The following is a 57316-nucleotide window of genomic DNA, read 5'->3' on the forward strand; positions in this document are numbered from 1 at the left end:
TTAATGGTGTATGTAAAACCGTTGCTCATTGTTTTCGTATTCCGTGCTGACCGTAAAAGATAACTGTGCACGTTATACATGGCTTGATGCATGAGAAATATTGATTTTATCTCATCAAGTCATTACTTATTCTCATGGGTTTGTCGATTCTGTCGGGTATTGGTAAGCGCGCGCCAGTTCAGTAAAGGCCTGCAGATATTCGATATCGCCGTCATTTTCACGGGTACCCAGATAAATCTGTTTGGCGATGCCACTCTCACCCAGCCTTACGACCGCCAAAGGCAGCCTGGCGCAATATTCTTCTGCCAGCCAGCGTGGTAAGGCCGCCACGCCCCGGCCGCAGGCGACCATTTGCAGCATAATATCGGTGGTTTCGCTGGTTTTGTGTTGCTTAGGCACCACCATGGCCGGGTTGAGAAACTGGGTGTAGATGTCCAGCCGGTCGGTTGGCACCGGATAAGTCAGCAAAACCTGGTCGCGCAGATCTTCTGCCCGGGCGTATTCAACAGCCGTTAACGGATGATGCTTGGGGACCACCAGAACCTGCTCGTAATCAAACACCGGCTGGAAGTTCAGGCCGCTTTTATAGAAGGGGTCGGGTGTTACCAGCAGGTCAATTTCGTAATCCAGCAGTGCGCCAACACCGCCGAACTGAAATTTCTGTTTTACATCCACATCCACATCGGGCCAGGCATCCAGAAATGGCGATACCACTTTCAGCAGCCATTGGTAACAGGGGTGGCATTCCATACCAATTCTTAATGTGCCGCGCTCACCGCAGGCAATCTGTTTAAGTTTGCCTTCCGCATGTTCCAGCACCGGCAGCACGCGGTTGGCAATATTCAGCAGAAACCTGCCCGCTTGTGTCAGCCGCAGGCTGCGGCCTTCCCGCAACCAGACTGCAGTACCGATATTGTCTTCCAGTTTGCGCATGGTGTGGCTTAAAGCAGATTGAGTAACGCAGAGCACCTGCGCGGCCGCCGTCAGCGACCCTTGTTGTTCGACCGCTTGTATAACCCTGAGGTGAGTGCGTTCCAGCATATTTTGCATGAGCCAAAGTAATGGGTGCGTGAAAATAAACCATTTTTGTTCACTAAAGAAGTTTTTTAAGATGCCTGTGTCTGTTCTGTAGTGATCGGCAAGAAAGGGTGAGCAAGGCGTTGCCACCGTTCAATTGGCAGCAGCCGGGCTGGTGTTAAAGCGCGGTTTACTTAATCCAATATCGGCCATGGCCGGTATGTTTATGATTTCTGGTTTGCAATGAATAATCACGTTATGGGTTACCCACTTAAGCAGTACGCCTGCCAGGTCAGTGCCATCGCTCCGCTGAGCGAAAATACCTACCAGATTGATCTGTTGGCACCGGATGATGCCAGCCTGAGCTACCACGCCGGCCAGCATCTTCAACTTGAATTAAACCCTGAACAGGAAGCCGGTATGCAATCGCTTTCTTACACGATTGCGAATGCCTGCAAACCCGATAGCCCGCAACGGCTGCAGCTGATTATTCACAAAAACAGTGAGTTTTCCGGAGAAATAATCAAGGCGCTTGGCTCTCTTTGTGAAAGAAATGAACGCGCCAGGGTAACCTTGCCGCTGGGCAAGGCCTATCTGCAAACCCGGCTTGATCAGCCACATGTGTTGGTTGCTGCAGGCTCTGGTATTGCGAAGATAAAATGCATTATTGAAGAAATCGTAAACCGGAAACCAGACGCGGATGTGACCATTTATTGGTCCAACAGGGGCGTGAATGACTTTTATCTTCTTGATTTTTTTCAGCGCCTCAAAAGCCTATACAAGACAATCACATTCATTCCTGTATTGGAATCAAAGTCCCCCGGCTGGGCTGGCCGCTCGGGCTATCTTTATGAGGTTATCCAGCAAGATTTTGCCAGCCTTGAACATACGAAAATGTATCTGTGCGGTTCGCCGGGGATGGTGTACGGCACCATGGATCAGCTTAAATCCAAGGGGCTTAAAGAAGAAAACTGCTATTCAGATGTTTTCGAGTACGCGCCAAGGTTGCCGCAGTCAGAAGGGTAAGGTTTGGCCGTTGGCAGCCGCTGCCTGGTCAGCGTCTGCCATTCGTGCGGTTATTGCTAACAACCGGCTGTAGTGATTTTTTCGACCAGCTATCGTCTTAATTCATAAATACACATATTCACTGCTGAGGCTAAATTCAGCGATTCGATAGCGCCACTGCCGTTAATAGTGAACGGCGATACTTCAAAATCAGTGAGCAGTTCGTTGGGCACACCGCGTGCTTCATTGCCAAACAGATAACAATCGAATGACCCAAAAGCGGCGCTGCTCAGTGGCTCGCCTGCCATGTCCAGGGTGGCGATGCGGGGGTAACGCTGGTGCAATTGCGCCAGACTGACGTCCTGTTCGATGTCAACATGAAAAATGGCGCCCATGCTGGCACGCACTACCTTGGGGTTGAACGGATCAACACTGCCCGGGCTGAGGATGCATTTAAAGCCACCAAACCAACCGAGGGTGCGCAAAATAGTGCCCAGATTGCCCGGGTCCTGCACTTCATAAAGGTAAACAGCGCGTTGGTCACGGTTGTTGTCGGCTGACTGAAACGGCACCACCGCAATAATGCCCTGGGGTGTTTTGGTATCGGCAATGGCGGCCATTTTTTTGCTGCTGATCAGCGTTTTTTTAAACCGCGTAGGCCAGTCCTGATAAGCTTCCGTGACCAGAACTTCACACTCGCTGAGTGATGTTTTTTCCAGCTCCAGCAGCAGGTGTTCACCTTCCACCAGGTAATGGCCGAACTGTTGGCGGTATTTTTTCTGGTTCAGCTTTTTGATGTCGTCGAGTTTCATAATTGTGCACGCTGCAGCGCTAACGGGATCAGCGCGCATTGTAGCGAAATCGATGTGCCACTGCCGCAGTCATTTTGTACACTCGTGCAGCGGTCAGTCGTTGCTTTCACAGGGAGAAAACATGCAGTCATTAGTCAGCCGGGCACAGCAGTTGTTGCAACAGCAGCCCGACGCGCCGTTTGCGGTGTATTCCTCGGTCAGAGAGCAGGTGTTGCTGAATGTGCCTGTGGTGAAGCCTTTGCTGGTGTGTGTGGCGGATGGCTGTAAGCAGTTGGGTGATCGGGCTGAGATCAGCTGTACGGCCGGGCATTTTGTCTTTCTGCCGGGATCCGGGCGCATCAATATGCGTAATATTCCGGCACAAAGCCGTTACCGGGCGTTGTTAATGGAGTTTGAAGCGGATGATTTTGCTGCTCTGGACGCCAGCCCGGCTGTGGCCAGTGATCAGCCTCCCGCGGGCATTATTGATGAGTTGTTATTACACAGTCTGCAGCAGTATATCGACTGGTCGGTACAGGTTCCGGCTGCGTTATTAAGCTTGCGGCGCCAGGAAATCCTGCGCTTATTGCAGTGGCAGGGGTATCACGGGCTGACGTCTCTGGTACGTGCTCCGTCTCTCAGTCAGCGTTTGCATCAGCTGATCCGTGAACAGCCGGCGGCGGATCATACCGCGGCGTCACTCGGGCGCCAGTTAGCTATGAGTGAGGCTACTTTGCACCGGCGTCTGAAAGCGGAAAATACCCGGTTGCAGGATATTAAAGATGGCGCCCGGCTGGGGCTGGCATTGCACTGGTTGCAAACCGGTAACGATGCGGTCAGCCGTATTGCAGAAAATTGTGGTTATGTCTCGCCGTCGCGTTTCAGTGAAAAGTTCCGCCAGCAGTTTGGCCTGACGCCCAGTGAGTTACGCAAAACCCGGCTGATGGAATAGGGCGAACAGCTGATTGTTTTTGTACTACAGCCGCTGCAGCTTACTGCTTATCATAATTTCCGACCTGTTGCCGTTTTGGTGCAGGCGCTGCGCTTAAGGAGTATGTGATGAAATTAGTTTCTGCGGTGGTAATGACGGGTTTATTAAGCCCACTGGCCAGTGCCGATATGGTAATCAGCAGTGACGATATTCGTGCCGCTGAGTTGATGCCGAAAGCACAAGAGTTTAGCGGTTTTGGTTGTGACGGCGGTAATCAGTCGCCACATTTATCCTGGAGTGGTGCGCCGGAAGGTACTCAGGCGTATGCGGTCTTCGCTTACGATCCGGATGCACCCACTGGCAGTGGCTGGTGGCACTGGCAGCTGGTGAATCTTCCGGCCACGACGACGACGCTGGCAGCGGGCGCCGGCGCGGCTGACAACACGGCGTTACCGCCAGGCAGTATGCAGATGCGCAACGATTACGGCGCTCATGCGTTTGGTGGTGCCTGTCCTCCGGCCGGTGATAAAGCCCACCGCTATCAGTTCACGGTGTTTGCGTTAAAACAGAAACTGGAATTGCCGGCCGATGCCTCAGCGGCATTAACCGGTTATATGGTTAATGCCAATGCACTGGATTCGGTGACGCTGGAAGCGCTGTATCAGCGCGACTGATGCTGCGCCAGTGCCCAGTCGATATGTTCTTTGACCAAAGCGCTGCTGTGCGCTTTGGCTTTTTCTAATGCGTCGGTGACTTCCAGGCTGGTGGGCGCGTTACCTAATGCCACAGCGATATTACGCTGCCAGTTCTGGTAACCGGTACGGCGAATTGGCATACCTTCGGTACGTTGCATAAAGGTGGCTTCATCCCAGGCAAATAATTCCAGCAGACTGGCTTTGTCGAGCTGGTGTCGCGGGCTGAAATCGGGCTCTTGAGTGGTGTTGCTGAAGCGGTTCCAGGGGCAGCCAATCTGACAGTCGTCACAACCAAAAATGCGGTTGCCAATGCCTTTGCGCAGTGCTTCGGGAATAGCCCCATCCAGTTCGATGGTTAAGTATGAAATACAGCGGCGCGCGTCGAGTACGTGTGGCCCGACAAAGGCCTGGGTCGGGCAGATATCCAGACAAGCGCTGCAGCGGCCACAATGGTCTTTTTCGTAACGCTCATCCAGTGGCAGCGGCAGGTCGGTGAGAATTTCGCCGAGGAAAAAATACGATCCGGCTTTGCGGTTGATCAGCATGGTGTTTTTACCGACCCAGCCAAGGCCGGCTTTATTGGCTAACGCCCGTTCCAGCAGCGGCGCACTGTCGACAAAGGCGCGGTAATTCATGCCGTATTCACTGTTCAGCTCAGCAATACGTTGCTGCAGCTTTTTCCCCAGCTGGGTCAGGCGTTTACGGATCAGTTTGTGATAATCGCGGCCCAGTGCATAACGTGATACATAGGCCTGATTTTTGTCCCGTAATTGTTCAGTGATGCTGACGTCCGGCGGCAGATAATCCATTCGTAAGCTGATCACCCGAATGCTGCCGGGCTGCAGCTCGTCCGGGCGTGAGCGCATATTGCCATGGTCGGCCATATAGCTCATTTCGCCGTGATAACCCTGTTGCAGCCACTGCTGCAGACGTTGTTCGTGATCACCGAGGTTGACGTCGGTAATGCCCATTTGCTGAAAACCGGCCTCAGTTGCCCATTGCTGCAGTTGCTGGCGCAGCGTTTCCGCGGTGTTGTCAGGCTGTCCGCAGGCGACAGTAAAATGGGGTAAATCTGAGGTCATGAGCAGGACTTGAGCAACGCTTGTCGATATAATTCCGGCAAATTTAACACATTGAAGGCTTAGCAGGGATGAACCGACCTTACTCCGCGAAAGATCATTTACCTGGCGAACTCTACAGTGCGGCCCAGGTACGTGAGCTGGATACGCTCGCCATTACTCAGATTCAGGATGACGGTGGCGACACCTGTGGTTTTGAGCTGATGTGCCGCGCCGCTGAAGCGGCGTTTGCCTGCCTGCTGGAGCGCTGGCCGGAAGAAGGCTCGGTGTGTGTGTTTGCCGGGCCAGGCAATAATGGCGGCGATGCTTATGTGCTGGCGGCGCTGGCCTGTCATCATGGCCTGGACGTAGTGTTTTACACCTTGGGCGATCACAGCGGATTATCGGCAGCGGCCAGCCGTGCGCGGGAAATGGCGCTGGAAGCCGGGGTCGAGCCGCAGGTGTTTCGGGGTGAGCTGGTGTATGAAGGTCAGGTCATTGTGGACGGGTTATTAGGCACCGGCCTCAATAAGGCCGTGCAGGGGGATTATGCCAGTGCCATCGCGGCCATGAATGCTCACTTTGCCGATGTATTAGCCCTTGATTTGCCATCCGGTCTGAGTGCCGACACGGGCTGTATTCTCGGCTGTGCCGTACAGGCCAGTCTGACGGTGACCTTTATTGGTGTGAAGCAGGGTTTATTAACCGCCGATGGACCGGATATCTGTGGTGAAGTGGCGTTTGCCTCCTTGTCGGTTGATCCGCTGTTGTTTCATCAGTTATCCGCCAGTTGTGAACGCATCAGCTGGGACCGGCTGGAGCGCCTTAATCAGCGCCTGAATCCGCGTCGCGGTAACTCACACAAAGGCGAATTCGGCCATGTGATGGTGGTTGGCGGAGATCACGGCATGGGCGGCGCGGTGGCTATGGCGGTGGAAGCTGCCGGGCGTTGTGGTGCCGGGTTAATCCGTTGCGCTACCCGTACTGAACATGTGGCACCGATTCTGGTGCGTCGTCCGGAAGCCATGGTGCGGGCGGTGGAATCCGGGCTGGAATTACAGCCCTTACTGGCCCATAGCCATGTGATTGCCTGTGGCCCGGGGCTGGGGCAAAGCAGCTGGTCGGAATTGTTATTACAACAGGTGTTAAATGCCAGCACTCCTCTGGTGCTGGACGCCGATGGTCTGAACCTGCTGGCGTCGCCGGGCTGGCGTCGCGACTTCAGCGAGCGGCCGGTGATTATGACGCCGCACCCGGGCGAAGCCGCCCGCTTGCTGGGGTGTGATATTGCCAGTGTGCAGGCCGATCGTTTTAACAGTGCCCGTCAGCTGGCAGCACAATATCAGGCGGTGGTGGTGTTAAAAGGTCAGGGCAGCCTGATTGCGGCACCCGACGGCCGCCTGGCGTTATGCACCGATGGCAATCCGGGTATGGCCTGCGGTGGAATGGGTGATGTATTAACGGGTGTGTTAGCTGCGCTGCTGGCGCAAGGGCTGAGCCCATGGCAAGCGGCGCGTTATGGTGTTTGTGTGCACAGCGGCGCTGCCGATCTGGCGGCCCGGGAGCAGGGCCAGCGCGGTTTACTGGCGACCGATCTGATGCCTTATTTATGGGAGTTAATGAACTGATGGGCCGAGCAGTAAGCGGCGAAACGGCGATGCTGGCGTATGCTGCCGCCGTGGCCGATTTTTTCCGCAGCAACCAGTTGCTGGACAGCGGTCTGGTGGTATTTCTGCAAGGGACTCTGGGAGCGGGTAAAACCACTTTCAGTCGCGGCCTGATTCAGGCGCTGGGTCATCAGGGGGCGGTTAAAAGCCCAACCTATACGCTGGTGGAAGATTATGCCCTGGCGGAGGTAAAGGTATGCCACTTCGACCTGTACCGGCTGGCTGATCCGGAAGAACTGGAATTTATGGGGATTCGCGATTATCTCAGTGATGGGGCATTATGCCTGATCGAATGGGCCGATAAAGGCGCCGGCATTTTACCGCCGGCGGACCTGATACTGCAGATAGATGACCTTGGTGACAGCCGTGAGCTGCACTGGCAGGCCTCCAGTGAGCGGGCTGATGATTGGGCAAACAGACTAAACGCACTGACATTATGATAATAACGCGTGGCTTATTGCTGTTGGGCATGCTGTGGTTGAGTACTATGGCCTGGGCGGATGTGAAAGACGTGCGGGTCTGGCAATCACCGGACAGCACCCGGCTGGTATTCGATCTGACCGCACCGGTTGAACATAAAATTTTTACCCTGAGCAATCCGCACCGGGTTGTGATTGATCTGATGGACGTTAAAAGTCAGCTTGATGTCACTCAGGTTGATGTCGCCGATACCAGCATCCGGGCGATCCGTTCCGGCAAGCGTAACAAAAACGACTTACGCATTGTGCTGGATATTAACCAGGCCCTGAAACCGAAAAGTTTTCCGTTAAAACCGAATAAAAAATACCCCTTTGATCGCCTGGTGGTTGATCTCGAAGCTCAGCAGGCGGTGACCGCAATTGCCGCACCGGTGAAACAGATTCGTGACTCGGGTTCCAGCCAGCGTGACATTATTATTGCCATTGATGCCGGTCATGGTGGTGAAGATCCGGGCGCGATAGGTCACGGCCGTATTTATGAAAAACGGGTGGTGTTATCCATCGCCCGGGAACTGGAGCGGTTACTGAAAAAAGAGCCGGGTTTTCAGCCTTTTATGGTGCGTACCGGTGATTATTATATCGGTCTGCGGGAGCGTACTGCCAAAGCCCGTAAAGCCAATGCCGATTTTTTTGTGTCGATTCACGCCGATGCCTTTAAACATCCGGGGGCCCATGGCTCGTCGGTGTTTGTATTATCTGAACGTGGTGCCACCAGTGAAGCGGCGCGCTGGCTGGCGGACAAAGAAAATGAATCCGATTTAATTGGTGGTGTCAGTCTGGAAGATAAAGAAGATCATCTGGCCATGACGCTGCTCGATTTATCCATGACTGCCAAGCGTAACTCCAGCGTACAGATTGGTTCGGGAATTTTGCGGCACATGGGTAAAGTATCGCGGCTGCATAAAAAACAGGTGGAAGAAGCGGCGTTTGTGGTGTTGAAGGCGCCGGATATGCCGGCGCTGCTGGTCGAGACCGGTTTTATTTCCAACCCGGGCGAAGCGAAAAAACTGGCCGGCAAGCGTTACCAGCAAAAAATGGCGCGCGCTATTTTTAATGGCATTAACGGTTATTTCCAGAATCACCCGCCGCGCGGCACCTTGTTAGCCAGCGGTAAAAATAAGCCGGCAGGCACGACCTCTGGTTTTCGCACTTATGTCGTTCGCTCCGGCGATACGTTATCGGCTATTGCGTTACGTCAGCAGGTGGCGATGGCTGAAATCCGCCGTCTGAATAAACTCAAATCTGACCTGGTCTGGGTCGGACAAAAACTGAAAATACCCAACTCATGAGCTCTCGCATTCATCTGTTATCTCCCCGCCTGGCCAACCAGATCGCCGCTGGCGAGGTGGTGGAACGGCCTGCCAATATCGTTAAAGAGCTGGTGGAAAATGCTCTGGATGCCGGGGCTGACCGGATCGAAATTGATGCTGAACAGGGTGGGGTTAAGTTATTACGCATTCGCGATAACGGCCATGGTATCGGCAAAGACGATTTACCACTGGCGCTGAGCCGCCATGCCACCAGTAAAATCACCACACTGGATGATCTCGAAGCCGTCGGCAGCCTGGGCTTTCGTGGTGAGGCGCTGGCCAGTATCAGTTCGGTCACCCGGTTAACCCTGACGTCCCGGGCGGAGCAGGCAGAAGAAGCCTGGCAGGTCACGGCTGAAGGGCGTGATATGGTGGCCAGTGTGGCGCCGGCGGCTCACCCGCAGGGGACCACCATCGAGGTGCGCGATTTATTTTTTAATACGCCGGCAAGGCGTAAATTTTTACGCACTGAAAAAACCGAATTTTCCCATCTCGAAGAAACGGTCAAACGGCTGGCGCTGAGTCGTTACGACGTTGGCTTTACCCTGCGCCATAACGGCAAGGTGATTCATGCGGTGCGTCCGGCAAGCCGCGATATCGATCGCGAAAAGCGGGTGGCGCAGTTATTAAATCCCACCTTTATGGACAGCGCTGTGCATATTGAACGGGAAGCGGCGGGGTTAACCTTGCAGGGCTGGGTTGGCCTGCCGACGTTTTCGCGCTCCCAGGCGGATATGCAATATTTCTTTGTTAATGGCCGGGTGGTACGTGACAAGCTGGTGGTGCATGCCATTAAACAGGCCTATCGCGATGTGTTGTATCACGGCCGCCACCCGGCGTTTGCGCTGTATTTATGGCTTGATCCGAAGCTGGTGGACGTTAATGTACATCCAACCAAACATGAAGTGCGCTTCCGTGATGGCCGTCTGGTGCACGACTTTTTATTCCGGACTTTGCACAAGGCATTAGCCGATGTGCGGCCTGATGCACAGCTGGCCCCCGGTGGTAAGCTGCTCGCCGCTGATGATCCTGACCGTGGCGGACAGGTCAGTCAGACGCTGAGTCAGCATAATGCCCCCGTCAGTGGTATCGAAGCCGGTGAGTTCAGCGAACAGACGCGCCTTAACTGGCAGGCCGCGACGTCAGCAAACAATGCCGGATTTCAGTCTGGTCAGAGTGTCAGTCAGAATGCGGTGGCCGAGCAACTGCAGGCTTATCAGAGCATGGCACAACCGTTAGCCGGGGCCCGCCTGCCGGATGCCGCGCTGCAGACGGTTGCTGCGCAACCACTGCCGGAAGCGGATGGTGATGATATGCCGCCGCTGGGTTTTGCCATCGCGCAACTGCACGGTATTTATATTCTGGCGCAGAACGCGCTGGGTATGGTGGTGGTGGATATGCACGCTGCCCATGAACGGATTACTTACGAGCGGTTAAAACTGGCGGTTGATGAACAGGGTATTCAGAGCCAGCCGTTATTGGTGCCGGAAACCCTGGCCGTCAGTGAACGTGAAGCGGATGCGGCGGAACAATACGCCGAGGAGTTTCAGCGTCTGGGTGTGGTACTGGCGCGGGTCGGGCCGGAAAGTATTTTAATCCGTCAGATCCCGGTGTTATTGCAGCAGGCCAATGTAGCGCAGTTAATTACCGATATGTTGTCGGATCTGATGCAACACGGCAGCTCCGATCGCATTCTGGCATTCCGTAACGAAGTGCTGTCGACCATGGCCTGTCATGGCTCGGTGCGGGCGAACCGCAAACTGACGTTGCCGGAAATGAATGCCTTGTTGCGGGATATGGAAGCGACTGAGCGCAGCGGTCAGTGTAATCATGGGCGCCCGACCTGGACGCAAATGACTATGCCTGAACTCGATAAATTATTCCTGAGGGGCCGTTAATGCCTGCTGCGCTCGATATGAATAAAGAACTTCCGCCAGCCATCTTTTTGATGGGGCCTACGGCTTCCGGTAAAACAGCGCTGGCGCTGGAGCTGGTCGATAACTACCCGTGTGAAATTATCAGCGTCGATTCGGCGCTGGTGTATAAAGGTATGGATATCGGTACCGCTAAGCCGGACGCTGACATGTTGGCGCGTGCGCCACACCGGCTGATTGATTTAATCGATCCGGCAGAAAGCTACTCCGCGGCCAGTTTCCGTGAAGATGCTTTGCGGGAAATGGCCGACATCACGGCGGCGGGTAAGGTGCCACTGCTGGTGGGTGGCACTATGATGTATTTTAAATTTCTGCGTGACGGTGCCGCCGACTTACCCAAAGCTGATGACGCGGTACGCGAGCGGTTGCTGGCAGAAGGTCTGCAACATGGCTGGCCTTATATGCATCAACGTCTGGCGCAGGTTGATCCTGAATCGGCAGCGCGGTTAAAGCCGATGGATTCGCAACGTATTCAGCGTGCACTTGAGGTGTATGAGGTATCGGGCAAGACCCTGACGCAACTCTGGGCGGAACAGCATCAGCAAGCGCTCCCTTATCATGTGGTGAACCTGGCGGTGTGCCCGCCACAGCGACAACAATTACACGACCGTATTGCACTACGCTTTCACCAAATGCTGGATGAAGGCTTTATCGACGAGGTCCGGGCGTTATACCAGCGTGGCGATCTGAATCCGGAATTACCGTCCATCCGGGCGGTAGGATATCGTCAGGCCTGGGATTACCTCGAAGGCAAAGTGACGTACGAGGAAATGACCGAGCGCGGTATTATTGCTACCCGTCAATTAGCCAAACGTCAGATAACCTGGCTGCGCAGCTGGCCGGATTTGCACTGGCTTGATACAAATGATTCAAAACTTCTGCAAAGTGCCTTGAAAATCCTTGAAGCGAACGCCATATTTAGCGCATCGTCCTGATTTCTTTGCTTACTCCCGAAATTAAGCCCGACATCAGACGGTAATGGGGCATTTTTTTATTCGTCGTCCCCACATTGGACGACCACCTTACATTTTGAGGAGACAACCATGTCAAAAGGGCACTCTTTACAAGACCCTTATCTGAACCAGCTGCGCAAAGAACGTATTCCGGTATCTATTTTCCTGGTAAACGGTATTAAGCTGCAGGGCCAGATTGAATCATTTGACCAGTTCGTAATTCTGTTGAAAAACACCGTAAGCCAGATGGTTTATAAACACGCCATTTCAACTGTTGTACCGTCCCGTAATGTGCGTATGGTGCCGGCGGAAAACGCAGCAGAAACCACTGAAGAGTAATCCGTATCTGTAATTATTCTGTCCGTGCCAACCAGGCCCTGAGTCTCGGGCCTGTTTTAACCAGAGGAAGCGCTGACTTTGTTCTTTGAACGGCCCACTACGAATGCTGAACAAACGCAGGGTAGCGAAACCGCCATACTGGTTCACATCGACTTTCCTGAAGGTGTGAATCGCGAGGATCTGAACGAATTCCGTGAGCTTGTGATTTCTGCCGGTGCCGATCCGCTGGATCTGGTGACCGCTAAACGCACCACGCCGGACCCGAAACATTTTATTGGCCTGGGTAAGGTCGAAGAAATCCGTGAGCTGCTGCAGCTGCATGATTGCCAGCTGGTGATGTTTAATCACGCTTTGTCGCCCAGTCAGGAACGTAACCTGGAAAAGGCGCTGGAATGCCGCGTGCTTGACCGAACCGGTCTGATTCTCGATATTTTCGCCCAGCGGGCGCGCACCCACGAAGGTAAGCTGCAGGTTGAGCTGGCGCAGTTACAGCATCAGTCGACCCGGCTGATTCGTGGCTGGACACACCTGGAGCGTCAGCAGGGCGGGATTGGTTCCCGTGGTGCTGGTGAATCACAGCTGGAAACCGACCGCCGATTGGTGCGGGCGCGGGTGAATCAGATTCATAAACGGCTGGAAAAAGTCCGCGCTCAGCGTAATCAGGGGCGCCGGGCGCGTCAGCGTTCCGCCGTGCCAACGGTTGCGATTGTGGGTTATACCAACGCGGGCAAATCGACTTTATTCAACGCCTTAACCACCTCCGAGGTGTATGCCGCTGACCAGCTATTCGCAACACTGGACCCGACCCTGCGGCGTTATCAGGTGGATGACATCGGTGAGGTGGTGCTGGCCGATACCGTTGGTTTTATCCGCCATTTACCGCACAAGCTGGTGGAAGCGTTTCAGGCAACCTTACAGGAAGCTGCAGACGCCGATTTATTGATCCATGTGATTGACTGTGCGGCTGACGAGCGCGATTCCAATATCGAACAGGTTGAGCTGGTACTGGATGAAATCGATGCCAGTGACGTGCCGCAGTTGCGGGTGTACAACAAAATAGACTTGCTTGAACACGGTGAAGCCCGGATTGATCGCGATGAACAGGGTAATCCTCAGGCGGTATGGTTATCGGCCCGTGAACGCGACGGTTTTGAGCTGCTGAACCAGGCGATGGGGGAGTTGCTGGGTGACGAGCTGTTCGATGAGGATATTCGTCTGCAACCAGCAGAAGCCAAGCTGCGCGCTATTCTGTATGACGCGGGCGCCATTCGTGGTGAGGAATATGCTGATAACGGCGATATGTTGTTACACGTGCGGCTGCAGCGCCAGGACTTTTGCCGCGCACTGGCGCGTGCCGGCATTGCCGAAAGCCGTTTTCTGGCGCAACCCAAAGACCCCTGGCTGGATTAAGCGCCGGCAGCAAACCACGCTTATACCCCGCCGGGATTGACATTCCTTGAAGTTAACAGGCATGTCTATCCTGGCTAAATTGTTTATTATGGGCGGGCGCTGGAGAGCGCTCCCTGAATCGTCTGCCTGACTGGAGAGACCTATGGCCTGGAATGAGCCCGGCGGCAATGGCCCCAAAGATCCCTGGGGTAACAACAACCGCGGTAATAATGACCGAGGTAACAACAATCGCGGTGGTAATCAGCCACCGGATCTGGATGAAGCATTACAACAACTGCTGAAAAAGCTGAACGGCTTATTTGGTGGTAATGGTGGTGGTAATAACCGCAATAATAAGCAGGGCAACGGCGCCGGCGGCATGTTTGGTATCGCTGCCGTTATTGTTGTGGTGATGCTGGTATTTAACTCTGTTTATACCCTGGATGAACAGGAACGGGGTGTGGTACTGCGTTTAGGCGAATACCTGAAAACCGAGCAGCCGGGTCTGCGCTTTAAAATCCCGCTGATTGATCAGGTGATTCCGGTTAACACCACCAAAGTCCGTGAAGCCGAAATCAAAGAGCGGATGTTAACTGAAGACGAAAACATCGTTGAAGTTGAACTGAACACCCAATACCGGGTACTGGATCCGATTGCCTTTGCGCTGCGGGTGGAGTCACCGGAACGTACTATGTTGTCTGCTGCCGAAAGTGCGCTGCGTCATGAAGTGGGCTCTACCGCGATGGACCCGATTCTGACGGTTGGTCGTGCGGAACTGGCGGAAAAAGTAAAACTGCGTCTGCAGGATTATCTGGATCGTTATTCCACCGGTATGGAGCTGACCAACGTCAACATTAAGGATGCGCGCCCGCCGGCTCAGGTGAAAGCAGCATTTGATGACGTGCAGAAGGCCAAGCAGGATAAGGAGCGTTTTATTAACGAAGCGGATTCTTATGCCAACTCGATCGTGCCGGAAGCCCGGGGTCGGGCCCAGCGTCAGCTGGAAGAAGCGCGTGCCTATAAAGAGCGTATTATCGCCCGCGCCGAAGGTGAAGCCGCACGTTTTGAGAACCTGTACAACGAATATCGTAAAGCGCCTGAAGTTACCCGGGAGCGTTTGTATATTGAGACCATCACTGAGGTTTACAATAAAGCCAGCAAAGTCATGGTCGATGTCGATGGTGGTAACAACATGATGTATCTGCCACTGGATCAGATTATTAAGAATATGCCGACACAAGCGGCGACATCCGGCGGTATCTCGGATAACGATATCGCGCGTCTGACTGATCGGGTGCTGAATGAGGTTCGTGCCCGTCAGAATACTTCCAATTCATCTCGTCGTGGGGAGGGCCGCTAATGTCTCCTAAAGCTATGTTAGCTGTCATCGTTATTGGTCTGGGCTTGCTGGTCGCCAGCCAGGGCCTGTACGTGGTGAACGAAACCGAACGTGCCATTAAGCTGCAGTTTGGTGAAGTGGTGGATGCCGATATTGCCCCGGGCCTGCACTGGAAGAGCCCGCTGGTACAAACGGTGAAACGCTTTGATGCCCGTATCCTGACGCTGGATACCAACCCGTCACGTTTTCTGACTGCCGGTAAAAAATACGTCATCGTGGATTCGTTTGCTAAGTGGCGCATTAAAAATGTACGGGCCTTCTATAAGGCGACTTCTGGTGATCGTTTCCAGGCGTCTAATCTGTTAGCCAATCTGGTGAACAAAGGCCTGCGTGATGAAATTGCCGCCCGGTCGTTACACGAAGTGGTGTCCGGGGAGCGTGATGAGCTGATGACCAAGCTGACTGCAGCACTGAATCTGGAAACTCAGGAAGATCTGGGTATCGAGGTGCTCGATGTGCGGGTTAAAGCGGTGGATCTGCCGGAAGATCTGAGTATGTCTGTGTATAACCGGATGTCGGCGGAGCGTGAGAGGGAAGCTCGCGAGCACCGTTCTCAGGGCCGTGAGGTCGCGGAAGGTACCGAAGCGGAAGCGGATCGTAAAAAGACCGTGATCGAAGCAGAAGCCTACCGTGATGCCGAACGCACCAAAGGTGAGGGCGATGCAGAAGCTGCCCGTATTTATGCTAAGGCATACAATAAAGACCCTGAGTTTTATGCCTTTACCCGTAGCCTGAAGGCGTATGAGGAAACGTTTAAACCAAACGACGTCATTATGCTGAAGCCTGACAGCGACTTCTTCCGTTATATGAAAGACGCACAGGGTAAATAAACCTTAAGCGGGTTACCGAGCCGGGATAGTGCAAACTATTCCGGCTTTTTTATGGCCAGCTAGAACCCGGGGTTATATCCAGTACTGGTATTCTTACTCATTGACTTAATCGTCAGAGAATCAAATGAATTCTGAGTAAATCATGTTCATTACCGGATGGCTTTGATAGAATCCTGCAACCGGGCCATACGCCCGGTTTTTTTGTGCGGTTTTAAAGGGTCAACAGCCATGCAGGCGGACTTCTGGCGAGAAATTGCAATCGCTGTTTGCCTGGTGTTTATCCTTGAGGGGGCGTTACCGTTTCTGTACCCCGCCCGCTGGCGTCAGCTGGTACAACAGCTGTCTCAGGTGGATGACCACACGATGCGAATGACTGGCCTGTTCAGCATGTTGCTGGGGCTGGGGCTTCTCTATCTGATCAACTGATAAGGCAGAATCATGATGCGCGCTGACCGTTGGCTGTTGCCGGATGGTATTGAAGAAGTGCTGCCGCCAGAGGCGCGGCAAATCGAGGTATTACGTCGGCACCTGCTCGATTTGCTCGATCATTGGGGTTACGACATGGTGATCCCGCCGGCACTGGAGTATCTGGATTCGCTGTTAACCGGCACCGGTAAAGATCTCGACCTGCGCACCTTTAAAGTAACCGACCAGCTGTCTGGCCGGATGATGGGCCTGAGTGCCGATACCACGCCGCAGGTTGCACGTATTGATGCACACAGCCTAGCGCCGGAAGGCGTCAGCCGGCTGGCGTATTGCCGTACGGTGTTTCATGCCAAAGCGCCATCGTTGCTGGCCAGCCGCACTCCGACTCAGATTGGCGCGGAGTTGTACGGTGAAGCCGGTGTGGCAGCCGATGTGGAAATCATCAGCCTGATGGTGGCGATGATCAACAAAGCCGGTATTAAACAGATTCATCTGGATCTGGGACACGTCGGTGTGTTCCGTGCACTGGCTGATAAAGCCGGCATCAGTGCCGAACAACAGGCGGAATTATTTGCCCTGCTGAAGCTCAAATGTGCCTCCGATCTGGATGCCTGGGCTGATCGTGAACTGAACGATCCCAGCCTGTGTGAAGCCTTTAAACTGCTGACCCGGTTGCAGGGCGACCGCAAGCTGCTGGACGAATCCATTGCTCGTCTGGCGCAGCTGGTTCCGGAAACCTCGGCCGAACTGCAGCATATTCAGCAGGTTACCGATCAGCTGGCAATGCGTTTCCCGCGTACGCCATTCTATTTTGATTTAACCGAGCTGCGTGGTTACGACTACCATACAGGTCTGGTGTTTGCGGCCTATGTTCCGGGTTATGGTGATGCCATTGCCCAGGGCGGTCGTTACGATGAAACCGGTGCGGTCTTTGGCCGAGCCCGCCCGGCAACCGGCTTCAGTGCCGATCTGAAAGTGCTGTCGCGCTTTGGTTCGGTCGCTGCCGATACAAAACAAACGGTTGTAGCCCCGGGTAATGATGACCCGCAGTTGTGGGCCAAAGTTCAGCAATTACGGGAGCAGGGCTACCGTGTGCTGGTGCAACTGAACGCAGAAACGATCCCGGCGGATCAGACTCTGCAACTCCTGGATGGCCAGTGGCAACTGGTCGAAGCTTAATGGTTGGTTCTGAACTGACCCGCATAGAGTGATTGATACCGAGATGGGCAAAAGCGTTGTTGTTCTGGGCACCCAGTGGGGTGACGAAGGTAAAGGTAAAATTGTTGACCTGCTGACGGAAAAAGCCGCCGCGGTTGTACGGTTTCAGGGTGGCCACAATGCTGGTCATACACTGGTGATTGACGGTGAAAAAACCGCCCTGCACCTGATTCCTTCCGGCATTCTGCGTGATGGTGTGCAGTGTGTGATTGGTAACGGTGTGGTACTGGCTCCGGATGCGCTGCTGAAAGAAATGCGCGCTCTGGAGGACCGTGGAGTACCGGTAAAAGAGCGTCTGCGCATTTCCCATGCCTGTCCGCTGATTCTGCCGTATCACGTGGCACTGGATCAGGCACGTGAAATCAAACGCGGTAATGCCAAAATCGGTACCACCGGTCGTGGTATTGGCCCGGCGTATGAAGATAAGGTTTCCCGTCGTGGTCTGCGTGTTGACGATATGTACCAGCCGGAGTTTGCCGACAAACTGAAAGAAGTGATGGAATACCATAACTTCTCACTGAAAAATTATTATGGTGTCGATGAAGTCGACTACCAGGAAACCCTGGCCGCTTGTAACGAGTGGGCTGCGGCGATCAAAGATATCGTGGTCGACGCCGTCGACCTGGTACACACCGTGCGCGAAAACGGTGGCGATATTATGTTTGAAGGTGCGCAGGGCACTTTGCTGGATATCGATCACGGAACATACCCATACGTAACATCGTCGAACACCACCGCCGGTGGTGTGGCAACGGGTTCCGGTGTGGGTCCGTTGTATCTGGATCAGATTCTGGGGATTACCAAAGCGTACACCACCCGTGTGGGTTCTGGCCCGTTCCCGACCGAGCTGTTTGACGAGGTTGGTAAACACCTGGCTGATGTGGGTAAAGAAAAAGGCACCACGACTGGCCGTGACCGTCGTTGTGGCTGGTTTGATGCCATGCTGGTGAAACATGCTATCCGGGTTAACTCGATCAACACCATTTGTCTGACCAAGCTGGACGTGCTGGACGGCCTGGAAACCATTAAGGTGTGTGTGGGTTACGAAGATGAAAATGGCAATGCTCTGAAAGTGCCTGCTTCGGCTGACCAGTTTGAGAAAGTAACACCGGTTTATAAAGAGCTGCCGGGCTGGACTGAATCAACCTTCGGTGCGAAGAGCATTGATGATCTGCCGGAAAATGCCCGCGCTTACATTCGTTTTGTTGAACAGGCCATTGGTGCTCCGATTGATATCATTTCTACCGGCCCGGACCGGGTCGAGACGATTGTTCTGCGCCACAGCTTTGAGCTGTAACAGCAAGGAACGATCTTAGTGACGTTCCTTCCGACATTAAAAAGCCGCCTGTTGGCGGTTTTTTCATATCTGAATTCTGCAACCGAGTGTTATGTCTGACATGTCATCGCCCAATAACGCCCGTACCGATTCCCGAACCGTAGAAACCAATCAGCAAGGTTTGCATGAGCGGCTTGAGGCAATTGTGGCCAAACACCTGGCGGGCCCGTTCCGTAAGCCTTATCACGATGCCACACTGGAGGCCTTTTACCGGGTAAAAGCGGCATGGCAGGCTGATGGCCGGCCACTGATTCTCGATTCCTGCTGTGGTGTCGGAGAAAGCACAGTGAATCTGGCGGAACGTCATCCGGATGGCTTTGTTGTCGGGCTGGATAAATCCGGTTGCCGCATTGATAAACACGACAGTTATCGTCGTGAGGCCGATAATTATCTGTTAGCACGGGTCGACTTAAACGACTTCTGGCGCTTAGCGGTCGCCGATGGCTGGCGTCCGGCTTACCATTATATTCTGTACCCGAACCCCTGGCCGAAGGCGACTCATATCAAGCGTCGCTGGCACGGCGCGGCGGTGTTTCCGTATTTGCTGATGTTGGGGGGACAGTTGCAACTGCGCTCTAATTTTCCGTTGTATTTGCAGGAATTTCAGCAGGCGCTGGCGGTGGCGGGTCTGCAGGCAGAATATTCACCACTGAACTTTGATGGCCGGGACATGACGCCGTTTGAGCGCAAGTACCGCCTCAGCGGTCAACCGTTATTCCGGCTGGATGCGGATCTGAATGGTTTCAGCCTGCCCTGGCAGGCCGGGCTGCAGTTGCCCTGAGTTACCAGAGACTGATCACTGATTGCTAACCACACGGCTCGATTGGCTGTTGGATTGAGGTGACGCTGTTACCTGAACCGCTGAGTTTAACTTAGCGTTTTGCTTCAGGTTGTTTCTGAGTTGCTGGCGGGTGTACTGCTGAACTTCCAGTAGATTTTCGTAATATGCCATTGTTAAACCTCACTGAGCCTGTGATTGGAGCGGTTTTTCCATAAAACCCGGGCCAGTGTAATGGCCCTGCCTGAACCAAGTCTGAATGGTAATTTCAGTCGGGGTTCATTTAAATCGGTTACCATAAGTGCATCTTGGTTTTGAGCAAATACTTGTGTGGTACCGGATTAATCAACTGTTTTCTGTATTAGCACTGTGTCGCTGCCCTGGCGTGTTCGGGCTGGTGCTGCTGGCCAGTGTATGTTGCCAGGCAGAGGACAACAACAGCTGGGTCGAGGAAAAAATTAATCCCTCAACCGAATGGCTGGAAGAAACCGTGAATCCGGTGACCCGCTGGATGGAGCGGCGTATTCACACCCCGGTGCAACCGCAGCCGGTGCTGGATGATGTGCCTGTGCCCGGTCAGATTCCTGCTGAACTGATAGCCCCGCAAGAAGCTGCCCGGCTGTTATTGTTGTTATTTTCCGGCGATGTATTACAAATCCGTTTATTAGCAACCCAGCCCAACGCCTACAGTATCAAGCTGCTATCGGACAGCGGCACAATTTCAACTTTTTATATGGATGCCCGCGACGGCACCTTACTGGAACAGCTTCCACCGCTGGAAGCCATGCCTGAGGATAGCTCTGATGAAAATTCTGATCGTTGAAGATGACCAGCAGCTGCGGCAGCAGATTGCTCAGCAGCTGGAACAGCTGGGTTTCAGTTGTCAGCAGGCCGCTGATGGGATGGAGGGCTATTTTCATGCCAGTGAATATCCGTTTGACCTGGCTGTGATTGATCTGGGGTTGCCACGGATTGACGGCATTGAGCTGATTAAACGTTTACGTACAGACGGCTGTTGTTTTCCGGTATTAATTCTGACCGCCCGGGACGGCTGGAAATCCCGGGTCGAAGGGCTGGATGCCGGTGCCGATGATTATATGGAAAAACCGTTTCATATTGAGGAGCTGGCCGCCCGCTGCCGGGCGTTATTGCGCCGTGCTACCGGTAATAGCAATGTGCTGCAGGCCGGGCCGCTGGCGCTGGAACTGAATACCCAGCGGGTGACGCTGGACGGTAATGAAATGGATCTGACGGCGTTTGAATATAAGATTCTGGAATACATGTTACGTCGTCAGGGAGAGGTGATTTCGAAAACGGTATTAACCGATTACCTCTACGATCAGGATTTTGAACGCGACAGTAATGTGATCGAAGTGCTGATTGGCCGGTTGCGTAAAAAACTGGCGGTGTGCCAGGAGTTTGCTCCTATTGTTACCCTGCGTGGACGGGGTTATCAGTTTCAGAAGCAGGGATAACTGAGCGGATGCTGAATTCCCTGATCGGGCGACTGATGACGTTTTCGACGCTGGCATTATTGCTGCTCACCAGTGGTCTGGGACTGCTGCTGGAGCGGTCGTTTTACGCGTCGCAGTTACGGGGAATGCAGCAGCATCTGAAGTTGCACAGTTATTCGATTTTATCGCTGGCTGAGTTTCAGCATAACCAGTTATATCTGCCGGTTTTTATGCAGGAGCGGCGGTTTAATCAGCCGGGCTCCGGCTTATATGCGCAGGTGATTGACCAGCAGTTTAATGTGCACTGGTCGTCGTTGTCGGCGCGTCAGTTACCGGTATCGGATATCAGCTGGGCCAGACAGGGGGAGTGGTTATATTCCACCGTACAACGCGGCGATGATTTATTTTTATTGGCACGTTTTGGTGTCAGCTGGTCCCAGGCTGGTAAACCCGGGCCGGTATTTAATGTGTTGTTGATGGATAGTCTCGCCGGGGTGCAGCAACAGGTTGCTGAATACCGTAAGACGTTGATAGGGTTGTTAGTTGGTCTGGCAGTATTTATCTTATTGGTGCAATATCTGATACTGCGCTGGGGGTTAAGGCCGTTACGCCAGGTCAGTAATGAGTTAGGCAAAGTCCAGCACGGTGAACAGGCTGAGCTGGATGGTGACTATCCCAGAGAATTGCAGCCGCTGACGTCAAACCTGAACCATTTGTTGCTTTCAGAGCGCAGTCAGCGTGAGCGTTATCGTAATACCATGGCTGACTTATCTCACAGCCTGAAAACCCCGCTGGCGGTGATGACGGGTATTGTGCGTGCCGGGCAGCAGCAACAGAATACCGCAGAGCTGAATGAACTGAGTTACCAGCTGGATAAAATGGCGTCGACCATTGCTTATCAGCTGAAACGTTCGGCCAGTCAGTCATCGCAGGTGAGTATTCAGCGTTTACCTGTGTTGCCATTATTGCAGTCGGTGTGTTCCGCGATGGATAAAGTGTATGCCCATAAGGCCATGCAGATTCATCTGGATGTGGATGACAGTACCGAATTTCGCGGTGATGAAAATGATCTGCTGGAAGTAATCGGGAACCTGATTGATAACGCCTGCAAATACGGCCGCAGCACGGTTGAAATTGCAGCGTACAATGATAGCGGCGGATTTATTCTGAACGTTTGTGATGATGGTCCGGGAATTCCGGCAGAAAAAATAGACACGGTATTACAACGCGGTCAGCGGCTGGATACGGTGGAAGCAGGCCAGGGGCTGGGCCTGGCATTAGTAAAAGAAATAACCGATGTCTATCGGGCAGAATTAATGATTGAACAATCACCACTTGGAGGAGCCTGCTTCCGGATTGAATTTCCGTTCTCAGTCAGCAGGTAGAGGTTTATGGCTAAAACAATAATCAGGCTTACGGCGGGGACTGCGTTGCTGATCTGTGTGACGGCCTGCTCCAGCGTTACAATTCGCCCCTACGGCGGTGAAAAAGATACTTCCCGGGCAACCTACCAGAGCAGTAAAGATTATTATTGGTGGGGACTAAAAAATGATTACACCATTAATACCAGCGAGATCTGTGGTAAACGCCGGGTGATGCAAATGCAGTCGGTCAGCACGTTATCAGACTGGTTGCTGCAAACGGTGACGATCGGAATTTATTTCCCGCGAACGGCCAAAGTCTGGTGTGAGGAAAAAGAATGAAACTGCTGTTCACAAGCCTGGCCGTGCTGCTGCTCAGTGGCTGTGCGACAATGACCTTTACTCAGGATATTGAGCGGCCGCTGCAGGAGGAAAAAATCCAGCATTGGCATAACACGGTATTAAACGGCATGATCGAAGTCAGTGAGCCAGCGAATCTGTATCAGGACTGCCGGGGAAAACCGTGGCAAGCAGCCGAGGTGGAATTCCGGCTGAAAAATGGTGTGGTGGGTGGTATCGCCAATGCAGCAATTGAGGCGGTGTTATTTTCCACCACACTGCTGGCTTTTTATTCCCCCTGGAACGTCGAAATTCAGTGCAGCCGATAACCCGGGAAGCACTGGTAATCACATTATCGGCATAATATAAATAATGCTGTCAGCCCACAGCAGCTTTCCACTTCACGTTAGGCATCTCAGGCTGCTGAGATGCTCTTCGGTCAGAAAAGCCAGATAACTGTTCAGCTGACCTTTGGCGTCAAACAGTGAATAACCTGCGCTTACAATCAGAACGTTCATCACCTGTCAGATACGTTGCATAATCTGGTTTAACGGTAAGCGTGATTTTACCAGGCGGGCATTGTGTGGAAATTAATTACCTCGTAGAGCGCTACAACGACAATGCCTACACTCAGCACAACCGTAACCTGCCGGATAAAAAATGCCTGAATACTCAGGCATTTTTTAGTTTCCGATAGCGAGAAGTTAACGACTTAATACCGGGTAATCGGTATAGCCTTCTGGCCCCGGAGTATAAAAGGTATCCGGGTTGGCTTCATTTAATTCTGCATTTTGCTGAAAGCGCTCAACCAAATCCGGGTTGGCAATAAAGGGTACGCCAAAGGCAACGGCATCCGTTTGCTGGCTGGCAATACTGCTGTCTGCTTCATCACGGCTGTAGCCCATATTTGTGATCAGGTTACCGTTATAAGTTTCACGTGCCGGAGTGACCACATCGCCGGTTTGCAGGCCAAAGAAATCGGCGCGCATCAGATGCCAGTAGGCCAGCTTAAAGCGATTGAACTGCTCGCCTAACCAGCGGGTCATCGCCACCGGATCACTGTCCTTCATGCTGTTGTAACTGTTCAGTGGCGAGGTTCTGACTCCGACCCGTGTGCTGCCCCATACTTCTGTCACAGCTTCAATGACTTCGAATAATAAACGCGCCCGATTCTCCAGAGAACCACCGTAACGGCCGCTGCGTTGGTTACTGCCATCACGCAGAAAAGCATCCAGCAGGTAGCCGTTGGCTGCATGGACTTCAACGCCATCGAAGTCGGCCTGTTTGGCATTTTCAGCCGCCTGACGAAAACCGGCAATGATGTCCGGAATTTCAGCGTCGTCTAACGCTCGCGGCACGGTGTACGGTTTTTTACCTTGCGGCGTGTGTACTTCATCGTCAATGGCAATCGCGCTGGGGGCGACCGGCTGTGCTCCATCGTTCAGATCCGGGTGACAGGCGCGGCCGCCGTGCCACAATTGCAAAACAATTCGGCCTCCTCTGGCATGCACGGCATCAGTTACTTTTTTCCAGCCAGCGATTTGTTCGGCGGAATAAATACCGGGTTCATTCATAAACGCAGACTGGCCGGCCATCGCCATGGTGGCTTCGGCGATTAATAATCCGGCGCTGGCGCGCTGGGCGTAATATTCCGCCATCATGTCGCCGGGGATATGACCGGCTTCGGCCCGCGCCCGGGTCAGTGGTGCCATAATAATTCGGTTCGGGAGTTCGATATCTCCCAGTGTGATCGGAGTTAATACATCAGCCATTCGTAGGCTCCTGCAGGATTGTTGTTGACGGTATTCAATGTATGAACGCTGATAGGCCGCAACAAGCGCTGCTTATTGCAACGCAGCATCATAGTGACAACAACAATCCCCGGTTGCCGGTAACTGGCGGCAACCGGGACAAACACCACCACTCAGAACTGATAACCAACCGTCAGATACACTTCGTCTTTACCGGCGTGCTGATCGAAGCCGTGGGCATACCCCAGCCGAACCGGCAGTGGCATAGCGTAAAACACCACCAGATCGGTACTGAGCTCCACCCCGGCCGACGTGAGGTAATCGCTTGACTGACCTTCCTGCCAGGCGGCGCCATGATCGATAAACAGATTGGCCCCGACATTCCCCAGGCCGACCGGCAAGACCCCCAGGTTACGTTCGATGCTGCTGAGCTGGGTACGCCATTCCAGCGTATTCACGTTCAGCCGGGTACCGGCACGGACGGCATCGTCATAACCGCGTAATGCCCAGCTGTCGCGCCCGAATAAGGTGTCGCTGAACTGCAGGTCGTTGCCGCCCAGAGTAAAGGGTTTTGATTGTCCGGAGGCATAGGCATTGGCGGTGTTAAACGCCAGCACACTGGAACCGGGCAGATCGGCGTAGGCACTCCAGTTAAGGTTGATGACTTCGCCGTCGTAATCGCTGTCGATAACATTATTGGTTTCCCAGATCAGCGCCGCGTTGTGACCCCAGCTGTAGCCTGGTGTGTTGAGGTACGCTTCGGCATTGGAAAAGTCCAGCCGGGCGCCGAATAAGCCTTCTTTTGTGGCCGGCAGCATTTGTACATAGGCCGGGTTATCGTTGTTGCCCGTCAGGTCTTTTTCCTGATCGCTGTGAATACCAACACTGAATTGCAGGCGGTTTTCGAACGCGTGCAACAGATTAATTCGGGCCAGTTCCAGCACGTCCGAGCGGCGGATCTGCAGCCGTTGTTCGCCGTTGATATCGTGTTCGCGATAGCTGTGCTCGCGCAGGGCACTGAACTGCCATTTATTGTCATAAAAATATTGCAGCGAGCCTGCGTTTAAATCGTTATCGAAATCGTAGCTGTAAGATGCAATATAGCTGTGACGTAACAACGCATCGGCGCCATCAATCGCTGCGCCAGCCAGGGTGGCGTGATCATCTCCGCCAAATAATGGCATCCAGCGGGTCGGGCTCAGGGTTGGCCAGGGGCTGTAATCCCGGCCCTCAGAGTGGCTGACCGGTTGCTGATACGGATCCGGATAGTTGTACTGGCCCTGGGTTTCATCAAGCGCGAATTGTGCGACCGGCTGGCCGGGTTTTATCAGGCTGTGCTGATAACCCCGGGCGTTGTAATTCTGGATAAATACCTTGCCGTCAACCCACTGCGGGGCCAGCGCACCGCCCATTAAATGACTCAGCTGAGTAACCTGGCGGCTGTTTAAATCGAGCTGGTAAATGTTATAAGTCTGATCATAATCGGCGGCGTAAATCAGTGTATGCGGGTTGATAAACTGCGGGCCGGTTTCGATGGCTTTGCTGTTTGTCAGCGCCTGCCACTGGCCAGTGGTGATATCAAATAACTCCAGATTCCAGCCCTGATTTTTTCGTTTTACCGTCGCAACCAGAGTTTTACCATCCGCTGCCACTGTGTATTCGCCTAATACATCGTCCAGGCTGCCTTGCCATAAGGTGCGCAATAATTCGCCGTTTTCACTTAACAGATCGAGCTGACTGATACCGTCCTGCAGGCGTTTGGCGATCAGTCGCTGGGGCTGGTTCAACCCCGCGTTTAACCACTGCACCTCGCGGTAGCGGCTGGCTTCAGTCAGACGTTTTTCGCGGCCGTTTTCGAGTGTGAATATATCCGACCAGAAACGGCCATCGGCGCGGCTGGTTAAACGTGTATACAGCAGCTGACCACGCGGGTTAACCGCCAGACTGGTGGCTCCCTGAAGCTGAGCCAGGGTTTGTTGTTTGCCGTCGGGCGAGATTCTGACAATGGCCTGGCGGTCGTCGCCGTTACGGCGCAGATAATAATAATTACGGCCGTCAGAGGCGCTGGCATCGAGGGTATAACCTTCGTTACTGACGGTTTGTAAGGCGGTGGTGTCCTGCGCGCTGAGGGCGGTGATCTGGGGCTCAAATTTCTGTTCTAACCAGCCTTTAAATTCGTTCCATAATGCCGGGTAACTTTTGCCGTAGACCTTTTTTACATCCGGGTTAAGAAATACAAACGGCACGATATTGCGTGAGTACAGCGCCATATACTGGCGCAGTTTCTCTTCACCATAGGTTTCCGTCAGGAACTGGTAATAATAAGCACCGTACAGATAATGTTTACCCAGCGGCCAGTCGCGCAGGCTGATGGTCACCTGATTGAGATCATCAATGCCGTTTAATACCTCCATACGCATCTGCATATCGTAACCTTTGCTCTGACCACGACCGAGACCCAGCTGATGATCTGTTTCGGTATATACCGCCAGGCCTTCGATTAAAAAGCCGGGCTGATAAGCATGTGGGAAGGTCAGTGGGTTGCGGCCCAGTACTTTTCTGACGCTCGCCGGAAATCCCCGAGCCATGTCCAGGTGAATAATATGGGTCAGTTCATGGGTGATCAGCAGGTTAAGCCAGTCGTCATAGGCTTCCAGTGTGGTTCCGCCATCCGGCGGACTGAGAAATACCCGTATCTGATTAAACGGGTCCGGGGTTGCCCAGCCATTCGATGCATCAAAGTCGTCGGTTAACACCATCTGGATTTTATCCTGTGGCGTCCAGCCCAGCCGTTGGGTCAGCAGCGGCCACTGAGTTTCGGCAATGGTGGCCGCCCGTTGTGCCTGCGGCTGGTGCTGGCTGAGAAAATGAACCGCAAAGTGATCGGTTTCCAGTGTTTTCCATTCCTCACCCGGCAATACCCAGGCCACAGCGCCTTCGTTGTTGGCCGACACGATGGCCGGCGCTAAGGCCAGGGCTAGCGCCAGGCCGGTGTAACGGATAACACGACTTAATAAACGCAGGCTGTTGTGTAAACAGGCCATAGGTAACCTCAGGTCAGCAATCAAACATTGAATCGGGTCGCAGTTTAAATGGGCCGGATTAATCGGGTTTTAACTGTTACGGCGTCTTTTATTCAGACAGCGTTCAGCTTTTTAATTGTTGTAGCAAGGATAACGCATGCAAACGCTGCTGTTCATCGTAAATATCGTTGGTAAACATCAGTTCCTGCACGGGCAGGCTGTCAATCAGCCGTGCCAGTTTGGATTGTACTGTGGCCGGGCCACCGGTCACGGCTAAGCCGAGAAAGGCATCGATCTGTAACTGTTCCATCGGGCTGCAGATCGCAGTCATCGATTCAACCGGTGGCGGCAAATACAGCGGCTGACCTTTCAGCAACGACAGCACCCGCTGTTGCGAGCTGGTGCTGAGGTATTGAGCTTCGTCATCGCTGTCGGCCAGAATTAATGGCAGGCACAGAATAGCGTACGGCTCCTTCATGCCCGGCGAAGGCTGGAAATTTTGCTGATAGAGTGCGAGAGCCTCACGGGCTAACTTCGGTGCAAAATGGCCGGCAAAGGCGTAGGGCAAACCACGTTGTGCCGCCAGCTGGGCGCTGAATAAACTGGAGCCCAGCAACCAGATATCCACCTGACTGTCGGCGCCGGGGTAAGCGCGCACCCGTTTTTCAGCATTTGCCGGGCCTAGCAGGGCTTGCAGTTCAGCCACTTCCTCCGGGAAGCGCTCGGCACGCATATCATCACGCCGTAATGCCCGGCTGGTAATGGGATCAGTGCCGGGGGCACGGCCCAAACCGAGGTCGATACGGCCGGGAAATAAACAATCCAGCGTGCCGAACTGTTCTGCCACGATTAACGGCGCATGGTTGGGCAACATAATGCCGCCGGAACCCACCCGGATACGTTCAGTGTGTGCCGCCACCTGGCCGATTAATACGGCGGTGGCACTGCTGGCGATACCGTCCATATTGTGATGTTCCGCCAGCCAGAAACGGTTAACACCGAGCTGATCCGCATGTTGAGCGTAACGCAGCATACGTTGCAGGGTTGCGCTGATGTTGCTGCCGCTGGGAACGGAGGCCAGATCCAGCAGCGAGAAAGGAATATCGGTCAGAGTCGCCATTATTTATCACCATCTGTTTTGCCGTGTCAGCATGGCATATCGGCGGTTGTGCATCATCCCGGCCTACCGGTACAGATTGTTGCGTGAGTGACGTGACGGATCCCGATAATCATACCAGCCCTGCAACCACACCAGCGGCGAGCAGGGGTTATCGCAGGGGTCAGCGGTGATTATTTTTATCCACTGGCGAGCTGAATGAAAATACCGGTAACTGTTCAAATATATGCTGCGGTCAGCGTCTGAACATATCGGCCGCCAGCAGGTAATCAATGACTGCCCGGGTGCGTTGCGGCAGCTGACGCCGTGACGGATATACCAGAGAAAAGATCATGGTGTCGCTGGCCACCGATGGCATCAGCTGAATCAGCTCGCCACGGGCAATTTCCTGACGCACGGTTGTTGGCAATAATGCGCCGACTCCCAGGCCTTCACACACCATCTGCTGCATCATCAGCGGCGAATTACAGCGGTATTGGGAGTCGGGTTTCAGCTCGATGTGTTTACCGTGCTGGCGCAGCCGCTGGATATTATCGACGCTGGTCTGGGTCAGTACGATCCAGTGACATTGTTGCAGCTGCTGCAGGGTTTTAGGCACCCCGTGGCGGTTTAAATAGTGAGGGCTGGCAAACAGTGCAAACTGTTCTTCATGCATTACCCGGGCGACAACCGAATCATCTTTTGGCAGGCCAATGCGGATGGCCAGGTCGATCTGTTCGCCGATCAGGTCGCGCCGGCTGTCATCCAGTATCAGCTCCAGTTCTATTTGTGGAAAACGCTGACGTAAATCCGCCAGCACCGGTAATACGTATTTATGGCCAATATCGTGATTCATGGTGAGAGCCACCCGGCCGGCGGGTTGCTGTGGTGTGGCGATGGCTTCCACCTGATTGAGAATTCCCGGCAACTGGCGAGCCTGCTGATATACCTGCTGGCCTTCGCTGGTGATATTCAGCTGCCGCGTTGAGCGTTGCAGCAGCCGTACCCCGAGATCCTGCTCCAGCTGCGCCACCTGTTCGCTGATACGTGAACGGCTGCTGCCGAGTTTGCGGGCTGCGGCGGCAAAACTGCCACACTCCACAACACAGGCAAAGATGGCTAACAGGCGCAGATGAGAAAACTCTATTGTACTCAAAGTCCGAACTCCGTATCCGGTATTGATCGTCTTATGGTGACGAAAAGTGTGCGCCATACTGGCTGCGAATTCCACATAATGATATTTGAGAGGAGCATTTTATGATTGCCATCACAGGTGCCAACGGCCAGTTAGGCCAGCTCGTAATTCACAGCCTGCTGCAGCAGACCGATGCCGCTAATATTGTCGCGCTGGTACGTAACCCGGATAACGCCGGGTCATTAACGGCGCTGGGTATTGAAGTGCGTCAGGCGGATTACAACCAGCCACAAACCTTAACCGCAGCATTGGCCGGAGTGCAGCAGCTGTTACTGATTTCTTCCAGTGAAGTGGGTCAGCGGGTTGAACAGCATCAGGCGGTGATTGATGCCGCCAGCCAGGCGCAGGTGTCGTTGCTGGTGTACACCAGCATCCTGAAAGCCGACCGCAATCCGATGTTGCTGGCGCAGGAGCATAAAATTACTGAGCAGCGGATTCAGCAATCCGGCCTGCCGGCGGTGATTCTGCGCAATGGCTGGTACAGCGAAAACTACACCGGCAATATCGCAGCGGTGTTAAACACTGGCAGTGTGGTCGGTGCCGCCGCGGATGGGGTATTTTCCACCGCCAGCCGTCAGGACTATGCCGCTGCCGCCGCTCAGGTGTTGCTGCACCCACACAGCCATATTGGCCAGACCTATGAACTGGCCGGTGACCAGGGTTTTACGCTGGCCGGTTATGCTGCTGAAATTGCCCGCCAAACAGCGGATGCCGTGTCTTACCGTAATCTGGAACAGGCTGAATATGTCGCGTTACTGCAACAGTTTGGGTTGCCGCAGGGATTTGCTGCGGCGCTGGCGGATGCCGAAGCCTGTGCCGCGGAAGGCTGGCTGGCGGATGACAGTCAGACGTTAAGCCGTTTGCTTGGCCGACCGACTACGCCGCTGGCGGACAGCGTGCGTCAGGCGCTGAGTTAAGCGCAACAGTGGCGCGACAGCAGGCAACTGTGCTGGTTGTCGTGTCCACAACCGGCTCATCAGCAGGCTGATGGGTAACAGCAGCCACAGATGTTGCCAGAGGATGACCAGCAACAGTGCAGCGCCGGCCAGTAGCAGCAGTAACGCGTTGAGAAACATAGTGTTTTTTGTCATGTCGTCTGGCCGGGTCAGGTAACAGCGCTGCAGGTTAACAGACAAATATGTCAGCGGTATGGCAAACAACTCAATGACGCAGGGTGGTTGTGATCAGTGTGAGTCCGGATCCGCCAGCGGTCGGTCACTGGCGCTGGCCGGGCATAACACAATCTGATCGCGGCCATTGTCTTTGGCGCTGTATAACGCTTCATCGGCCCGGGCAAACAGGGTTTCCGGTGTTTCGTTTTCATCCTGTTGCAGTTCGGTGATACCAATGCTCAGGGTGATCGGTTTGTTGATTAACGGGGCGATGGCGCGTGAGGTTGCCAGCCGCTGGCGCAGCCGCAGGGCCAGGCCGTTGGCTTCCCGGGCACTGGTTTCCGGACAGACGATGCAGAATTCGTCACCGCCCCAGCGTCCCACCAGATCGGATGGACGTGACTCTTTTTTTAATAAATCGGCCACCACCATAATAATGGCATCGCCGGCCAGATGGCCGAGCTGGTCGTTGATGTGTTTAAAGTGGTCAATGTCCACCAGTAACAAAGATAAGGCGTGACGATAACGACTGCAGCGTTCGATTTCGGTGGCGAACAGCCGGTCGATCCCCATACGGTTGAGGGTGTTGGTGAGATAATCGGTTTCGGAACGTTGTTTCAGTGCCAGCTCTTTTTTCTTGCAGCGTACAATAGCAATGCTGTGCGGAATGCCGGCCAGTGATAACGATGAAATAGCGATATCCAGCGGCAGTGGTTCGCCGTTTTTATCCACCCCTTTAAACAGCTCGCCGTTTTGCGCCATCATGCGTAAGCCACCTTCGCCGGAAAAACGCTGCCGCAGTTGTTGATGTTGCTTGGCAAAGTGTGGATCAACCAGATCTTCGACCCGCTTTTGCTGCAGTTCATCCGGCTGGTAGCCAAACATTTCCGCCAGCCGCGGGTTACTTTTGACAATCTGGCCATCGCTGTCGGCCACCAGAAAACCATCCGGAATCATTTCGAATAACGCTTCCAGATCGGCCTGAGAATGGCTCAGGCGGTAAATCAGCAAACCACAATAAATACACAGAATCACCAGTACCGGTACACCGAGATAGCTCAGTTGAGATAACCGCCGTTCGGCAATAATCATCAGCTCAGAGGTTTGTTGTTCGACCTGGTTGTGTTCCAGCGACAACAGCTGTGCCAGTTGTGACAGGGCGAAGGCGGCGGGGCTGTCGTCGACCCTGACCTGATCGTCCAGTTGGGCGACTGACTGCTGGCTGGCCTGGTTATGGCGAATACTCTGTAAACGGCTGGCATAACGATCGATCACCTGTATCAGCTGTTGCAGATATTGTTGCTCCCGTTCGCTCATCGGGTATTGCTGATATTGGCTCAGCAGCTGCTGGCTGAGCATCATTTCCTGTTGCGCCGCCAGCAGGTAGGAAGGGTCACGACGAATGACATAATTTTTAAAATGGTGGATAAAACCACTGTAACCAATCGCCGCCCGCAACTCGTTCAGGCTGTCGTATTTGTTACGTGTCAGGGCGCTGTATTTTTTCCACTCGGTATTGAGCTGGTGGATATCGCGGTTGGTCTGGAAGGTGATCATCAGCAGTGCGGCGGTGGCCAGTAGCAGGGTGATCAGAATCAGGTTTATTCTCAGTAACGCAGCCCGGTCGGCCTTATGTTTAAAATGTTTCTGCTTCACTGCGTAACACCGGATACTCTGTTCAGGACAATCCTGTCAGTGTACTCCGGGTCTGCTGTTGCTGCCGACGCTGTTTAGCTCGTCTTACGGCATTTGTAGGCAATGTCTCACAACTGTCGCTTCAGGACACAGCTGTCAGGTGGGTCTCTGCCGGCTCAGAAAGTCAGGTTTATTCCCACATAAGCGCTCTGACGCTGATGGCGATACTGCCAGCCTAACTCCAGGTATTTGATCAGTGTCAGCCCTGCCTGGGGGGCGATTTCAGCGTCGCGATTAATACTGCCGCCCACAAACAGGGTGGAATAACTGCCGGGAATGGGCAGCACCCAGTCGAGGCTGGCCGTACTTTGCCAGTCTGGCTGGTATTGCGCAGACGGGGCATAGCTGATGTAACTGCGCCAGAACAGGTCCGGGTTTTCATTGTGATAACCCAGCCGGATACCATCCTGCTGGCGCAATGAATGATTAAAGCCCTGTAAAAAACCGAACGCCCGGGCCGTTGGGCTGACCAGCAGAGTCGTCAGCAATAGCGTGCTCAGCAGCATCGGCAGTGGTGTTTTATGGCGTGTCATGCTGTTGCAGCCAGTGTTGCAGGGCATCGAATTGTGGCGGATTAAAGCAGCGAATGCCATGTTGGCTCAGCAGCGCGGCGGTTACCCCCATGCCGGTGGTTAAGGTGGCGCTGAAGCTGCCATCATAAATGCCGTTGGCACCACAGGAAGGTGAGCGGTCGGCCAGCAGTGCCACCACCACATCGTGCTGTTGTGCCAGGCGCAGGGTTTTTTCGGCACCGAGGTGAAACTGGCGGCTGAAGTCATCGCCGTCACGACTGATGATGCGGCCGTCGCGGATTTCCGCCGCAGGACGGGGAGTGGGTAGCCCCCCCAGGGTTTCCGGGCAGGCGATCACTAACCGTTGCTGCTGTTGCCAGTGCAGAATCTGTTGCTGAAAAGCCGCGACCTTACTGTCGTTGGCTCGCCCGTCGTAACGTACCGGCTGGCCCATCAGGCAGGCACTGATCAGTATACGTCCCTTCATGCTTGTTCTCCTTTACGGGCGAGAAAATGAACGTAGCGGCCGAAACGGCGGTAAGGCTCCAGCAGGCCGAATTCGAGGTCTGCTGCACTGACCGCAGGCTGGCCAATGCGGTCGCGGATTTTCTGATGCATATGGTCGTGCACACAACGAATGCCGCGCCAGCGTTGTAACTCAAAACCCAGTTGTTGCAGCTGCTGTTGCACGACATCCGGGTCCAGCGGGTGTTGTGGTGCATTGCCGTGGTCACGCAGATGTGGGTTGGCCGAGCCGGGCGAGTGGGTACGGCCATTCATCAGCTGACGCCACTGGTGGCCGTGCAGGTTATAAAACATCAGTGATAACCAGCCACCGGTTTTAACCCGTTGTGCCAGTAATGTCAGTGCCTCCAGTGGCTGTTCCAGCCATTCCAGTACCGCATGGTTGAGGACGACGTCGTATTGTTGCGGAAACACCCGGGCACAATCCTGCAGCGCGCACTGTTGGCTGGTTAAGCTCAGCCCGGCGGCAGCAAACTGATCCGTCGCCAGAGTCAGCATTTCAGCGGAAATATCACACAGGGTGATGTGTGCTCCCTGCTGCGCCAGTAACAGGCTGAACTGGCCCTGGCCACCGCCGATATCCAGCACCTGGCTGCCGGCCAGCGGAATATTCAGATCGTTAAAATCCGCCTGTAACGCCTGTAGCCGCAACTGACCGCGCGCAGTGGCATAAATAGTACGGCTGAAACGTTCGGCCAGGTCGTCGAAGTTACGGTCTGGCCGGGGTGGTGTTGATGGCGTTTGTTTCATAATTCCGGATCGGTTAAGCGTGCCATAAACGATTAATTACAGCACCGGCGGTATCGCCCTGAAAGTGTGATAAATAACAGAAATATAAAGAAATTTACAGGTCGGCCGGGAACTCAGCTGCTAGACTCAACTCTGTATTGTGCACTTCCCACTAAGGAACTCTTCACTCTATGGCTGAGGCGCTTTCGCAACAGGACAGAATCTGCAGGCCCGCTGAAGCGGAAGACACTGAGCTGAGCCGCACCGGCAACCAGTGCCCGGCCGGTGATGACTGTGCTTATTATCAGGAAGTCATCAGCCTGCGTACCGCTGTGATTACCGATCCGCTGACCGGCTTATATAACGTCCGCCATTTCCGTGAAGCACTGGAACAGGAGCTGGAGCGTACTCAGCGTACGCTGATTTCCACCGCGCTGTTAATGATCGATCTCGATCATTTTAAACAGATTAACGATCGTTATGGCCATGAAGCCGGCAACCAGGTGCTGAAACAAACCGCGCGGCTGATTCGGGAAGGTACCCGCCGGCTGGATGTGCAGTGCCGTTATGGTGGTGAAGAGTTTGTGGTGATTCTCCCGACCACCGAACTGATGCTGGCCGTACACGTGGCCGAACGTATCCGTGAAAGTATCGCCTGCACCCCGGTGTATATCGACGATCAGCAACAGATCCGGGTGACCGCCAGCGTTGGTCTGGCATTACACAGCGCTGAACGGCCAATGACGGCAATCACACTGGTGGAGGCCGCCGACGAGCAGCTCTACCGTGCCAAAGACGAAGGCCGTGACCGCGTGTGTTATCCGTTATTTGATGTGCCGGAAACCCAGGTCTCTGGTGATGAAAAACAGGCGCTGGGTTCCATGTTTGGTGGTGAGCCATCATCTGCCAGCCAGGCCGACAACGAGGACGACCCGGATTTTGAATTCGACCCGGACATCGACGACGCTGATGACTTTATCGATGATGATGACGGTCAGCAGTGGATCGTGTAGCGACCCTGCTCAGCTGCGCTGCCGGGCCAGCCAGCGATCCAGCGCATTGGCAAAGGTTTGTTTGTCTTTATCGGAAAACGGTGCCGGGCCACCACTCTGAATACCACTGGAACGCAGGGTATCCATAAAATCGCGCATATTCAGCCGCTGGCGGATATTTTCCGGGGTGTAGGTTTCACCACGGTTGTTAATTGCCGCGACACCTTTTTCAATCACTTCTGCCGCCAGCGGAATATCCTGACTGATCACTAAGTCGCCGGGCTGAGCCTGTTGGGCAATCAGGTTGTCGGCGACATCGAACCCGGCCTCAACCTGGATGGTGCTGAGAAACGGGGAGGGTGGCAGAGGTATGTGGTGATTGGCAACAAACTGTGCCATGGTCTCGGTGCGACTGGCGGCACGGCAGATAATTTCCCGTACGGCTTTGGGGGTGGCATCGGCATCGACCCAGATGGTGGTCATGAGGCGTTCACATATCAGTTAAAGAAAACGGATAGTGACATAACGGCTACCCGGCTGTCACAGACAGCTGTCGCGTTTTGGCAGAATATCACCGGCTTTTATTGACCGGATAACACCTGTGCACTGACTGGCGCTCTGCCTACTATGGCCGGATAGCAATCAGAATGAGGGCACAGTGATGGCTCAGACATTCCGGTCCGGCGGTAAGGTGGACATTAAACCCCGTCGTATGTCATTCCCGTTTAACGAAGTTAAAAACCGCTTTTTTTATAAAGATAATGCGGTGATCTCGGCGTTTGGTGCGGCGTTATCTTCGACATTCCCACCGGGCGAGGCGGAATTTATTGCCTCGGTACGGTTATACCGCGACAAAATCAGTGATCAGCAGCTGTTGCAGCAGATCCGTGGTTTTATCGGTCAGGAAGGTCATCACAGCCATCAGCATAAACGGGCCAATGAAGCGTTACGGGAGCTGGGTCTGGATGCGGTGCGGCTGGAAAAACACCTGGAAAAGGACATTAAAAAATACACTGCGCGAAAACATGTGACGCCTAAATTCCGTCTGGCGATGACGGTGGGGATGGAACATATCACCGCCATCATGGCGGAATTTGTGCTGAATAATCCCGAAGTGCTGGAGCCGATGGAAGACTCGGTCAAAGAACTGTTGTACTGGCACGCAGTGGAAGAAATTGAACATAAAGCCGTCGCCTTCGATGTTTTTATGAGCAGTGAAAATGATCAGAAATATCTGCGCCGGGTATTACGCCTGGTGACCGTGTTGTTCAGTGCGCGCATTTTCTTTTATATGGTGGCGTTATTGTGGTGGGCACGTAAATGGCCGTCGTGGGGTGAGATAAAGGGCTTTTACCGTTTCTTATGGGGTAAAAAAGGTGTGATCAGTAATATTCGCCAACCTTACCGCGATTATTTTAAAGACGGTTTTCACCCCTGGGATCACGATAATCAGGCGCTGGTGGAAAAATGGAAACAACAGATGTATCGCCCCGAGCATGATCTCGGTGCCGTAACAAACGAACCACAGGCACAGCCGGCCTGAGGTAACTATCGGTTTGACTCAGAGTGCTTGTCACTTTTGCCGGGGCTTTGCCCCGGCTTTTTTTCTTTCCCGGCCATCGTTCTCAGGCCGTTTCAGTCACATCCAGCGCATTCACCAGTTCATGAGCTTTTTCCGCCAGCTCAACGCCCCGGTCGGTTAAGTAACCACCATCGGTCTGAGTGGTTAAGCCTTTATCAAATAAACGTTTGGCCGCAGCCACCATTTCCGGGGCGGCATCGTGATGAACTTTAATGCCGGTTTGCATACTGGAGTGACGATCAAATTTAACCAGCAGGTTCAGTTCGTCGACGATTTCTGTGTGGTAGGGCATAACGGCTTCCTTTTTATAATCCGAGCGTTTCAGACTACTCTGCTGCCCGGCAGGCGGCAATCGATAAAATGCCATAAAAAAGCCGACACTGACGCGTGTCAGTATCGGCAAAGGATGTTCACTGGTTGGCCAGAATCAGTGAACGGCCCAGGTTCCTTCATTCTGATGGTCGGAAGCGTTTAACCAGACATGGGTGATGCCCCCTTTGGCCTGTTTCAGCGCTTCATTCGCCTGGCTGTTTGTCGGAGCGGCAAAGCGGTAGTTACCCAGCTGGGCACAGGCTTGTGCACCATCACTCCAGCGGCCCTGATAGGTGGAAATATTCCAGCTGCCATCACTGAGGTTCTGGCAGGCGTAATGATGGCTGGCTTCACAGCCGGCATCATCCCAGCGGCCATTGCCCCACTGTACGGCACAGTCCTGATTGCCGCCCCAGTTGTTGGGTTCATTCTGATCCCAGGACCAGATCGCCGCAGCCAGCCGGCCGTCGTTATGTGTCATGTCGTCCAGGTTGACGATATTGCCGCCGTTTTTAAACGCCTGTGTGACGTCCCGGGCTTCGATTTTTTTCACCGAACCTCCGGTAAAAAACGCACCGATGGCGCCAACTGAAGTACGGTCCTCCCAAATGCGGTTAATGTTGCCCAATCCGGTGAAGGCCAGATTTTTCATGCCGGCATTGTCGGAACAACCGCCGTCTTTCCATAACACCACTTGTTTGCCGGCGGCCCGAACCTGCGCTTCGCTAAGGCTGGAGGGGATGGATTGGCAGCCGTTTGAGGCATATACCTTGCCTGCGAGTTTGTCGTTGACAAGGTTCAGCAGTTCCTGGTGATGACCATCGGTATGATCTTCAAAATACAGAATGATGACTTCGTCCGGGTTTTCGTTCAGCCAGTTACCCACTTCCTGCAGACCGTCTTTCACAAAGCGGTCAGTCAGGCTGCAACCAAGGTGTAGGTCGCCCATTTCTTTACCGATACCGGAATGACACAACAATAAATCCGTGCCCCATTGCCACGGCCAGCCATGGGTGTGGGCGGTCCAGTGAGCATCCAGTTCTATAAAACGGGCCCCGAGACGCAGCTGGTCGTAAATCGAATGTTTTTGCTGTGGATCGATATAGGCGGTGGCAGTGCGATAGGCTTCTGAGTTGTAGCTATTGTGGGTGCCGAGAATGCTGTTGTCGGCTAACGGGCTGTTAACATCCAGATTGCGCTGTTGCGCCAGTGCTTTTCCCGCCCAGCTGTTCTGGAAGTCTTTGATCGGGTCAGACGGTGGAGTTGAACTCATAGCAAATGACGTGGCGGAGGCAAGCAGCCCGGCGGTAAGGGCAATGGCATGTGGCGCTTTCATGAGAGTGTCCTGTGATGATTCCGGCGTCTGGCGCTGCTGATTGCTGTGGCAGCGATATCGATACCTTATTCTTATAATTTAACCGTTTTAACGGTACGGACGTTTTATCAAAGCAGGGGCAAAGGGGTAAAGAGACTGGCCTGAATGGATCACCGGTCGGTGTTAATTGGTCGTGATATAGCAGGGGATGTCATGAAATGGCAATAGCAGCGGCCTGCTGGCCGCTGCGCGACGGAATCAGTCGGTGCTTGCCGGCGTTTCGTTTTCAGCTTCTGTTGTTGCTTCGGTTTCAGCGGTTGTATCGGTTTCTGTTACTGCTTCGCTTTCTGTAGCCGTATCCGTTTCAGCGGTTGTATCGGTTTCTGCTTCGCTTTCTGTAGCTGTATCCGTTTCAGTGGTTGTATCGCTTGCCGTTACGGTTTCAGCTTCGGGCTCTGCTGTGGCTTCTGGTTCAGCAGTGGCTTCTGGTTCAGCAGTGGCTTCTGGTTCAGCAGTGGTTTCTGGTTCAGCAGTGGCTTGGGGCGCAATAACGGCTTCGGGCTCAGTAACAGCTTCTGCTTCTGTAACGGTCATCGGTACGGCGGCGGCTTCTGGCTCAGCCGCGACGTCGGCGTTTAGCTGAGCCTGCGATGACTGTAATAGCTGGGCTTCCAGCGCTTTAATCTGGCGGCGGTATTCTGCAGCGATGCGCTCGGCCTGCTCTGCAGCAATTTGTTTCAGTGCCAGCGCCTGATCTTTCAATGCCATATGGCGCACATCATCGGCATTGAGGGCACTGCCGATTTCAGCCAGATGATCTTCCATGGTCAGGGCGGCCTGCTCTGCCTGGGCGGCATTCATTTTTACCAGTGTCGCCACTTCACGTCCGATATAGAGCGCATGCTGAGCGGCACGCAGGGCTTCTTTACCGGTACGCGCTACCAGGTCGCGCTCGCTGTAGCTCTGGCGGATAACACGCTCAGCGTTTTCGACCAGTTGTTCGGCGTATTCGAAGGTTTTTACCGCATTGCTGTCGGCATCTTCATCTTCGGCCTGCTCCAGTGTGTCCTGAGCGGGCTGCCAGTGTTGCTTCAGCATGGTGTTGAGTTCCAGCTGCTGTAACTCGATCAGGACGCTGGCGGCGCCTTTGCCGGCTCCGGCGTCATCCCCGGATTCGATCTGGCTGATCAGCTCGCGGAAGCTTTCCATATTGTCGCGGTAATCCGACGGCAGAATATTGCGGGCTTTGATATCGTCGAGCACGGCTTTCTGGCGAATCAGTTCCGGCAGCAGGGCTTCGACCTTTTGTTTGTTTTTCAGGCCGGCTTCCGTCAGCGCGACGACTTTGGCGGAAGTGATGATGCTGGCGTCGCTGTCGCCCTCCAGCTCCAGTGAGCGGGCTTGCTTCAGCGCCTGTTGCAGCTCAGCCATATGCAGCGGTGCATACAGTTCCAGCTCTGCTTGTTTGGCCGCTTCAAATGCGGCTTCAGCGTCGTTCAGGGCGCGTTCGCTGTCACCTTCAAAGGCTTCTGCTTTGGCGCTGGTGAGTGACTCAAACTCATCCTGATAAGCAATTTGTTTACTGGCACAGCCGCTGTTTAACAGCGCCATCAGGCAACAGAAGGTGGTAATAACAAGACGCGGATAACGCATATCAGATCCCTGACTCGAGCTTCGCCGGCTGGCGGTAAAGCGGATAGTTAACATAACGTACGACTGGTGCTGCGGTAACAGGCTGCACCGGCACTTAACGTCCCGCTGCCGTTGGCAGCGGGCGCGCAAGTGTAAGAAAGGTGGCGCGATTAATCCAGCAGCGATTTATCGCGTACCGCGCCTTTGTCGGCCGAGGTGGCGAACTTAGCGTACGCTTTCAATGCTGTGCTCACTTTACGAGGACGTTCTTCCGCTGGCTTCCAGCCTTTCTTGTCCTGCTCATGGCGACGGTGAGACAACTCTTCCATGCTCAGATCAACATTGATGGTACGGTTGGGGATATCGATCTTGATCGGATCACCATCACGTAACAGGCCGATTGCACCACCCGCTGCGGCTTCAGGAGAACAGTGACCAATCGAAAGACCAGAGGTACCACCCGAGAAACGACCGTCAGTTAACAGTGCACACGCTTTACCTAAACCTTTGGACTTCAGGTACGACGTCGGGTACAGCATTTCCTGCATACCCGGGCCACCTTTCGGGCCTTCGTAGCGGATAATGACCACATCACCTGGCTTCACTTCATCGGCCAGAATGCCGGCGACCGCGGTGTCCTGAGATTCGAAGATCTTAGCTGTACCGTTGAATACCAGAATAGAGTCATCAACACCGGCGGTTTTCACCACACAGCCATCTTCGGCGATGTTACCGTACAGAACGGCCAGACCACCTTCTTTCGAGAAAGCGTGTTCCAGATCGCGGATACAACCATTAGCACGATCGCCATCCAGCGTTGGCCAGCGGGTTGCCTGGCTGAAAGCGGTCTGGGTCGGAATGCCCGCCGGACCGGCTTTGTAGAATTCAACCACTTCCGGGCTTGGGTTGCGCATGATGTCCCACTGATCGAGGGCATCTTTCATGGTGGCAGAATGCACCGTTGGGATATCGTTATGCAGCAGGCCGGCACGGTCGATTTCACCCAGAATACCCATGATGCCACCAGCGCGGTGTACGTCTTCGATGTGGTAGTCCGGGGTGTTGGGCGCTACCTTACACAGCTGCGGCACAATGCGGGACAAGCGGTCGATATCGTCCATATCGAAATCCACTTCCGCTTCCTGAGCCGCGGCTAATAAGTGCAGGATGGTATTGGTGGAACCACCCATCACAATATCCAGCGTCATGGCATTTTCAAACGCTTTAAAGCTGGCGATGGAGCGTGGTAATACCGATTCATCGTTATCTTCGTAATAACGCTTGGCATTTTTTACGACCAGACGTGCGGCTTCCAGGAACAGATTTTCACGGTCCGCATGAGTGGCCAGTGTGGTGCCGTTGCCCGGTAAAGACAGGCCAATCGCTTCGGTCAGGCAGTTCATTGAGTTAGCGGTGAACATACCGGAGCAGGAACCACAGGTCGGGCAGGCGCTGCGCTCATATTCGGCCACTTTTTCATCGGAGGCGTTATCGTCGGCCGCAATCACCATGGCATCCACCAGGTCCAGCTTGTGCTCAGACAGTTTGGTTTTACCGGCTTCCATCGGGCCACCGGAGACAAAAATCACCGGGATATTCAGGCGCAGTGCCGCCATTAACATTCCCGGGGTGATTTTGTCGCAGTTGGATATACACACCAGCGCGTCGGCGCAGTGAGCGTTTACCATATATTCCACTGAGTCGGCGATGATTTCACGCGATGGCAGACTGTACAGCATACCGTCGTGACCCATGGCGATACCGTCGTCCACGGCGATGGTGTTGAACTCTTTTGCCACACCACCGGCTTTTTCGATCTCTCGGGCAACCAGCTGTCCCATGTCTTTCAGGTGAACGTGACCGGGTACAAACTGAGTGAAAGAGTTCGCGACCGCAATAATGGGTTTGTGGAAGTCTTCGTCTTTCATACCAGTGGCGCGCCACAGAGCGCGTGCACCGGCCATATTACGACCGCCGGTGGAGGTTTTGGAACGGTACTCAGGCATGGATGTCTCTCGTTATCTCAGCGTTAACAAAAAATGATAGTGGCCATTGTATCAGCCGCTGGGCGGATGCTCACCTGTGGATTTGCCGGCCGGGCTGAAGGCAGCCTGTGCCAGGGTGTGAGTTATTCAGTATTTCTGTGGATAAAATTGGGAATAAGTTTGGGGTAAACGTCGCTAAGCCAGACAACAAGCGCCAGTCTGTTAAATTGGTGAAAAATTAAACGTTTGTCTTAATGTCTTGAAAATTCACAAAAAGCCAGAGCTGGCAAGGGTTTTGTTGAAGTTTTTTGCGGCTCTGGCGGACGATGTGCAGTGGCTAAAGTCAAGACCATCTGATACTGGTGATTTTAACAGTGTTGTGGATAAGTTTGGGGGTAAGGTGAGGATTTGATGTTGACTATTGTACTTCACTGTAAGATTTGCCTTGAAATCGGAAGGATAGTCAAGACAAAAATTAATTGAATCTGTATATGCATACAGCTAAAATTGGTACCTATCTGAAGTTTCGAAAGAGAAACCTCTTATGAGTACCGAAATCAGCATAAAAGATGCTGCTCAAATGTTGAGCATCAGTGAGCAGCGTGTCCGCACGCTTTGTCGTATTGATGAATTAGAAGCGAGGAAGGTTGGCAATTCTTGGCAGATAAATATGGAAAGTCTTAATAAATATGGGTTAAAAACGGCACATATGGTTGCAGAAAATCATGCGGCTTATACGACGACCAGCAAACCAGTTGCACTGAGCTTTTTCTCCGGTGCTATGGGCTTGGACTTGGGTATTGAAAAAGCGGGCTTTGAAGTGCGCTTGGCTTGTGAGGTGGATAAATATTGTCGTCAGACAATCGCTTTAAATAGACCAAATACAGCGTTATTAGATGACATTACTAAATATTCGGCTGAGCAGATAAGGAAAGAGGCTGGTCTTACGGCTAGTGACGATATTGACCTTATTGCAGGCGGCCCACCATGCCAAGCATTTAGTACAGCAGGGAAACGTAAAGGCTTCAATGATGAGAGAGGCAATGTATTCCTAAAGTATTTAGACTTGTGTTTGGAGCTTAAACCCAAATATTTTGTTATCGAAAATGTACGAGGGCTATTGTCCTGCCCTATGGATCATCGTCCACATGATCAAAGAGGAGATGGATTTCCAGATTTAAGTGAAGATGAATTAAAAGGAGGCGCTTTAAACTTTGTTATAAGTCGGCTTGATAATTCAGGTTACGGGTATTCGTTTAATTTATACAACTCGGCAAATTTTGGTACTCCTCAGATTCGAGAGCGAGTAATTTTAATTGGCTCGAGAGATGGAACGCCCCCGCCATATTTGATCCCTACACATACAGAAGATGGCTCTTTAGGGCTGCCAAAATGGAATAACCTACGCCAAGCCATCTCTGATATTGATAAACATGAACACTTAAATTTTCCTGAGAAACGGCTTAAGTACTATCGATTGCTAAAATCTGGTCAGAATTGGAGAAATCTTCCTGAGGAGTTGCAAAAAGAAGCGATGGGGAAATCCTTTTATTCTGGCGGAGGGAAAACAGGGTTCTTGAGGCGTTTAGCCTGGGATCGTCCTTCGCCAACATTAGTGACGCATCCTGCGATGCCCGCCACAGACTTGGCACATCCGGACATGGATCGTCCGTTATCTGTTCAGGAATATAAAAGAATTCAGCAATTTCCTGATGATTGGCAATTAGCAGGCCCGCTTGTCCAGCAATACAAGCAAGTAGGTAATGCAGTTCCTGTAGGGTTGGGATTTTCAGTTGGAAAACTAGTCATGGATTTGATCCAGGGTGTCGATGTGCTATCGCCTGTAGGATTTAAATATTCACGATATAAAAACACCTGCGATGTGGAATGGCGTAAATTATTTAACGCTCAATTGAAAGTAACTGGATCTTTATCTGATAGATTGCAGGCGTAAAGCCTGCAATTTTTAGAAATTGAGTAAAAGTTTTTTAGTTTCAACTCCAACCTCTTCGAATACATCTAAGATTTCTTCGTAAGCACCCGGGCCACCCAAAAAATCCCAGTAATCTTTTCCTATAAGAACTGACTCATCATTATGCATATCAAATATTTTCATGGGAAAAGAGTGTCTGTAATCCGATCTTTCCTTGCCGTTGGGGTTGTAATATAAAGCGAAGAATGCCTCATTTTTGGGGTTGTCTGCTTTGATCAGAAGCATATCTTTTTTAGCAATTTCAGATTGATCTAAGTTTGGCGTAACAGTTTTTATTGAAATGAAGTACTCTTTTTCGGCCTTTTCAAGCCACAGGTCTGAAATGACTCTTCGAACGACAGTGTCACCTTTATTGAAAGATGTTATGGTTTTAACTTCTTTATTCCAGTTTGGCTTTTGATTGCCGCTTCTTAATGCAGAGCTGTTTCGCTCAATTTCATCAACTGCTCCCTTATATACATTTACAAGTGTTTCTTTTTGGCGAGCAGCCTGAAAGCCATTATCAATAGCAACAATTTCTGAGATTTTTTCAATGGGGCCTTGTCCAAAAGACGTGGAAAAGGAACGTTCAAATGAAGATATTTTGACAATGTCGTCGGTTAAAAGAGCACTGTGAAATGGTTTGTGGCTTTTGTCTTTGGCAATCTTATCGGTAGTTCTTTTGATTGCCGCTGATACACAATTTCTCAAAATCTCTTTGACTTGTTCTTTTGTTTCTTGTTTCAACGCCTGAATCCTTTTGGAGCTAGTTACAGGTATAGTGCGTTAGAGAGTGTAATAAATCCAGTACTGATTCATTAGTTTAGTTGTTTGTCGGGTACAGCAGCTTTTAGATTAACTTTCTATATCTGGCGCAGAGCTGTGGGGAAATCTAAGGCAATAGAATCAGTCTTAACCCAGCCCTACACCCAGTTGCACCATGGAATAGATAAATTTAGATATAACTGTATCCAATTGTGCGGCATTTGGTTTATTATGGATATTATTGTATCCAATTTTGCATCTGATGAATAAACTCTTACTACTCGATGACACTGATGTTCAGCGTGCTTTTGCCAGTCACTTGCGCGGTTTGCGTGAAGCAGAGAAGTTATCTCGGGAAGCTCTGGCGCAGCGCAGCAGTGTTCCTGCAGCAACCATTAAGAAGTTCGAACTGACCGGGCAAATTTCTTTTCGTCAGTTGCTGCTGTTGTGGCAGTCATTGGATGACCTGAAACGCCTATTTGAACTGACTCAGAGCCATGTTGCTTCTGCAGAGCAGATGCCTCACTCAATCGAAGAGGTGCTGAAAGATGAACTTTAAGTTAATTTCAGAAACGCTGGAACAGCGCTTGGCTGAAAATAAACACCTGATGCAGGTGAAGAGTTAATACGTCTTCCTTAAGCCCTAACCCAACCCCATTTGCACCAGCACCATATACGTCGCGGTGCCGGCAATAATGCTCAGCAGTGCCTGGCGGAACAGCAGGTGGAGTGCGGCAACCAGCGCCAGGCAACCCAGTTCGGGCACAAAGTCGATGGACAGTGCGGCGTCGTTTTTAAATGAATACACCACCAGTAACACCATCACAATCGGTGGTAAAAAGCGCCCGAGATGTTCCAGCAGCGGATGATCGGCAACCCGTGACAACAACAAAAACGGCAACGCCCGGGTGGCGAAGGTGGCAGCTGCCAGTACCGCAATTACGCCGCTTAAATACCAGAACTCAGTCATGCCGACCTCCGTGCTGAATGCCGCTATGGCGTCGTGCCGCGTATTGCATCATTAACACACTCAGGCTGAGCAAAATGGCAATCAGCAACATATGTTCCCGGCTGATCAGCACCAGTGTGCCGAGGCCAATCACCAGCGCAGCGATAAACGGGCGGATATCACGCAGGTGTTTGTATTGTTCGATGGTCAGCACCATAAACAGCGCCGGTAACACAAAGGCGATGCCGTCGGTGGAAAACTCCAGCTGGCTGCCCAGCCAGGCGCCGGCGCTACAACCTATCAGCCAGTAGCACTGATTAATGGCGGTAATGCCCAGGTGAAACCGACCGGCATCTATGCCTGGCGGCACCGGGGTGGCGGTAATCAGCGAGTAGGTTTCGTCGGTTAAACCAAAGATCTGATACCACTTACGCCAGCCGCGATTGTGCATCCGGCTCATCAGCGACAGGCCGTAAAACACATGGCGGGAGTTGATCAGCAGGGTGGCGATGGCCATTTCCATCAACCCGGCCTGGTTGGCCAGCAGGCCGACCGCCAGAAACTGGCCGGCACCGGCGTAGATAAACAGCCCCATGGCGGTGGCGTATAACCAGTGGTAACCCAGCTCGCTGAATAACACACCAAAGGCGGCGCCGAGCGGCAAATAACCAAACAACACAGGCAACGAGCTGTGCAGCACCGCGGCATTTAACGGGGACAGATTCATGAATACAGAGGGAGTTAATACAGGGGTGGCAATTCTAGTTGACGATTATCTCAGTTTTCAACCCGTCTTTGGTGGCAGGCCTGTAGTGGCGCAGAATGGCGAAGCCATCATATTGGTGCTAACCTCGCGTTGTCTTATTAAACAGTTAAGGAAAATATCAGTATGGCCTACGATTTTGGTAGCCAGGCACTGGGGATCAGCAATCCGTTTAAGACGGAAGGCAAAATTCGTTTAGTCGCCGGCCTTATCATCTCTGCCCTGGCAATGATGCCATTGCTACAAGTGGCGGATACCCTGAAGCAGGATCCGGCCCGGGCCTGGGGTTTTGTTGCCATTGGCCTGTTTTTATTGACCTGGGGTCTGCGCAGTGTCGCGACCGCTGCGATGCAGTTATTCCGCTTTTATGTTGGCCGTTCGGTGCCATCGTCGCTGGCTTATAACCACAGCGCTTCCGAGCGTGAAAACGCTCAGGCGGAAAAACAGAGTGGCAGCCTGGCTTATGACGCTGAAAAGCTCGAATCTATGTTAATGGGCCGCAAAAACACCACCTTTGAAGAGCCTCAGGGCTGGCTCGCACGGCTGGTTCATTCATTAATTCCCGGGCTGATTTTTGCGCCTTATCCGTTGCGTAACTTTGTCCAGGAGCTGGCGGCGGTGTTGTCGTCGACCATCATTGCACTGGCCGCGTTTGCTGTGGCGTCGTTTATTACCGCGACCGGCCTGGCGGGGGGTGCCGGTGGTCTGATTGAGCCGCTGATGTCTTTGCTGTTACTGATTTATCTGGTGGTGATCTGGCGTTCGGCGGCGGCTAATATGAATACCGGCCGCAACCAGAAACTGCACAAAAAAACCGCTGCAGGCATCAGCCGCTTATTTGTGTTCGCCATCGTGGTGCCGGTGTTGATCGGTTTTGGCTACGACAAACTCACTGCGATGATGAAAAGCCGTGATGTAGAACAGTTGAATGCTTTGCTGGCAGACATCACTGTGTTCAGCGCCTGGAGTAACCTGATGTTGCTGGCATTGCTGGCTGTTGTGGTGATGGTACCGGCGTTGTTTATGGTGCGCGAACGGCTGAAACTGGCGCAGAAAAACACCCGTGTCAGTGAATTCCGCGAAAATATGCAGGAGTCGGTGCACCCCAACGAAATTTTTATCAACATTGAAAATATTGTACTGGCCAATCGCCGTTACAAAGAAATTCCTAACCGTATTTACCGCGACTTTGAACCTCAGCTGATGGAACAAAGCCAGGGCAAAGGCACTTTTAAAGGTCAGTTGCTGATTGAGACTCAGCCGGAATATAAACCGATGAAGTTCTCAGCGTTATTCCGCAAAATTCGCCTGTTCAGTACCATTGGTGGTCAACTACTGACCGTTGGCAGTGCGGTGTTGTTGTACTGGTTATTTAATATGGGTTTTGACTCATTTAACGAATTACGCCAACTGGCGTTAGCGAAGGACACGTTTTCCAGCCAGGAAAGCGGGATGGCCTTTTTTGCTCTGGTCGGTAATCATCTGGATGCTTTCCTGACCATGCTTTTTGCTTTTCTGACGGTCTCTTTTGCCGGCCGCATTCTGGCAAATCTAACCCATCTGTTGTGGTCTGAGATGCAGTTCAGCAGTTTGCTGATGTCGATGAAAACCGAGGGTACGTACACCGAGAGTAAAATTTCCACCGGTATGGCGTATAACGATTCGACCCGGTCTGAAAATGTGGTGGTGCGCAGTTCGATTACCCCTTGGGTGCTGACTGCCCGGGTAGTGTCATCCACTTATGCCACGTCCGGTATGCAGAACCTGGAAATGCCTCGTCTGATTCTGGAAATGGACGCCAACGATCAGGAACTGGACACCATAGTGCATGAGATTCGTACCTTCCTGAAAGGACGTGAATTTATTGCTTCCATTAATAACGAGCAGGATCTGGCGAATGCTGAGCGTATTTACCAGGTGAATCAGATCAGTAAATCTGACGACGGTGATATGAAGGCGCTGGCGCAGCAGGAAGCGGAAGCCGCTGCGGTTCTGCAGCAACATCAGGCGGACGCATCGTCAGAAAATATCGGCTCGGGTGAAATCGGTCACGATGCTGAACGGGAAAATCCGTAACGTTGTTTTGCCCTGCAGCCGCGGCTGCAGGGCATTCGGTTATTCGATATTCTGCACCTGCTCATTGAGCAGCCGTTTAATAGAAATAAGCTCAATAGGGATACTATGGTATCCAAAATAGATAAGACTGAGTGTCGAATGGTAAGCATCAGGTCTACAAATTGTTATCCCTAAGGCAACTTTGTGTAGACCTTCGGGGCTAAGCAACGCGCCTTTACCATCTCTGAGGTAAATACTGCGTGAAATACAAAGGCATCACGATATGGGTTTGTTCTAACGCTGATGAGCCTTGTGTGCCCGTTAACTTAAAGGTTTTACTTGGAGTACATTTTTTAACGTAGGATGCCAACGATTTTGCTCTTGTACGTTTACCACTTTTGACTTCAACAGGGATGATATCGCCTTCATCGGTCGCCAAAATAAATTCGATTTCAGCGCGGGCGTCATTCCATGAATAGCTTGGGTCAACGCCAATAGCGGTAAGCTCTTGTTGCACAAAGTTTTCAGCCACATAGCCCCTGTAGTTATAAACAGAAAGCTCATAGTTTTGTTGCTTAATCTCTTTATAACTACTGCCCAGCATATGATTGAGCAGGCCTACATCAAACAGAAATAGTTTAACCATATTGTCTTTTTTATAGGCCGCGAGCGGAGATTTCGGCAATCCTTCAATAGGGTAGTTTGGCAAAGCTAAGCGGCAGCAGTTAAGCCAATGGATCGCGGTTTCAAAATCGCTATAACGAGATTTACGCTCATGCACATGCTTAAATTTAAAGCGTTTAACCGACTCATCGCTGACAAGTGATAGCTGGGCTGGAATGCTATTAAATACCGATTCAATCAGTGTGGCGTCGACCTTGCCCGCGTACTTACCAAAATCGCGGCGATAACCTTCAACTAAATCGGCATGAATTTTTGTGACTTTTTCAACACGCTCTAGAATGCTTGAATCCTTATACTGATACCAAGCAGAAACGGCTTCCGGCATACCACCGGTAAAAAAATAGTCGGTTAGTTTATCCATCAATTTAGTATGCACCGCTGGTGTGCTGGCTTGACTATCAAATGCTTTGATCAGTGCTTGCTCGTTGGATGCGTAAATAAATTCTTGGAAGGTCAGTGGTCGTAAATTGTATTGTTCTACCTTGCCTACAGGGAAGGTATTGAGCAAACCAATGTTCGAACCGCTGGCAGCGACAAAATAGGACGGTGCTTTTTCGGCAAAATACTTCAACGAAGTGACGGCTCGTTCACATTCGCCAATTTCATCTAATATCAGCAAGTCGGTTTCTGGATTGAACGTTTGGTTGGTTAACAACTCAATGTTCATTACCAGCTCGTCAGGTGACAACGAGCCATCGAACGCTTCTTTGTAAGCTGGGTTTTCAAGGAAGTCGATACGAAGGATGTTGGCAAAGGTATTCCCAAACAACTCTTGCAGTAGATAGGTTTTACCTGTTTGTCTTGCGCCATCGATCAATAATGGCTTGCGCACAGGTTGATTTTTCCATGCTATTAGGGCGTTGAGTAAGTTGCGCTGCATTGTCATTTCCCGCCAATTAAGACTGTTAACTGCCAGTAGTGCAACTTAGTCTACATATTTTGGCGCATAAAAGTGAGTGATTTTACATTTTTATGCGCATAAAAGTGTATTTGGCGTTCTAATTTAGCAAGACTTTCCTTTTTTGAAACACCAAAGAACATCACTCGATATTCTGCACCTGCTCACGCATCTGTTCGATCAGCACTTTTAAGTCCACCGCGTATTGTGTGATGGCGGCGGTCAGTGATTTGGACGATAAGGTGTTGGCCTCACGATTAAGTTCCTGCATCATAAAATCCAGCCGCCGGCCAATCGGCTCATTACTGCTCAGGATACGTGTTACTTCATTAATGTGAGTGTGCAGGCGGTCGAGTTCTTCGGCGACGTCGGCTTTCTGCGCCAGTATCACCATTTCCTGTTCTAAGCGGTCGTTATCCAGGTTGCCGCTCAGTTCATCCAGTTTCCCCTGCAGTTGCTGACGCTGGGCGTTCAGGGCCTGAGGCAGTTGTTGCGCAACCTGAGCAACGATGGTGGTCATTTTTTCCAGCCGCGTGCGTATCATCCCGGCCAGGTCGGCACCTTCCCGGGCACGGGTTTGTTTTAAGGTCGCGAGGCTGGCATCGAAAGCCTCCAGTGCTGCTTGTTGCAGTGCTTTTCCATCCACTTCTTCGCTGTTTAACACCCCGGGCCATTGCAGAATCTGCAGCGCATCCAGAGCGTTACCCGGGCCAATCACTGAATGTACGATATCGGCGGCGTGATTCAGTTGTTCAACCAGATCGGTGTTGACGGTAAGTTTGGCATCGCCCTGTAATGGCTGAAAACGCAGCGCACATTCAACTTTGCCACGCCCCAGTTGTTTTTTCAGGCGCTCGCGCAGGTGCGGTTCCAGGTCTCGAAAGGCGTCCGGCAGGCGAAAATGAGGTTCCAGGTAGCGGTGGTTTACGGAGCGGATTTCCCAGGTGAAACGTCCGTGTCGACATTCGCTGCTGCTGCGGGCGAATGCGGTCATGCTGTAAACCACGGCGGTGTTGCTCATTCGGTGCCTCGTAAAATTATTAATGACAGATAAATTAAAAGGTTATTGTACGGAGTTCCTGAAGGGCCTGCTACGACCGGAGCAGACAGCCTGAGCTGCCTACCATCTGTTATGCACAGCACGTATACTGCGCGCATTTCGACAATGCGTTAAAGGACAGCTTTTATGACCGATTCCATCGCCAGACCGAGTGGCCGCCAGGCGGATCAGTTACGTGAGGTGAAAATCACCCGCAATTACACCAAACATGCCGAAGGTTCGGTGCTGGTGGAATTTGGCGATACCAAGGTGATTTGTACCGCGTCGGCGGACACGAATGTGCCGCCGTTTTTACGTGGCAAAGGGCAGGGCTGGGTGACGGCGGAATACGGCATGTTACCGCGCTCGACCGGCTCACGCATGATTCGCGAAGCCGCGAAAGGCAAACAACAGGGCCGTACGGTAGAAATTTCCCGTTTAATCGGTCGCTCATTACGAGCGGCAGTGGATCTGAAAGCGCTGGGTGAAAACACCATCACCATTGATTGTGATGTGATTCAGGCCGATGGTGGCACCCGCACGGCGTCGATTACCGGTGCTTGTGTAGCGCTGGTGGACGCCATTAACTACCTGAAAGAAAACGGCAAGGTTAAAGGTGAGCCGCTGAAGCATATGATTGCGGCGGTATCCGTGGGTATTTATCAGGGCATGGCGGTACTGGATCTGGATTACCCGGAAGACTCAGTCGCTGAAACCGACCTGAATGTGATTATGACCACGGCCGGTGGTTTTGTCGAAATTCAGGGCACTGCTGAGCAGGAGCCATTCTCGGATGAGGAGCTGGCCAGCATGCTGGCGCTGGCGAAGAAAGGTATTGCGGACCTGGCAGCCGTTCAGAATGCGGCGTTAGAAGGTTGATTCTGAATTATTAAATTCAGGTCGCGGACACGGTCCGCTCCTACATTAATCAATGTGTAGGAGGGGCTTTGTCCCCGATATAAAAAAGCCGCGATGCTGTTAGCTTATTCATAACAGCATCGCGGCTTTTTTGTATCGTCAGAATCGGGCGCAGCCGTTAGTCTTCGTCGAACTCGTATTCCACCATCACCGCGGCATGGTCACCAAACTTCAGGTTGGTATCCAGCTTGGCCTCCACCACATACTGGCGGATATTGGGGGTACAGATCTGGAAATCTTTGCGCCAGCCATTCAGATTGCGGCGGGCACTTTCTTCATCCGGCCACCAGGTGAACTGGTTTTCTCCAAAGTTAGCTTCGCGGAAGGCATCGACATACCCCACCGGGCCAAACATCTGATCAAACCAGGCGCGTTCTTCCGGCAGGAACCCCGGCACATCCTGATTGTTTTGCCAGTCGCCCAGATCGACGGTTTTATGTGTCGCTTCAAAGTTGCCACAAAAAATAAAATCGCGCCGTTTGCGGCGGGTTTTGGTCAGATGATCCAGGAAGGCCTTCTGAAAGGCCAGCTTGTCTTCCAGGCTGTTGTACTGGTCAACCGCCGGAAACAAAATGGAACCCACACTGACGTGTTCGAAGTCGGCCTGAATATAGCGCCCCTGCATATCACACTGCGGAAAAGCCAGGCCGGTCATAATGGCTTTTGGCATATCGCGGGTGAGAATCGCCACGCCGGAATAACCATCGGCTTCGGCATCAAAGAAGTAGGCGTTATAACCCTCGGGGTACACGACGCTGTCAGGTAACTGATACTCCTTGGCCTTCAGGTTCTGAATGGCGACAACATCGGCATCGGCGCTTTGCAGCCAGCTGTACAGACCATTTTCCACGGCTTGCGCCAAGCCATCGACGTGTATACTGATAATCCTCATACGTGGTTCCCGACTAGTGAAGCGTGTATCATACCGCATCCTTTTCAATGCAGGTATCACCAGAGTTGACTATGCAAGCCTATCAGAAAGAGTTTATCGAATTCGCCATCGAACAGGGCGTCCTGAAGTTTGGTGAATTTACCCTAAAATCTGGCCGTGTCAGCCCTTATTTTTTTAATGCCGGCTTGTTTAACAGCGGTTCTGCATTGGCCAGATTAGGCCGCTTTTATGCCGCCGCGCTGGAAGCGTCCGGGGTGGAATACGACGTGGTATTCGGCCCGGCCTACAAGGGTATTCCGCTGGCTACCACCGTCACCGTGGCGCTGGCCGACCAGTACAACAAGGATATGCCCTATGTCTTTAACCGCAAAGAAGCCAAAACCCATGGTGAAGGCGGTAACCTGGTGGGTTCACCTTTAACCGGGCGTGTGTTAATCGTAGACGATGTGATTACAGCCGGTACGGCAATTCGTGAAGTCATGGCCATGATTGAAGCAGCCGACGGTGCTGTTCCGGCCGCTGCGCTGATTGCGCTGGATCGCCAGGAGAAAGGCAATGGTGAATTGTCGGCGATTCAGGAAGTGGAGCGTGACTTTGGTATGCCGGTGATCAGCATTGTTAATTTGAAGCAGGTACTGGATTACGTAGCCGGAAATCCACAGTTGCAACAATACGCCGATGCCATCAGCGCTTATCGGGAACAATACGGAGTCGCTTAATATGAAGTTGTTTGTCTGGTGTGCAGTGTTAAGTAGTCTGCTGTTTGCCAGTGTCAGCCATGCAAACAAGTTATATCGTTTCCGGATTGATGGCCGGGTCATCATCAAAGACCACGTACCGGCGGAATATACCCACCTGGGGTATGAGGTACTGAACAGCTCAGGCATGGTGGTCAAGAAAGTGGCTCCAGCGCCCACCGCAGAGGAACTGGCGCAGCGCCGGGCGGCAGAAGAGGCCAAGCAACAACGGCTGGAGCGTATGGCGGAACAACGCAAAAAGGATCTGGATCTGTTGCGTTTATACGCCAAACCCAAGGATGTTGAGCGGGCACGAAAACGTAAAGCCGATGAAATTGACTCTTACGTTCAGCTGCAGCGCCGCCGTATCGGCGATCTGGAAAAGAAACTGGAAGAGTCTCAGGGCGACGCCGCCAATATTGAGCGCCGTGGTCTGGAAGTGCCGGCGGATCTGCGCCTGGAAATTGCTCAGCTGCAGAACCGTATCCGCGACAGCCACCAGAATATCCGCAATCGCCAGCAGGAAATGATCGACAGCACCAAGGAGTTTTCCCGTCATTATGAGCGGGTGCGTATTCTGCAGGTGTATAAACCGGGGACACTCGACCAGGATGTCGATCTGGATAAAGTCGACCGCGAGCTGGATGGCTTCTGATTCCACCGCGCTGCTGGCTTGTTACATAAGCATCACTGAAAAGAAGGTCGCCGCGGCTTCACCCGCTGCGGCCTTTTTGCGATAATCGCGCCCCTTTTCTGTTTTCTGAAATTTATCATCATTATTTGCCGCTGAGGCCAGAGTCTATGAAACCGCAAATTGCCGAGTTGTTATCTACCGTTGTTGCCACCCTGAAGTCTCAGGATGTGATTCCTGCTGAGCTGGAACCCCGCATCAATGTGGAAAACACCCGCGACAAAGCACACGGTGACCTGGCCACCAACCTGGCGATGATGCTGGCCAAACCGGCGAAGAAAAACCCGCGCGAGCTGGCGCAGCTGATTGTTGACGCACTGCCTGCCAGCGAGCTGGTGGAGAAGGTTGAAATCGCTGGCCCGGGTTTTATTAACTTCTACCTGTCGGATGCCTCCACCAACAGCCTGATTAAGGCGGTACTGGAGCAGAAAGAACAATACGGCCGCAGTAATGAAGGTGCGGGCCGCAAGGTTCAGGTGGAATTTGTATCAGCTAACCCAACCGGCCCTCTGCATATTGGTCACGGTCGTGGTGCCGCGGTGGGCGATTGCTTGTGTCGTCTGCTGGACGCCACTGGCTGGGATGTGACCCGTGAGTTTTATTACAACGATGCCGGTGCGCAGATTAACAATCTGGCCTTGTCGGTGCAGGCGCGCTGCAAAGGCCTTACCCCGGACGACGCCAGCTGGCCGGAAGACGGCTACCGTGGTGATTACATCAAAGACCTGGCCGACAGTTTTATGGCCGGTGACACCGTGGAATCGGAAGACCAGAGCTTCACCGGTACCAAAGACGCCGACGATTTAGAAGCCATTCGTCATTTTGCCGTGGCTTACCTGCGTCGCGAACAGGATCTGGATTTAAAAGCCTTTGCGGTGGATTTTGATGTCTATTTCCTGGAGTCATCACTGTATTCCAAAGGCAAAGTGGAAGAAGCCGTACAGCAGTTGATTGCTAATGGCCACACCTACGAAGACGGCGGCGCACTGTGGTTACGCACCACCGACTTCGGTGATGATAAAGACCGTGTAATGCGCAAAACCGACGGTGGTTACACCTACTTTGTGCCAGACGTGGCGTATCACCTGGACAAGTGGCAGCGTGGCTTTGAAATGGTGATTAACGAGCAGGGCGCTGACCACCACAGCACCATTACCCGCGTGCGTGCGGGTCTGCAGGGCTTAGACGCCGGTATTCCCAAAGGCTGGCCGGATTATGTACTGCACCAGATGGTGACCGTCATGCGTGGCGGCGAAGAGGTGAAAATCTCCAAGCGTGCCGGTAGTTATGTGACACTGCGTGACCTGATTGACGAAGTGGGCCGTGACGCCACCCGTTACTTCCTGGCGGCGCGTAAAGCCGACAGCCAGCTGACGTTTGATATCGATCTGGCGCGTTCGCAGTCGTCCGATAACCCGGTGTATTACATCCAGTACGCTCATGCGCGGGTATGCTCGATTTTCCGTAAACTGGCAGAGACCGGTCAGGCCTGGACGCTGGAGCAGGGCATTGAGTCACTGTCTGCCTTAACACTGGATAGCGAGAAAGATCTGATCGTTAAACTGGGTCGTTACCCGGAAGTGGTTAAAAATGCGGCGAATAACCGCGAGCCGCATCAGATCGCCAACTACCTGAAAGAGCTGGCGGCGGATTTCCATACCTATTACAACTCAGAGAAAACTCTGGTGGATGAAGACGATGTGCGGAATGCTCGTCTGACGCTGGCCGAAGCGGTGCGCCAGGTGATCGCTAATGGTCTTTCATTGTTAGGTGTTTCTGCACCGGAAGAAATGTAATTCTGCCGTGGACAGGGTCCACTCCTGCCGAAATAATTATCCGTAGGAGCGGACCTTGTCCGCGACCAGACTAAGATAACAACAGGAATTAAAATGTCAGAAGGCGCTAGCAAAATACCAAAGTGGGTGTGGATCACCACGCCAACCCTGGCGGTGGCGTTTGCCGGTTTTATCCTGTACTTATCCACCATTCCGACCGGTGATGAATTAACCGCGGTTCAGGGGGATGCCCGCAAAGCCTTTGAAAAAGGGGTCGAGCAGGCGAAGAAAAAAGCCGCTGAAGATATTCCCAAACCGGATTACGAATTTTATAAATTGCTGGAAAACCAGACGGTTGAAGTACCTAAGGTTGATGCTTATAAATCGACACCCAAAGATAAGGCGTTGCAATACGAATACCGCCTGCAGGTCGGCTCCTTTCGCTCTCAGGAGGATGCTGAGCGTTTGCGTGCGGAGTTAATTCTGCAGGGCATGAATGCTTACCGCGAACAGCGTGATGTGAATGGGACTGTCTGGCATCGGGTGATGGTTGGGCCATTTCAGAATCGCTCGGTGATGAATAAAGCTCAGGATATGCTGGTGTCGCGTAACATCAGTTCTTTAATTCATAAGACGCCGCTGAAACCATAATGCTCGACGGGCAGTCGCGTCTCCGCAGCTTGTCGTATTTTTAACGCTTCACTTGAGTGCTGCCTGCAGCTTAGGCAAGATGCAGGAAATCTCTGCGTGAAACTGTTATGTCTTCTTCCTCCTGGCAGCCGGTGCTGCAACAAACCTTTGGCTTCGATCAGTTACGTCCCGGCCAGCAACCGGTCGTTGAAGCGTTATTAGCGGGCCGCAGTGCGGCAGCAATTTTTCCTACCGGTTCGGGTAAGTCACTGTGTTATCAGTTGCCGGCGTTATTGTTACCTCATCTGACGTTAGTGGTGTCGCCATTATTAGCACTGATGCAGGACCAGGTGGCGTTTCTGCAGAGTAAAGGCATTGCCGCC

The 57316-nt window shown here is 52.7% G+C and carries 56 protein-coding genes (2 of these 56 cut by a window edge); 33 read left to right on the forward strand and 23 right to left on the reverse strand.

Annotated features, from left to right (window positions below):
* A protein-coding gene (locus tag ACFOMG_RS10200) for a DUF1852 domain-containing protein (protein ID WP_376866434.1) crosses the window boundary here: on the reverse strand, positions 1–29 show its 5' end (the start). 964 nt of this gene lie to the left of the window's left edge; 29 of the gene's 993 nt are visible here — the first part of the coding sequence; it begins with the start codon at positions 27–29; the stop codon falls past the left edge of the window.
* 103 nt (positions 30–132) lie between these two features.
* Positions 133–1041, reverse strand: coding sequence for a LysR family transcriptional regulator (locus ACFOMG_RS10205; protein WP_376866435.1), 909 nt, complete (start codon positions 1039–1041; stop codon positions 133–135).
* Positions 1042–1260: 219 nt separating this feature from the next.
* On the opposite strand from ACFOMG_RS10205, the gene ACFOMG_RS10210 reads away from it, so the two are divergent.
* Positions 1261–2043 carry an FAD-binding oxidoreductase gene (locus tag ACFOMG_RS10210; RefSeq protein WP_376866436.1) on the forward strand — a complete coding sequence of 261 codons (783 nt, stop codon included), beginning with the start codon at positions 1261–1263 and terminating at the stop codon, positions 2041–2043.
* Positions 2044–2132: 89 nt separating this feature from the next.
* On the opposite strand, the gene ACFOMG_RS10215 is transcribed toward ACFOMG_RS10210, so the two are convergent.
* The gene (locus ACFOMG_RS10215; protein ID WP_376866437.1) at positions 2133–2834 is read right to left on the reverse strand and encodes an RNA methyltransferase; all 702 of its coding nucleotides are present in this window, start codon (positions 2832–2834) and stop codon (positions 2133–2135) included.
* A gap of 121 nt (positions 2835–2955) precedes the next feature.
* On the opposite strand from ACFOMG_RS10215, the gene ACFOMG_RS10220 reads away from it, so the two are divergent.
* Both ACFOMG_RS10220 and ACFOMG_RS10225 read left to right on the forward strand, forming a co-directional pair.
* Positions 2956–3765 carry a helix-turn-helix transcriptional regulator gene (locus tag ACFOMG_RS10220; RefSeq protein ID WP_376866438.1) on the forward strand — a complete coding sequence of 270 codons (810 nt, stop codon included), beginning with the start codon at positions 2956–2958 and terminating at the stop codon, positions 3763–3765.
* A 107-nt stretch (positions 3766–3872) separates the two neighbouring features.
* Positions 3873–4418, forward strand: coding sequence for a YbhB/YbcL family Raf kinase inhibitor-like protein (locus ACFOMG_RS10225; protein WP_376866439.1), 546 nt, complete (start codon positions 3873–3875; stop codon positions 4416–4418).
* Here ACFOMG_RS10225 and queG read toward each other — a convergent pair.
* Positions 4406–5521 carry a tRNA epoxyqueuosine(34) reductase QueG gene (gene queG / locus ACFOMG_RS10230; protein ID WP_376866441.1) on the reverse strand — a complete coding sequence of 372 codons (1116 nt, stop codon included), beginning with the start codon at positions 5519–5521 and terminating at the stop codon, positions 4406–4408. The two genes, ACFOMG_RS10225 and queG, sit on opposite strands and share 13 nt — an antisense overlap.
* 68 nt (positions 5522–5589) lie before the next feature.
* Between queG and ACFOMG_RS10235 the strand changes: the two genes are divergently transcribed.
* The 18 genes from ACFOMG_RS10235 (at position 5590) to ACFOMG_RS10320 (ending at position 23038) form a co-directional block, all read left to right on the forward strand.
* The gene (locus ACFOMG_RS10235; protein ID WP_376866442.1) at positions 5590–7125 is read left to right on the forward strand and encodes an NAD(P)H-hydrate dehydratase; all 1536 of its coding nucleotides are present in this window, start codon (positions 5590–5592) and stop codon (positions 7123–7125) included.
* Positions 7125–7604, forward strand: coding sequence for a tRNA (adenosine(37)-N6)-threonylcarbamoyltransferase complex ATPase subunit type 1 TsaE (tsaE, locus tag ACFOMG_RS10240; RefSeq protein ID WP_376866444.1), 480 nt, complete (start codon positions 7125–7127; stop codon positions 7602–7604). The genes ACFOMG_RS10235 and tsaE overlap by 1 nt, the downstream gene beginning before the upstream one ends.
* Positions 7601–8932, forward strand: a complete 1332-nt coding sequence (locus ACFOMG_RS10245; RefSeq protein ID WP_376866445.1) for an N-acetylmuramoyl-L-alanine amidase — start codon at positions 7601–7603, stop codon at positions 8930–8932. Before tsaE ends, ACFOMG_RS10245 begins: the two co-directional genes overlap by 4 nt.
* Positions 8929–10851, forward strand: coding sequence for a DNA mismatch repair endonuclease MutL (gene mutL, locus ACFOMG_RS10250; RefSeq protein WP_376866446.1), 1923 nt, complete (start codon positions 8929–8931; stop codon positions 10849–10851). The genes ACFOMG_RS10245 and mutL overlap by 4 nt, the downstream gene beginning before the upstream one ends.
* Entirely contained in the window at positions 10851–11822 is a 972-nt protein-coding gene (miaA, locus tag ACFOMG_RS10255) for a tRNA (adenosine(37)-N6)-dimethylallyltransferase MiaA (RefSeq protein WP_376866447.1), read from the forward strand. Before mutL ends, miaA begins: the two co-directional genes overlap by 1 nt.
* A gap of 108 nt (positions 11823–11930) precedes the next feature.
* On the forward strand, positions 11931–12179 hold the full coding sequence (hfq, locus tag ACFOMG_RS10260; protein WP_376866448.1) for an RNA chaperone Hfq: 249 nt from the start codon (positions 11931–11933) through the stop codon (positions 12177–12179).
* Between the two features lie 78 nt (positions 12180–12257).
* Complete coding sequence (gene hflX / locus ACFOMG_RS10265) at positions 12258–13589, forward strand: ribosome rescue GTPase HflX (RefSeq protein WP_376866450.1); 1332 nt, start codon at positions 12258–12260, stop codon at positions 13587–13589.
* Between the two features lie 142 nt (positions 13590–13731).
* Complete coding sequence (gene hflK / locus ACFOMG_RS10270) at positions 13732–14928, forward strand: FtsH protease activity modulator HflK (RefSeq protein ID WP_376866452.1); 1197 nt, start codon at positions 13732–13734, stop codon at positions 14926–14928.
* A complete protein-coding gene (hflC, locus tag ACFOMG_RS10275) occupies positions 14928–15797 on the forward strand; it encodes a protease modulator HflC (protein WP_376866453.1) in 870 nt (289 codons plus the stop codon). Before hflK ends, hflC begins: the two co-directional genes overlap by 1 nt.
* Before the next feature lie 228 nt (positions 15798–16025).
* The gene (locus ACFOMG_RS10280) at positions 16026–16223 is read left to right on the forward strand and encodes a DUF2065 domain-containing protein (protein ID WP_376866454.1); all 198 of its coding nucleotides are present in this window, start codon (positions 16026–16028) and stop codon (positions 16221–16223) included.
* Between the two features lie 12 nt (positions 16224–16235).
* Positions 16236–17402 carry an ATP phosphoribosyltransferase regulatory subunit gene (locus ACFOMG_RS10285; protein ID WP_376866455.1) on the forward strand — a complete coding sequence of 389 codons (1167 nt, stop codon included), beginning with the start codon at positions 16236–16238 and terminating at the stop codon, positions 17400–17402.
* A gap of 43 nt (positions 17403–17445) precedes the next feature.
* Positions 17446–18738, forward strand: coding sequence for an adenylosuccinate synthase (locus ACFOMG_RS10290; protein WP_376866456.1), 1293 nt, complete (start codon positions 17446–17448; stop codon positions 18736–18738).
* Between the two features lie 91 nt (positions 18739–18829).
* A complete protein-coding gene (gene trmB, locus ACFOMG_RS10295; protein ID WP_376866457.1) occupies positions 18830–19558 on the forward strand; it encodes a tRNA (guanine(46)-N(7))-methyltransferase TrmB in 729 nt (242 codons plus the stop codon).
* 325 nt (positions 19559–19883) lie between these two features.
* The gene (locus ACFOMG_RS10300; RefSeq protein WP_376866458.1) at positions 19884–20378 is read left to right on the forward strand and encodes a hypothetical protein; all 495 of its coding nucleotides are present in this window, start codon (positions 19884–19886) and stop codon (positions 20376–20378) included.
* Entirely contained in the window at positions 20359–21030 is a 672-nt protein-coding gene (locus tag ACFOMG_RS10305) for a response regulator transcription factor (protein WP_376866459.1), read from the forward strand. The genes ACFOMG_RS10300 and ACFOMG_RS10305 overlap by 20 nt, the downstream gene beginning before the upstream one ends.
* Before the next feature lie 8 nt (positions 21031–21038).
* A complete protein-coding gene (locus tag ACFOMG_RS10310; RefSeq protein WP_376866460.1) occupies positions 21039–22394 on the forward strand; it encodes an ATP-binding protein in 1356 nt (451 codons plus the stop codon).
* A gap of 6 nt (positions 22395–22400) precedes the next feature.
* Positions 22401–22712 (forward strand): Bor family protein, encoded by a 312-nt coding sequence (locus ACFOMG_RS10315; protein WP_376866462.1) that lies wholly within the window; start codon positions 22401–22403, stop codon positions 22710–22712.
* A complete protein-coding gene (locus tag ACFOMG_RS10320; RefSeq protein ID WP_376866463.1) occupies positions 22709–23038 on the forward strand; it encodes a hypothetical protein in 330 nt (109 codons plus the stop codon). Before ACFOMG_RS10315 ends, ACFOMG_RS10320 begins: the two co-directional genes overlap by 4 nt.
* 375 nt (positions 23039–23413) lie before the next feature.
* Here ACFOMG_RS10320 and ACFOMG_RS10325 read toward each other — a convergent pair whose 3' ends face one another.
* From ACFOMG_RS10325 to ACFOMG_RS10340, 4 genes are all read right to left on the reverse strand, one after another.
* Positions 23414–24481, reverse strand: a complete 1068-nt coding sequence (locus ACFOMG_RS10325) for an alkene reductase (protein WP_376866464.1) — start codon at positions 24479–24481, stop codon at positions 23414–23416.
* A 152-nt stretch (positions 24482–24633) separates the two neighbouring features.
* Complete coding sequence (locus ACFOMG_RS10330) at positions 24634–27504, reverse strand: hypothetical protein (protein ID WP_376866466.1); 2871 nt, start codon at positions 27502–27504, stop codon at positions 24634–24636.
* Positions 27505–27607: 103 nt separating this feature from the next.
* Positions 27608–28603, reverse strand: a complete 996-nt coding sequence (locus ACFOMG_RS10335; protein ID WP_376866467.1) for an LLM class flavin-dependent oxidoreductase — start codon at positions 28601–28603, stop codon at positions 27608–27610.
* A 232-nt stretch (positions 28604–28835) separates the two neighbouring features.
* Entirely contained in the window at positions 28836–29735 is a 900-nt protein-coding gene (locus tag ACFOMG_RS10340) for a LysR family transcriptional regulator (RefSeq protein ID WP_376866468.1), read from the reverse strand.
* Between the two features lie 101 nt (positions 29736–29836).
* Here ACFOMG_RS10340 and ACFOMG_RS10345 point away from each other — a divergent pair, with 101 nt between their 5' ends.
* Entirely contained in the window at positions 29837–30691 is an 855-nt protein-coding gene (locus tag ACFOMG_RS10345) for an SDR family oxidoreductase (RefSeq protein WP_376866469.1), read from the forward strand.
* Positions 30692–30958: 267 nt separating this feature from the next.
* Here ACFOMG_RS10345 and ACFOMG_RS10350 read toward each other — a convergent pair whose 3' ends face one another.
* The 4 genes from ACFOMG_RS10350 to ACFOMG_RS10365 all read right to left on the reverse strand — a co-directional run bounded on the left by ACFOMG_RS10350 (position 30959) and on the right by ACFOMG_RS10365 (position 34368).
* Complete coding sequence (locus ACFOMG_RS10350; protein WP_376866471.1) at positions 30959–32542, reverse strand: sensor domain-containing diguanylate cyclase; 1584 nt, start codon at positions 32540–32542, stop codon at positions 30959–30961.
* A 155-nt stretch (positions 32543–32697) separates the two neighbouring features.
* Complete coding sequence (locus ACFOMG_RS10355; protein WP_376866473.1) at positions 32698–33114, reverse strand: hypothetical protein; 417 nt, start codon at positions 33112–33114, stop codon at positions 32698–32700.
* A complete protein-coding gene (locus tag ACFOMG_RS10360; protein ID WP_376866475.1) occupies positions 33101–33580 on the reverse strand; it encodes a DUF523 domain-containing protein in 480 nt (159 codons plus the stop codon). The genes ACFOMG_RS10355 and ACFOMG_RS10360 overlap by 14 nt, the downstream gene beginning before the upstream one ends.
* Complete coding sequence (locus ACFOMG_RS10365; RefSeq protein WP_376866476.1) at positions 33577–34368, reverse strand: methyltransferase domain-containing protein; 792 nt, start codon at positions 34366–34368, stop codon at positions 33577–33579. The genes ACFOMG_RS10360 and ACFOMG_RS10365 overlap by 4 nt, the downstream gene beginning before the upstream one ends.
* Positions 34369–34538: 170 nt before the next feature.
* On the opposite strand from ACFOMG_RS10365, the gene ACFOMG_RS10370 reads away from it, so the two are divergent.
* Positions 34539–35360 (forward strand): GGDEF domain-containing protein, encoded by an 822-nt coding sequence (locus ACFOMG_RS10370; RefSeq protein WP_376866477.1) that lies wholly within the window; start codon positions 34539–34541, stop codon positions 35358–35360.
* A 9-nt stretch (positions 35361–35369) separates the two neighbouring features.
* On the opposite strand, the gene ACFOMG_RS10375 is transcribed toward ACFOMG_RS10370, so the two are convergent.
* A complete protein-coding gene (locus tag ACFOMG_RS10375; RefSeq protein ID WP_376866478.1) occupies positions 35370–35822 on the reverse strand; it encodes a YaiI/YqxD family protein in 453 nt (150 codons plus the stop codon).
* A 208-nt stretch (positions 35823–36030) separates the two neighbouring features.
* On the opposite strand from ACFOMG_RS10375, the gene ACFOMG_RS10380 reads away from it, so the two are divergent.
* On the forward strand, positions 36031–36882 hold the full coding sequence (locus ACFOMG_RS10380; protein ID WP_376866479.1) for a metal-dependent hydrolase: 852 nt from the start codon (positions 36031–36033) through the stop codon (positions 36880–36882).
* 82 nt (positions 36883–36964) lie between these two features.
* Here ACFOMG_RS10380 and ACFOMG_RS10385 read toward each other — a convergent pair whose 3' ends face one another.
* The 4 genes from ACFOMG_RS10385 to ilvD all read right to left on the reverse strand — a co-directional run bounded on the left by ACFOMG_RS10385 (position 36965) and on the right by ilvD (position 42186).
* Positions 36965–37213: a TIGR02647 family protein gene (locus tag ACFOMG_RS10385; RefSeq protein WP_376866481.1), complete on the reverse strand. Its 249-nt coding sequence runs from the start codon at positions 37211–37213 to the stop codon at positions 36965–36967.
* Between the two features lie 135 nt (positions 37214–37348).
* Positions 37349–38569 carry a phosphatidylinositol-specific phospholipase C domain-containing protein gene (locus tag ACFOMG_RS10390; RefSeq protein WP_376866483.1) on the reverse strand — a complete coding sequence of 407 codons (1221 nt, stop codon included), beginning with the start codon at positions 38567–38569 and terminating at the stop codon, positions 37349–37351.
* Between the two features lie 237 nt (positions 38570–38806).
* Positions 38807–40201: a hypothetical protein gene (locus ACFOMG_RS10395; protein WP_376866484.1), complete on the reverse strand. Its 1395-nt coding sequence runs from the start codon at positions 40199–40201 to the stop codon at positions 38807–38809.
* Positions 40202–40350: 149 nt separating this feature from the next.
* Complete coding sequence (gene ilvD, locus ACFOMG_RS10400; protein ID WP_376866485.1) at positions 40351–42186, reverse strand: dihydroxy-acid dehydratase; 1836 nt, start codon at positions 42184–42186, stop codon at positions 40351–40353.
* 523 nt (positions 42187–42709) lie between these two features.
* Here ilvD and ACFOMG_RS10405 point away from each other — a divergent pair.
* A complete protein-coding gene (locus ACFOMG_RS10405) occupies positions 42710–44119 on the forward strand; it encodes a DNA cytosine methyltransferase (RefSeq protein ID WP_376866487.1) in 1410 nt (469 codons plus the stop codon).
* A 12-nt stretch (positions 44120–44131) separates the two neighbouring features.
* Here ACFOMG_RS10405 and ACFOMG_RS10410 read toward each other — a convergent pair whose 3' ends face one another.
* On the reverse strand, positions 44132–44884 hold the full coding sequence (locus tag ACFOMG_RS10410) for a TdeIII family type II restriction endonuclease (protein WP_376866489.1): 753 nt from the start codon (positions 44882–44884) through the stop codon (positions 44132–44134).
* A gap of 280 nt (positions 44885–45164) precedes the next feature.
* Between ACFOMG_RS10410 and ACFOMG_RS10415 the strand changes: the two genes are divergently transcribed.
* Positions 45165–45461 carry a helix-turn-helix domain-containing protein gene (locus ACFOMG_RS10415; protein ID WP_376866490.1) on the forward strand — a complete coding sequence of 99 codons (297 nt, stop codon included), beginning with the start codon at positions 45165–45167 and terminating at the stop codon, positions 45459–45461.
* Between the two features lie 84 nt (positions 45462–45545).
* Here the strand turns inward: ACFOMG_RS10415 and ACFOMG_RS10420 are convergent, their stop codons facing one another.
* Complete coding sequence (locus ACFOMG_RS10420; RefSeq protein ID WP_376866491.1) at positions 45546–45872, reverse strand: branched-chain amino acid transporter permease; 327 nt, start codon at positions 45870–45872, stop codon at positions 45546–45548.
* Positions 45865–46578, reverse strand: a complete 714-nt coding sequence (locus ACFOMG_RS10425) for an AzlC family ABC transporter permease (RefSeq protein ID WP_376866492.1) — start codon at positions 46576–46578, stop codon at positions 45865–45867. The genes ACFOMG_RS10420 and ACFOMG_RS10425 overlap by 8 nt, the downstream gene beginning before the upstream one ends.
* Positions 46579–46740: 162 nt before the next feature.
* On the opposite strand from ACFOMG_RS10425, the gene ACFOMG_RS10430 reads away from it, so the two are divergent.
* Entirely contained in the window at positions 46741–48690 is a 1950-nt protein-coding gene (locus ACFOMG_RS10430) for a hypothetical protein (protein ID WP_376866494.1), read from the forward strand.
* 214 nt (positions 48691–48904) lie between these two features.
* Here ACFOMG_RS10430 and ACFOMG_RS10435 read toward each other — a convergent pair whose 3' ends face one another.
* Together ACFOMG_RS10435 and ACFOMG_RS10440 are read right to left on the reverse strand one after the other, a co-directional pair.
* Positions 48905–50233, reverse strand: coding sequence for an ATP-binding protein (locus tag ACFOMG_RS10435; RefSeq protein WP_376866495.1), 1329 nt, complete (start codon positions 50231–50233; stop codon positions 48905–48907).
* A gap of 160 nt (positions 50234–50393) precedes the next feature.
* Entirely contained in the window at positions 50394–51272 is an 879-nt protein-coding gene (locus ACFOMG_RS10440) for a YicC/YloC family endoribonuclease (RefSeq protein WP_376866497.1), read from the reverse strand.
* 165 nt (positions 51273–51437) lie between these two features.
* Between ACFOMG_RS10440 and rph the strand changes: the two genes are divergently transcribed.
* The gene (gene rph, locus ACFOMG_RS10445) at positions 51438–52169 is read left to right on the forward strand and encodes a ribonuclease PH (RefSeq protein WP_376866498.1); all 732 of its coding nucleotides are present in this window, start codon (positions 51438–51440) and stop codon (positions 52167–52169) included.
* A gap of 157 nt (positions 52170–52326) precedes the next feature.
* On the opposite strand, the gene ACFOMG_RS10450 is transcribed toward rph, so the two are convergent.
* Entirely contained in the window at positions 52327–53100 is a 774-nt protein-coding gene (locus ACFOMG_RS10450; protein ID WP_376866499.1) for an exodeoxyribonuclease III, read from the reverse strand.
* 71 nt (positions 53101–53171) lie between these two features.
* On the opposite strand from ACFOMG_RS10450, the gene pyrE reads away from it, so the two are divergent.
* The 5 genes from pyrE to ACFOMG_RS10475 form a co-directional block, all read left to right on the forward strand.
* On the forward strand, positions 53172–53819 hold the full coding sequence (gene pyrE / locus ACFOMG_RS10455; RefSeq protein WP_376866500.1) for an orotate phosphoribosyltransferase: 648 nt from the start codon (positions 53172–53174) through the stop codon (positions 53817–53819).
* A 1-nt stretch (position 53820) separates the two neighbouring features.
* A complete protein-coding gene (locus ACFOMG_RS10460) occupies positions 53821–54492 on the forward strand; it encodes a hypothetical protein (protein ID WP_376866501.1) in 672 nt (223 codons plus the stop codon).
* A gap of 146 nt (positions 54493–54638) precedes the next feature.
* Positions 54639–56324: an arginine--tRNA ligase gene (gene argS / locus ACFOMG_RS10465; RefSeq protein WP_376866503.1), complete on the forward strand. Its 1686-nt coding sequence runs from the start codon at positions 54639–54641 to the stop codon at positions 56322–56324.
* 93 nt (positions 56325–56417) lie between these two features.
* Positions 56418–56954, forward strand: a complete 537-nt coding sequence (locus ACFOMG_RS10470; RefSeq protein ID WP_376866504.1) for an SPOR domain-containing protein — start codon at positions 56418–56420, stop codon at positions 56952–56954.
* A gap of 107 nt (positions 56955–57061) precedes the next feature.
* On the forward strand, positions 57062–57316 hold the start of the coding sequence (locus tag ACFOMG_RS10475; RefSeq protein ID WP_376866505.1) for a RecQ family ATP-dependent DNA helicase. The gene runs 1749 nt beyond the window's last position; the window shows 255 of its 2004 coding nt (coding positions 1–255); the start codon lies at positions 57062–57064; its stop codon lies beyond the right edge, outside the window.

This window comes from Bacterioplanoides pacificum (assembly GCF_042648445.1).
GTDB classification, from domain to species: Bacteria; Pseudomonadota; Gammaproteobacteria; order Pseudomonadales; family Oceanobacteraceae; genus Bacterioplanoides; species Bacterioplanoides pacificum.

Coding starts and splice junctions, on each gene's coding strand:
- ACFOMG_RS10430 (WP_376866494.1), top strand. CDS start 46,741: ATGGCCTACGATTTTGGTAGCCAGGCACTGGGGATCAGCAATCCGTTT.
- ACFOMG_RS10335 (WP_376866467.1), bottom strand. CDS start 28,603: ATGGCGACTCTGACCGATATTCCTTTCTCGCTGCTGGATCTGGCCTCC.
- ACFOMG_RS10395 (WP_376866484.1), bottom strand. CDS start 40,201: ATGCGTTATCCGCGTCTTGTTATTACCACCTTCTGTTGCCTGATGGCG.
- ACFOMG_RS10375 (WP_376866478.1), bottom strand. CDS start 35,822: ATGACCACCATCTGGGTCGATGCCGATGCCACCCCCAAAGCCGTACGG.
- ACFOMG_RS10245 (WP_376866445.1), top strand. CDS start 7,601: ATGATAATAACGCGTGGCTTATTGCTGTTGGGCATGCTGTGGTTGAGT.
- ACFOMG_RS10435 (WP_376866495.1), bottom strand. CDS start 50,233: ATGCAGCGCAACTTACTCAACGCCCTAATAGCATGGAAAAATCAACCT.
- ACFOMG_RS10220 (WP_376866438.1), top strand. CDS start 2,956: ATGCAGTCATTAGTCAGCCGGGCACAGCAGTTGTTGCAACAGCAGCCC.
- ACFOMG_RS10285 (WP_376866455.1), top strand. CDS start 16,236: ATGATGCGCGCTGACCGTTGGCTGTTGCCGGATGGTATTGAAGAAGTG.
- ACFOMG_RS10225 (WP_376866439.1), top strand. CDS start 3,873: ATGAAATTAGTTTCTGCGGTGGTAATGACGGGTTTATTAAGCCCACTG.
- ACFOMG_RS10235 (WP_376866442.1), top strand. CDS start 5,590: ATGAACCGACCTTACTCCGCGAAAGATCATTTACCTGGCGAACTCTAC.
- queG (WP_376866441.1), bottom strand. CDS start 5,521: ATGACCTCAGATTTACCCCATTTTACTGTCGCCTGCGGACAGCCTGAC.
- ACFOMG_RS10440 (WP_376866497.1), bottom strand. CDS start 51,272: ATGAGCAACACCGCCGTGGTTTACAGCATGACCGCATTCGCCCGCAGC.
- hfq (WP_376866448.1), top strand. CDS start 11,931: ATGTCAAAAGGGCACTCTTTACAAGACCCTTATCTGAACCAGCTGCGC.
- ilvD (WP_376866485.1), bottom strand. CDS start 42,186: ATGCCTGAGTACCGTTCCAAAACCTCCACCGGCGGTCGTAATATGGCC.
- argS (WP_376866503.1), top strand. CDS start 54,639: ATGAAACCGCAAATTGCCGAGTTGTTATCTACCGTTGTTGCCACCCTG.
- ACFOMG_RS10325 (WP_376866464.1), bottom strand. CDS start 24,481: ATGGCTGATGTATTAACTCCGATCACACTGGGAGATATCGAACTCCCG.
- ACFOMG_RS10315 (WP_376866462.1), top strand. CDS start 22,401: ATGGCTAAAACAATAATCAGGCTTACGGCGGGGACTGCGTTGCTGATC.
- ACFOMG_RS10280 (WP_376866454.1), top strand. CDS start 16,026: ATGCAGGCGGACTTCTGGCGAGAAATTGCAATCGCTGTTTGCCTGGTG.
- ACFOMG_RS10385 (WP_376866481.1), bottom strand. CDS start 37,213: ATGCCCTACCACACAGAAATCGTCGACGAACTGAACCTGCTGGTTAAA.
- ACFOMG_RS10345 (WP_376866469.1), top strand. CDS start 29,837: ATGATTGCCATCACAGGTGCCAACGGCCAGTTAGGCCAGCTCGTAATT.
- ACFOMG_RS10290 (WP_376866456.1), top strand. CDS start 17,446: ATGGGCAAAAGCGTTGTTGTTCTGGGCACCCAGTGGGGTGACGAAGGT.
- ACFOMG_RS10355 (WP_376866473.1), bottom strand. CDS start 33,114: ATGACACGCCATAAAACACCACTGCCGATGCTGCTGAGCACGCTATTG.
- hflC (WP_376866453.1), top strand. CDS start 14,928: ATGTCTCCTAAAGCTATGTTAGCTGTCATCGTTATTGGTCTGGGCTTG.
- ACFOMG_RS10360 (WP_376866475.1), bottom strand. CDS start 33,580: ATGAAGGGACGTATACTGATCAGTGCCTGCCTGATGGGCCAGCCGGTA.
- ACFOMG_RS10450 (WP_376866499.1), bottom strand. CDS start 53,100: ATGAGGATTATCAGTATACACGTCGATGGCTTGGCGCAAGCCGTGGAA.
- trmB (WP_376866457.1), top strand. CDS start 18,830: ATGTCTGACATGTCATCGCCCAATAACGCCCGTACCGATTCCCGAACC.
- ACFOMG_RS10310 (WP_376866460.1), top strand. CDS start 21,039: ATGCTGAATTCCCTGATCGGGCGACTGATGACGTTTTCGACGCTGGCA.
- ACFOMG_RS10415 (WP_376866490.1), top strand. CDS start 45,165: ATGAATAAACTCTTACTACTCGATGACACTGATGTTCAGCGTGCTTTT.
- ACFOMG_RS10305 (WP_376866459.1), top strand. CDS start 20,359: ATGAAAATTCTGATCGTTGAAGATGACCAGCAGCTGCGGCAGCAGATT.
- ACFOMG_RS10205 (WP_376866435.1), bottom strand. CDS start 1,041: ATGCTGGAACGCACTCACCTCAGGGTTATACAAGCGGTCGAACAACAA.
- ACFOMG_RS10370 (WP_376866477.1), top strand. CDS start 34,539: ATGGCTGAGGCGCTTTCGCAACAGGACAGAATCTGCAGGCCCGCTGAA.
- tsaE (WP_376866444.1), top strand. CDS start 7,125: ATGGGCCGAGCAGTAAGCGGCGAAACGGCGATGCTGGCGTATGCTGCC.
- pyrE (WP_376866500.1), top strand. CDS start 53,172: ATGCAAGCCTATCAGAAAGAGTTTATCGAATTCGCCATCGAACAGGGC.
- ACFOMG_RS10425 (WP_376866492.1), bottom strand. CDS start 46,578: ATGAATCTGTCCCCGTTAAATGCCGCGGTGCTGCACAGCTCGTTGCCT.
- ACFOMG_RS10320 (WP_376866463.1), top strand. CDS start 22,709: ATGAAACTGCTGTTCACAAGCCTGGCCGTGCTGCTGCTCAGTGGCTGT.
- ACFOMG_RS10365 (WP_376866476.1), bottom strand. CDS start 34,368: ATGAAACAAACGCCATCAACACCACCCCGGCCAGACCGTAACTTCGAC.
- hflK (WP_376866452.1), top strand. CDS start 13,732: ATGGCCTGGAATGAGCCCGGCGGCAATGGCCCCAAAGATCCCTGGGGT.
- ACFOMG_RS10405 (WP_376866487.1), top strand. CDS start 42,710: ATGAGTACCGAAATCAGCATAAAAGATGCTGCTCAAATGTTGAGCATC.
- ACFOMG_RS10215 (WP_376866437.1), bottom strand. CDS start 2,834: ATGAAACTCGACGACATCAAAAAGCTGAACCAGAAAAAATACCGCCAA.
- ACFOMG_RS10390 (WP_376866483.1), bottom strand. CDS start 38,569: ATGAAAGCGCCACATGCCATTGCCCTTACCGCCGGGCTGCTTGCCTCC.
- miaA (WP_376866447.1), top strand. CDS start 10,851: ATGCCTGCTGCGCTCGATATGAATAAAGAACTTCCGCCAGCCATCTTT.
- ACFOMG_RS10470 (WP_376866504.1), top strand. CDS start 56,418: ATGTCAGAAGGCGCTAGCAAAATACCAAAGTGGGTGTGGATCACCACG.
- ACFOMG_RS10210 (WP_376866436.1), top strand. CDS start 1,261: ATGAATAATCACGTTATGGGTTACCCACTTAAGCAGTACGCCTGCCAG.
- ACFOMG_RS10460 (WP_376866501.1), top strand. CDS start 53,821: ATGAAGTTGTTTGTCTGGTGTGCAGTGTTAAGTAGTCTGCTGTTTGCC.
- rph (WP_376866498.1), top strand. CDS start 51,438: ATGACCGATTCCATCGCCAGACCGAGTGGCCGCCAGGCGGATCAGTTA.
- mutL (WP_376866446.1), top strand. CDS start 8,929: ATGAGCTCTCGCATTCATCTGTTATCTCCCCGCCTGGCCAACCAGATC.
- ACFOMG_RS10330 (WP_376866466.1), bottom strand. CDS start 27,504: ATGGCCTGTTTACACAACAGCCTGCGTTTATTAAGTCGTGTTATCCGT.
- ACFOMG_RS10420 (WP_376866491.1), bottom strand. CDS start 45,872: ATGACTGAGTTCTGGTATTTAAGCGGCGTAATTGCGGTACTGGCAGCT.